The organism is Rhodopirellula sp. J20-39, assembly GCF_057365095.1.
This window is the reverse complement of sequence record NZ_CP195123.1, coordinates 4,832,918-4,890,588: the sequence shown is the minus strand read 5'-3', so window position 1 is coordinate 4,890,588 and position 57,671 is coordinate 4,832,918. Positions and strand designations below refer to the sequence as shown.

The following is a 57,671-nucleotide window of genomic DNA, read 5'->3' as shown; positions in this document are numbered from 1 at the left end:
GGCCAACGATGTTTGGCGAGCTCATTATCGCGGTTGTTTATGTGCCGGTGCTGTTGTTGCAAGGTACGGAGGGGAAGATGTTCCGGCCGATGGCGTTGACGGTGCTCTTTGCCTTGTTTGGATCCTTCATTTTGTCGATGACGTTGATGCCTGCATTGGCGTCGTTGTCGCTACCCAAACAAACTCATGACCACGATTTGTGGCTCATTCGAATGTTGAAGAAGTTGTATTTGCCACTGGTAAAAACCGCGGTTGGTGCACCTCAGGTCACGGCGCTGATCGCAGCACTTGTTTTTGCAATCAGCGTTCCAGCTGCGATGAATTTGGGAGCTGAATTCATGCCTCGTCTGAACGAAGGGGATTTGCTGGTGGAAGCGGTCAGGTTGCCTAGTGCTTCGCTAGAAGGTGCGGAAGCCATGGCGAAACAGGTGGAAACCCAGTTGCTTCAGCTTCCTGAAATTAAGACCGTGTTTACCAAAACAGGGCGACCCGAAATTGCCAACGACGTGATGGGCGTCCATCAAAGCGATGTGTGGGTGATGCTCAATCCGCCTGAAACTTGGCCCCAGGAGAAGTCGCGGGAAGAGCTGATTGCGGACATGGAAGCGGTGCTGAGCCAGAGCGTACCCGGTGTCGCGTTTGGTTTCACACAACCGATCGAGATGCGCGTCGATGAGTTGGTGGCGGGCGTCAAGGCGGATGTGGCCGTGTTGTTGTATGGCGACGACCTTGAGATGCTCGCCAGTAAAGCGAAGAAGATCGAACGCGTCTTACGAAGCGTGCCTGGTTCAGCGGATGTGAAAGCTGACATTCAGTCGACGTTGGCTGCGTTGACCATCGAACCGGATCGAGATGCGCTGGCCAGGTATGGCATTGACGCACAACAGGTGATGAACGTCGTCGATGTGCTGGGCGGTCGTCGTGTAGGTGAAGTTTTGGATGGCCGAGCGAGGTTCCCTATTCGAGTGCGTTTTGCAGAGAGTTGGCGTGCCCAGGTCGATCAACTGAAACACTTACCAGTCGCAACAGCCGGTGGTAAATCGGTTCCACTTTATGAGCTTGCCACAATCCGGCTCGAGCAAACACCACCAACGGTTGAACATGAAGATGGGCGGCGGCGGACGTTTGTCTCAGCGAACGTTCGTGGTCGTGACGTGGCATCGTTCGTTGCCGATGCGCAAGCCGCCGTTGCCGAGGAAGTCAAGCTACCGCCCGGGTATGAACTCCGTTGGGGCGGCGACTTTGAGAATTTGCAATCAGCGAGCCGCAGGTTAGCGATCATCACACCGATCGTGCTGGTGGTGATCTTCCTGCTGTTGTTCACTTCGTTCAACTCGGCTCGATTGGCGTTGTTAATCTTTCTCTGCGTGCCAATTGCGGCTAGTGGTGGTGTTTTTGCGCTGATGGTGCGCGACATGCCGTTCAGCATTGCGGCCGGGATTGGGTTTATCGCTCTGTTTGGCGTCGCGGTTCTAAACGGACTGGTCTGGGTAAGCGATGCCGAGCATCATCGCAAGGACGGAAAGCCGTTGCTTGACGCTGCCTACCAGGCTGCCGACGACCGACTGCGTCCGGTGTTAATGACAGCGATGGTGGCGAGCCTGGGGTTCCTGCCGATGGCGTTGTCGACTAGTGACGGAGCGGAGCTTCAGCGTCCGTTGGCGACCGTTGTCATTGGCGGTCTGGTCACCAGCACGCTGCTGACTTGCGTTGTGATTCCGGCGATCTATCCCTGGTTTGCTGCAAAGGGCAGCGACGAACGGACCGCCAAAAGATCTGAACAACTTGCCAAGGGGTAGGCCGCGTCTGCAAATGCGAACCAATTGTTCCCAGGTCATTTAGGCCTGTTTTCGCTAAACAGGCTTGCACTGAAAACTAAAAGGTTCGTAGTTAGGGGTGGTCATCTTTTTGTAAATGGACTGATCATGCACAATTGTCCGGCGGCTGGTTTGTCGCTTCGCCGATTCCTGGTCATACGACAAGTCGCTGACGCAGCACTTCGTGTAGGTGTGTTTGCATTTGTCCTGGCTTGGCCTTTGCTGGCGTGGTCGCAAGACGAACTTACATCGAGTGATGCGCCGCCAATGCGATTGATTTCGTCTTCGGGGCATTGGGGTCCAACGGCGATCGGCGACGAATTGGCAGAAGCAATTTGGTATCGTGGTGACCAAGTTGTTAGCGATTCGATTTCGTTAGAATGGGAAAGCGATTTGGCTGCATGGCGGCCGTCTGGGAAGGGTCGCGAATCGCTGTGGCAACGCATCGGATCAGACCACAAGAATTTTTATGACCTGCAATCATTTCGGTTGTTGGCTGGCGGATTTCTGGTTGGGGCTGCGGTCGCGAACACGCAGTTAGATCAAGGAATTCACGATCACTTTCAAGCAAGCGTTCGCGGTGCGACCAGCGACGATTGGTTCGAATCGCTCCATTCAAGCAAAGAACTTGGTAACGGCAGGTACAGGTTGCCGGTGTTTGCGGTCGCATGGGCTGCTGGAACGGTATTTGATGATTTGCAGGTGTTGGCCACGACGGGGCGTTGGGGCGAACGATCGCTACGAACGTTTCTGATCGGTGCTCCGCCATTGATGGTCGCCCAGCGGTTGACCGGAGGTTCGCGTCCAGGTGAAAAAGATCGGGATTCGAGGTGGTTGCCGTTTCAAGATAACAACGGTGTGAGTGGCCATGCTTTCATGTCCGCGTTTCCGTTTCTTAACGCAGCGAAGATGACGGACCGGCCAATCTTGAAAACAGCTTTTTATGCGGGTTCGCTTCTAGGACCACTGTCTCGCGTTAATGACGATGATCACTATCCGTCACAGGTCGCTTTGGGGTGGTGGTTAGCCTATGTCGCGACGACGGCGATCGACCGGACTGAAGCGAGAGGCGGGAACATGGCGTTCTATCCTTACATGGCTGACAGCGGTGCTGCTGGTGGAATGTTTGAGTGGCGATTTTAGATGGATTGGATGCGAATATTGCTAGCACGTGAGTTTTAATTTAGCAGCTTGGTTGGTTGGACACTTGGACGTAAAATGGGAGCCAGTTCGCTGATTCACGCGATGGCTTAACGGTTCGCCGTTTTGACCTGAAATTAATCGTTTGGACCAGCGTTTTTCTTTTAATCTCGTTAAGAAGCGTGATAACTGGCGATGTCATTGTCGGATACGAAGCTGACAAGGCATGAAGTGATGTTGTCCAGCTAGACGTGATGGCCAGAAACGAGTCCACTGGCAAAGAGTTTTCAACCTTATCAAACAATTGCATATGCCTTTTCCCCGCCAACGTGTCGACGAATGGATGGACGACCCGGCTTTGTCGCCTGACAGGCATCGTGATGCACTGGCGGGACTGCGACGGCTGAATTGGATCAGCGGAGTTGCGGCGGCAATGATGCGACCGTTGATTCGCTATGCTGCCGCCAACCCACGTCGGCCGTTGAGGGTGTTGGATGTCGCATCAGGAAGTGGCGATTTGCCGATCGCGTGGTTGTCTTATGCTCGCCGCCGAGGTATTCCGTTGGCCGTCACGGCGCTCGATGTTAGTGAGGTGGCTTTGCAAACGGCTAGCCAATCGGCTCAAGCGGCGGGTGTCGAATTGGGAACGATTCGTCGTGATTGCTTGCGTGAGGGGTTGCCTGGCGGTTTCGACATCGTGACTTGTTCGTTGTTCATGCATCATCTTGATCCACCCCAGGTCACTCGATTAATCCAAGACATGTGGCGTGCCAGCGAACGAGCTGTCGTGGTTTGCGACTTGGAACGTTCCCGCATTAACTTGGCATTAGTGGCGGCGTCGGCGAGGTTGGTTACTCGCAGTGATGTCGTGCACTTTGATGCGTCCGCGAGCGTTCGAGGCGCCTACACCCGCGCCGAATTCACAGACTTGATCCGCCAATCGTTGGGAATGGAAATCAAGATTCGGCGCTCATTGCCCTGTCGTTGGATGGCCATTATCGACCAACAATGCCAAGCCGAAATGGTTCCCGACATGAAGTCAGTCTTGGCCGGGGCCACGCCTTGAATCACGCCCCCAAAACGATTGGGCAGGTTCAAGGCGGGGAACGTTTGCAAGGCAGGCGTGTGTTGGTACAAGGCAAGCGTGTGTTGGTAGTGGGAGGCGGCGTGTCAGGCTGTGCCGCAGCGATCCGTTTGCGACATCTCGGTTGGGATGTGACGTTGATGGAACGGGCAAGCTTCCCACGCGAAAAGATTTGCGGTTGTTGTTTGGGAGCGGCAGGACTTGCAGCTTTGGACGCGATCGGACTGGGGGACGGTGTTCGACAATTAGGGGCGGCCACTGAATCGTTCGTTGGTTACCTGCAAACCGCTCCTTCGCCAAACCGATCAAAATCGGATTCCCTGCACTTCTGTCGTCCACCGGTTCACTTCCCCGTCGTGCCGGGGGTTGCGATCGCACGCAGCGTTTTGGATTCGTACTTGATTGCGGAAGCAAAGCGAACCGGTGTGGAAGTGCGACAACCGCACGAGGCCCAGGTCGTTAGTAGTGATTCGCGTTCCGTGGTGATTCGTCATCGACCAATCGACGATTCATGGAAAGCTGTCGGTTCCGTTTCGGCAATCGGCGATAGCTCGGTGCAAGATCGCCATCAAGTTCGAGTTGGCAGTGCGGCTTGGGTTACCACCGACGAGTACGCTGCGGTGATTTTGGCGACCGGGTTGACGGGCGTGTTCCAGGGCAAGCCGACCGGTGGCCAACCCGGTAAGGTGAAGACTCCGGAAGAGGATGACGCCGCGGTCGATTCCGCGTTGCCCCGATGGGATTTGCCTTGGGTCGAGCAACCGCATGGGCCGCTTGGAATTTCGGCTCATGTGCCAGCGATTCATCAGCTTGCCAAAGACTGGCCGATCCGAAGCGGCGAGATCCAGATGGTTTGTGGTAATGATGGCTATGTCGGTTTAGTGCGATTACCGGACGGAGCGATCGATATCGCGGCGGCATTGCGATCACGCGGGAAGACCCAACGTTCGGGTGTCACGAAGCAATCGCCATCGCAGCGTGTCGGGTTGCTGTTGAAAAGCCACCCAGAATTGGCGGCGAGCTTGGGTTCCGCGTTGCAAGCTTGGCTTGAGCACGATGCGAATTGGATGACGGCCCCGCCGCTGCGACGTCAACGTCACGTCGGTCACGGACGAGTCGTCGCGATTGGTGATTGCGTTCGCTATGTCGAGCCCTTAACGGGGGAAGGAATGACGTGGGGAATCGAAAGCGGCATTGCGGTTGCCGATTTGTGGAGTCAGTTGGCTACCAGCCCGGCGTCGAGTCAAAACGCAGCGGGGCTGCATAGTGATTCTGGTAACATTGACTACGCCGCGGCTTGGAAACAACGCTTATCGAAGATTCAGACTAAACGGCGCGTCATTTGCGGTCTCGTTACCGCCGGACTGCGATATCGTGCTGTCCGCCGGATCACTCAAATTGGATTGTCGCATGCTCAATGGCTTGCCAAACCTTTCACCCGCGGAGTGGCTAGCGGACCCTCGTTCAAAGCAACCCGACCCTCCGGTCTGCAATGACCGCTCGTCCCCGGTTCCTCCTATTCATTCGCAACCCGAAAGTCCTTCATGACCACACCGAACATTTCAACGGCAACCATCTTAGCCGTGACTTCGGTGGTCCCCGAACTGTCCGCCGATTTGGGGTTTTCAACTGCGGCGGCGCAGGCGATGTCGAGCGACAACGACGGGCAAGCCAATAAAATTGCAAAGCTGTATCGTCGCACGGGGGTGGAAACCCGCGGCAGCGTTTTGTTGGAGCGAACCGAGTTGGATGATGAAATCTCTCAATCGTTTTACCCCGCGCTCTCGGATAACCATTTCGGTCCGACAACTCGAGAGCGGAATGAACGCTACGCTACCGATGCGCCTCGATTGGCAATTCAAGCGGGATCCGAGGCGATCGACTCCAGCGGATGTCGGGCGAGCAATGTCACGCATCTGATTACCGTGACCTGTACCGGATTCAGTGCTCCGGGAATCGATGTGGATCTAATCGAAGCGTTGGACTTACCCGCAACAACCCAGCGCATCCAGATTGGATTCATGGGGTGCCACGCGATGATCAACGCCATGCGTGCAGCTCGCGGATTAGTCGCGGCAGAACCTCAGTCGGTGGTTTTGATCGTTTGTATCGAGCTATGCAGTCTGCACTACCAGTACGGCTACGAAGCACAACGCATCGTTTCAGGATCGTTGTTCGCCGATGGGGCCGCCGGAGTAATTGTCGTCGGGAGTGAATGTCCTGATCGAACCGCCGAGGAAGCGTCCACCGGTATGGCGACGATTAACGCCACCGGTTCATGTCTTATTCCGCAAAGTCGAGATGAGATGACCTGGAAGATTGGCGATCACGGCTTTGAGATGACACTCAGCGCCGCAGTGCCGCGATTGATTGAAGACAACCTGCTCGCGTATATGACGGAGTGGTTGGCCCAACAGGGTCAAACGATTGAATCAGTCGGCGGGTGGGCAGTTCATCCGGGCGGCGTCCGGATTTTGCAGGCTGTCCAAACGTCTCTGGGGCTTGAGGAAAGTCAATTGGCGATCTCGCGAGACGTTTTGCGAGAGCACGGTAACATGTCGTCGGCGACCTTGGGTGCCGTGTTGAAACGATTCCGAGCGACCGAGGTTCCGCGACCCTGGGTGATGTTGGGCTTCGGTCCAGGCTTGGAGGTCGAAGTTGCATTATTGACCTAGCACTCGAGGACTCTGCACCGGTCGTCTGAATCGGGGCGCTATATCCGGCAACCGCATTTCTGCACCGATATTTGTTGTCCCCATGGCGATGGGATCTTAGGTGTGGGTGGTGTGGAGGCATACGAAGCGAAAGATCACGTGTGGTCAAATGTTAAGCTAGGTAGGTTGCGGCGGCGTTTCTGGTGTTTAGGATGGCAGCGATTGTTCCGGTTTTATCGCTCCTTCCGCCAGGATTTTCGGTATGAAACGCTCGCTCCTACGTCGTCTGATCTCGGTTTCTACCTCCGAGAAAACGTCGAAAACGGCTTGTTCAGCGCGCCAGCGAACCGATTGGACCATCTCGCCTCTGGAGCCTCGGTTGATGTTGGCGGGTGACGCGGGTGCGGAAGTGGGCGCAGCTGCGGAGTCGTTTTCGGAAACTCAGACCGTGGACGCGGAAGCGGATGCGGCGGCTGGAGTCGCGACCGAAGTGCAGACAACCGAGCTCGCATTTGTGGATGCCGAAGTTGAAAGTGAGGCACAGATCTCTGGCTTAATGAGACGGGGTGTCGAAATTGTTTTGATTGATTCGTCGACATCACCGCTTCAACAAATCGATGCCGCAGTCCGGGCTCGATCGAACGTGTCGGCGATTCATTTATTCTCCCACGGTCAGGCCGGGAAGATCCAAATGGCGGATCAGATCATCGACCAAGTTTCGCTGGAATCCTATGCGGGTGCGATTCAAGACTGGGCGAACCATTTGACGGAGGGAGCGGACATTCTCGTCTACGGATGTGAAGTCGCTGCCGGAACCGAGGGAGCCAAATTCATAAGCACGCTTTCCAATCTAAGTGGCGCCGATGTGGCTGGATCAACCGATGTGACGGGCGCAGATCGATTAGGCGGTGATTGGGACTTGGAGTTGGCGACCGGCTCAATCGAAGCTGAGTTGCTGGCTCGCGTTCAGGACCTGCAACACGTGCAGATGGTGTTGCCGATCTCCATCCGAGCGGCAGGCACGACGGGCGAGGAACAGATGCAGTTGGAAATCAACGGCAGCATCGTCCAGACCTGGAACAACATTGGTGGCGATGCACAGGAACGTGAGTTCGTGACATACACCTACGACGGCGGTGCGGATGCGAGTCCCGGTGACGTTCGAGTCTTGTTCACCAACGACTTATACAACCCCAGCCAGGGCATCGATCGCAATCTGCGGATCGATTCGGTAACGGTCAACTTCACAACCATCGAAGCCGAGGACCCGACGACTTTTGGGACTGGGACCTGGTTGGATGCAGACGGCACGACGCCGGGCTATCGCCAGAGCGAGTGGATCCACAGCAATGGCTATTTCCAGTTTGCTGATCCGCCGAGTGAGGGCAGCACTTTGTCCATATATGCTGCTGGAAGCGAGAACAGCGAACAAATGGAATTGTGGATCGACGGTGAGCTCGCCAACACTTGGAACAACATCGGCGGCAACGCAAGCAACAATGAATTTGTGCGGTACGACTTCAGTTCGTCACAACAAGTCGACATCAGCGACGTTCGTGTTCGTTTTTCGAATGACCTTTATCTCAACGATGGCGAGGTTGATCGCAATTTGCGTGTCGACCACATCGTTCTGGATGGCACGACGTTCGAAACCGAATCCGCGGATGTTTACTCGACGGGGACTTGGAAGGACGGCGGGATCACACCAGGGTTCAAGCAAGAGGAGTGGTTGCACGCGAATGGTTATTTCCAGTTTGGCGCCAGCAGCGTTAGTCCGGGAACGATTGCGTTGCAAACGAGTAACGTGTCTGTTGATGAAGACGCTGGTACCGCCACGATTAACGTGATTCGTTCCGGCGGCAGCGATGGCATCGTGACCGTTGACTATGACACGTTTGCGGGGACCGCTACCGAAGGCAGTGACTACGTGCGTCAGACCGGGACGCTGACCTTTGCGGATGGCGAGACCAGCAAGGCGATCGTGGTGCCGATCATCAATGACAATCAAAGCGAGGGCAACGAATCCTTCAATATCACCATCGACAACGTCGGCGGAGGTGCCAATCTGCTGGTCCCGCGAACAGCGACCGTTTCAATCATTGACGATGAAGGCGATCTGCCTAGCTATACCAACTTCAATAGTGTGGCTGGCTTGGATTTGAACGGCGACGCTCGGCAAACCGGTAGTGTTTTGGAATTGACAACCACGGGGTCCAACCGAGCGGGCAGTGCGTTTTATACGACTCCGATTGATTTGACCGGCGACGGATCGTTTCGATCCGGCTTCAGCTTCCAAGCGACTGGCGGTAATGGAACCAGCGGCGCCGATGGTTTGACGTTCACCATTCAAAACGATCCGCGTGGAACCGCTGCTCTGGGCGGGACAGGCAGTCTGTTGGGTTACGAAGGCATCACTCAATCCGTGGCGGTTGAATTTGATACCTACAAAGGTGGGGCCGACATTAACAACAATCACGTATCGATTTTGACCGGTTTGGTTGACTTCAACTTGCGGACTGCCGTTCCCGATTTCGATCTGAATAGTGGTTCCCGAATCTACGCGTGGGTTGATTACAACGGCACTAGCAACGTATTGGCGGTGTACGTTTCCCAAACGAATTCACGTCCTGCTGAAGCACTCTTAAAGGCGACCGTTGATCTGCAAAGCCAGGTTGGAGACACAGCTTACGTTGGTTTCACCGCTGCAACGGGCGGTTCGCAAAATTCTCATCGGATTCGAAACTGGGATTTGGATCTTACAACTCCGCCATCCGATCCGCCTGTCGTTGGCGGCGATGAAGTAATTGGTGTGACGGTCGCTTCCGGGCTGAATAATCCAATAGCGATCGAATGGCTTCCCGACGGCACGATGCTGATCGCCGAACAGGGCGGCGTGGTCAAAACAGCCGCGAACGGCAGTGTTGCGGGGACACCGTTTATCGATATCTCGAGCATCGTCAATGGTGTTCGCGATCGCGGTTTGATGGACATCGCCGTGCACCCGGATTTCGAGAACAACCCGTACGTCTATCTGTTGTTCACCTATGATCCACCGGAAGTCTACAACCAAGCCAGCGGAACGTTGGCCGGGCCCGATGGAAGGGGCAACCGTGCCGGCCGATTGATTCGTGTCACCGCGGATTCCAGCAAGGGATATCTCGAAGCGGTAGCGGGAAGTGAAGTCGTTTTGCTTGGTTCGAACAGCACCTGGGACAACTTCAACGGCTTCGCCAATAGCACTACCGATTTCAACGAGGCTCCCGCTGGTGAGCGATCCGACGGAACGTTCATCAACGACTTCATCAATAGCGACAGTGAATCACATACGGTGGGCGCCCTCGCGTTTGGAATCGATGGCAACCTATTCGTTTCGATCGGCGATGGAGCCAGTTACAACCGCGTCGATCCCCGAGCGGACCGAGTGCAGGATATCGATAGCTTGAGTGGCAAGGTGCTGCGAATCGATCCGCTGACCGGCGAAGGTTTGAATGACAACCCGTTCTTCAATGGCAACGCGAACGACAATCGATCGAAGGTTTACCAACTAGGGTTGCGAAATCCTTTCCGGATGTCGGTTGACCCGGTGACGGGACGCTTGTTTATCGGTGACGTCGGTTGGACTCGTTGGGAAGAAGTGAATTCAGCCGGTGCGGGTGCTAACTTTGGATGGCCGTTTTATGAAGGCGGAAGTGGTACCAGCGTGGTCAACCAAGGTTACGCGAACACTCCTGAAGGGCAGGCCTTTTTCGCCCAGAGCATCGCCGTCACGGCTTCGCAGTATGCACTAAATCACCAGGCCGATGGAATCAATGCGATTGTGATGGGCGACGTCTATCGCGGCACACTTTACGGCAGCGAATATGAAGGGGACGTTTTCTTCAACGACTTAGGTCAAGGTATCGTTCGGCATGCTGACGTGGGGCCCAACGGCGAGTTGACTAACGTGCAAACGTTCACGACGGGTTCCAGTGTTGTGGTCGCGATCAGCCAGGGGCCTGACGGTGCCTTGTACTACGTGGACCTGAACGACAGTACGGTCGCAAGATGGGAGATCGTGTAGTCGCTTCAACCCATCGGAGGGACTAACGATCGCAGTTTGGATCCCGGGGTGACCCGTTATCTGATTGCATATCGGACCGAGATCGCAGACAATTCAGGGATAAGAAACAGGAATTGTCATAAGGATCAACCACGATGCGAACACAACTCGACGAGACCCTCGAACAACTTCAAGAGCAACTCGCGTCAATCGAGGAACTTGCACCCGAAGAACGGGTGAAATTGAAGGCTGCGGTCGATGAGATCCAGGAAAGCCTGGATCGGTCGGAGGTGGATTCAAAGTCGCTCGCCGATCGGCTTGCCGACGCGACCTCTCAATTCAGCGAAGCTCACCCATCACTGGCAAACAGTGTGGGAAGGGTTGCCGACATGCTGGCTCAAATGGGAATTTAGTTCGATCTCGTTCTATCTGAATCGCATGGGTAGAATACGGACTATCCATCCGACTAGAATTAGCAGCATCTTATCAACGGTAATGCGTCGACTATTCGGCGTGGCTTGCGGCTGAACGGTCGGTTACACGATACGGTCAAACGCGAAACCATCAAACTTGCCACCGATCAATGCGAATATCGGTTGCCCGTTTACGAAAGAGTACGCCTGCCGATTGATGACCCTTGCTCCAGACTGCCTCTGGCAGTTTCTCACCTTGCCTACCCACCTAAAGCACACCTACACCATGCCAAACAAGCATCTTCTGTGTCCCGTTTTGCTCGCTGTCTTTGCCCTGACTTCCGTCTCGGTTGTGAACGCGAAAGAGTACAAGTCCGGCATCAAATGGAAAGAGCCTGAGGTGGTCACGCCCGGCGCAACTTCAAGCGATCCACCATCCGACGCAGTGGTTCTGTTTCGAGAAGCCGATGATCTTAAAAACTGGCGTAACGGCGAGAGATGGACTGTTGAAGATGGAGTTATGGTCGTTGGCAAAGGTACCGTCACAAGCAAAGAAAGCTTCGGCGATTGCCAGCTACACATCGAGTGGTCCTGTCCAGATGGTGGCAACCGAACCAGCCAACAGCGAAGCAACAGCGGAATCTTCTTGATGGGCATCTATGAGATCCAGGTGCTCGACTCGTACAAAAGCAAAACCTATTTCGACGGTCAGGCGGGAGCGATCTACAAGCAAACTCCTCCGGCCGTCAACGCGATGCGTCCGCCAGGGGAATGGAATACCTACGACATCTTCTGGACCGCACCTCGTTTTGATGAGGAAGGCGAGTTGCTGTCACCGGCTTACATCACGGCGATGCATAACGGAGTCTTGATCCTGAATCACTTCGAGCTGAAAGGTGATACGCCATACGATCGTCCGCCAGCGTACAAGGCTCACGCATCGACCGGTCCCATCAAACTTCAAGACCACGGCAACCCAGTGCGTTTCCGAAACATTTGGGTGCGGAACTACCAACCGGCTCAGGCCGAGGCTGAAACCGAAGCTGAAACTGAAGAGTAGTTGTACTGGCGGTGCTGATCGCTTTCAGTGCTGGCCGCTTTTGAGTCTCGTCCTGCATCGAAACGGATTGGTCATGCGAGTTAATCTCGGGTCAACGAATTTGCCTTCGTTGACCCACGCGAACGGTAGCAGATGTTGTTGCTATCTCGCATGCGATAACGTTCTCCGCATGTTTGCAGGCATGCTACATCCGGGAGCCACGTCGTGCCGGACTTGATTGCTCAAAGCAGCGACCGCGAGGGACGTTGGCGACGTGGTATGCCAGAGCTATCCGCTGGTCGCGATGTCTTGCTGGGACGACAGCCTCGAACGTCCTATGCTAGTGAAGGTAAGGGGAACTACGCCGACACCTCTGCTGGCAAAGCGATCGCTGCGGATCAGCCACAACGGCGACACGTCGCAGCGATTCCCTGGGCAGTGACCTGGGATGCCTCCATTTCACGCCACCATGCGGTCTTAACCGTTTTGGAAGGTGACCGGGTGCGTGTTTCAAAGGACCCCAGGGCTCGCAACCCAATCTTCTATCACGGTCAACCGCGAGACAGCTTTGTCTTGGTGCCGGGCGAACACTTTGTGATCGGCCAGACGACGTTCACCTTGGCAAGACGTCCCGGCTTCACCGTCGAAACACCAGGTTCGTCGAAGGATTCCAACAAGCCAATTTCAGTCCGACGCGGTCTGACACCTGAAACGGACGAGCATCAAGATAGCTCACGGTCGCTCGATCACGAGGCCATCCCTGCTGCCGTTGGTGAGGTGACGGAGATGGCGTTTGCGGCATCGTCACTTCGAAAACGACATTTTCGCGACACGCAGACTCGCATCGATTTGCTGGCACGTTTGCCGGATTTGGTGACGGGTAGTTTGGGTGATGAAGAGTTGTTCGCTCGGGTCAGCGACGTGTTGCTACGGGCGACTCCGGCGGCAACTGCGGTTGCGATTGTGAAGTCGACGCCCAGTTCAAAGGCGAATCACGACGCGGCCTTGGAAGTGCTGCATTACGATGTTCGAAACAGTGATCCCGAAGTTCAAGACGTCAGTACTCGGCTAGTCGCCGCCACGCTGGAGCGTCGCGACAGTGTGCTGCACCTTTGGGACAGTGCGCCGCTGAATTATGGTTCAACCGGCCAGACGGCGGATTCCGATTCGAGTAGCGATCTGGAGTACACGTCAGCGGCAAATGTGGACTGGGCGTTTTGCGTTCCTTTGCGCAGTGATGCTTGCCGGGGTTGGGTGCTATATGTCACCGGAAGCCGGGCCGGCGTGTTGCGAGGCGATCAAGGACTTGACGATTCCGATGGGCTGATCGATCGGCTTAGTGACGATGTGAAGTTCGCGGAAGTGGTTGGCTCGCTCGTTTCCGGAATTCGGCAAGCGAATCAATTCCAACATCGACACGCTGCGATGCGGCGTTTCTTTGCCCCCGTGGTGCTCGATGCGATCGCGGGTACGGATTCGGAAAGTTGGTTGAAGCCGCGTGAGTGTGATTTGTCGGTGATGTTCTGTGACCTGCGAGGGTTTTCCAGAACGTCGGAGGTGCACAGCGATCAGTTGCTTGTGTTGCTCGAACAGGTTAGCTCAGCGTTGGGCGTGATGACCAAGCACATTTTAGAGACAGAGGGCGTAATCGGTGATTTCCATGGTGATGCTGCCATGGGATTTTGGGGGTGGCCGTTACCGCTTTCCGGTGATGTTGACCCAAGGGTAGCCGCCACGTTAGCCGCGGCCCGAGCCGCGGCTTGTATTCGTCGTGATTACGTTCTCGGTGAAACGGAGTTCCGGTGTGGTATCGGAATCGCTTCGGGACCCGCGGTTGCTGGACGAATCGGTACGGTCGACCAGGTGAAGGTGACAGCGTTTGGACCGGTCGTGAATCTGGCAAGCCGGTTGGAAGGGCTTACAAAAGTCTTTGGTGTCGAGGTTCTACTCGACCAAGAAACCGCTTCTCGATTGACACAGTCCAGCGAACAATTCGTTGACGATGCGGAATTCCCGCTGTCGTTGCGATACCTTGGACTGGTCCGAGTCGCAGGCATTCAAACACCAGTCGAAATTCAACAGTTGGTCGTGCCGGTGGAAGGGCAACCGATGTTGTCGAAACCCGAGTTGCAACAGTCACGCCAGGCTTGGGATGCGTTCATCGCGGGCGATTGGGATGATGCTTACGAGATGTTGCATCGGCTCCCCGCATGGGATCGTCCGAAGGATGTCTTGCTGCAGAAAATCTTGCAGCATCACCGCGTTGCACCGCCGGACTGGGATGGCGTGTTGACGTTTCCCAAATAATCACCGTCTGGCGATCGAGCTCCAACGACTTTGCCGTAAACTAGCGAGCGGTAGTGGCGGGAACGGTTGCTTGATGTAGAAGCGGGGACCCTTCCAATGGCGAGAACTCGGCATACACAGGCAGGTAGCTGGATACCGCTTGGGCTTGTGCGACGCTCATGTTGTAAACACGCAGGAAGTCGTAAACCCCGCCCCGGCCAATTGCCTCGGCCGTGCTGCCCTGATCATAAAGCAAGTTGCTGGTTTGGTGACGTCCGAAGATATCCGTTGGCGTGCTGGTCACCGCGGCTCGTACTTGCGGTCCAGCGATGACGGGCAATAGGTAGGCGTCATCGGCCTGGAATAGTCCAGTGATTACCACATCGTCTTCACCACGCCCGTCTTCGCGAACGGACTTGAACAATTGATTGATCAAAGCAACTTCGCGAGGCGCGCGACTCAGGTCCACCCGAATGTTGACCAGCGTGAACGTCCATGCCAAGTCCTCGTCGGGCTCGGCAGCGCGAAACCAAGCGACCAGCGGATCGTACGTCATTTGGTTGTCCGGGTCCGCAACCGTATAGGTTTGTGAACGGTCCACTCGCACGCGGGCTGGGTTGAACAAGATCGCCATTTGTTCGCCGCGGTCTTTGGGCCCTGTCGGCGGACCCAATACGTAGTCGTAAAGCGGTGCGCCGCCACCGAGCGAACTCTCGTTGATCGCGTCGATCATCCTGGGCACCAAGTCCATTTGCATCGACGAAACTTGTTGCAACGCGATCACGTCGAATTGCCGAACCACTCGAACAAGATTCTTGCGGGCCAAGTCGCTGGCCAGCTTCGTTGGCCCAAATCCGTCTAACGCCCACGATGCGACACGCAATTGTGCCGGAGCGTATCGTGATCGACGACTGAGCGAATTGGTGCGTGAAATCGCGTGCTGGTCACTGGGGCTGGAGATGATGGGATCTGGTTCGAAATCCGAAGCAACGGCGAAGTCGGAACTGGGCCTTGGTGCCGACACGGACGATCCGCCGCTACTTGCAAGCGATGCACCGCTATAGCGTGTCGTGCCTTCCTCGGTGGATGACGTGAAGGTGAACGGAGCCTCTAATTCGTCGAATGGACGATTGTTTTTGGATGAAATGCGAACGCCATCGAGGCCGGCGACATCGTAGTTTCGAAAAAAGTACCAACCTCCTCCAACAAGCAACAGAACAATGATTCCAGCCTGTAGTGGGTGGCCTCCATCGCGGTTGTCGGACATGGCGGAAGTCGGTGTTGAAAGTGAGGGGCAAACATGCGGGCGCGTATTTACTGGTTCGACTGTTGTACAGCGTATTCTGAGTTTCATTGGCATAGTCGCTTGGGTCCCCCTAGCCCGACCTTTCGCCCGTGGTCGTTAAAGTTAGCCAAGTTTGCCCAGTCGATTCGTGAGCCCGTATCGGTCATAATGACGGCCAACAGAATTCGATTCGCTGTCCCTATCCGCTACTGAATGAAGCCCGTTATGAAACCCATCTTGTTTACCGTCCTTGTGCTCGGAATTGCCATGTCCGCCATGATCCAGAAGTCTGCCACTGGTACGGATCCGGCCGCTTCGGATCGTATGTTGCGCCATGTCGTCATGTTTGGATTCAAAGAATCAAGCAGCCCTGAAGAGGTCCAAAAGGTGGTCGACGCGTTTGCAGCCTTGCCGAGCAAAATTGATGCGATCGCGGACCTTGAGTTTGGCGTCAACAATAGCCCGGAAGGATTGAACGACGGATTGACCCACTGCTTCCTCGTTTCGTTCGCTTCGGAGGCAGACCGCGAAGCGTATCTACCACACCCTGCTCACAAGGCGTTCGTCGAGGTTCTGAAGCCTCATTTGGAAAAAGTGGTAGTGATCGATTACTGGAACAAGTAGTCCGCTCGTTGGGGTGAATGCCGCTTTGGCCGTCCGGAGTATTGCACCCATGGTGATAGATCGGTGCCTCTAGCCGATACGTATTGGAAGCGAGCAGCGAATCGTTAATCGTTTTGCAGGCGATATATTGTCGGGCATTCGATCCCTAAACGGACCTGCCTTTCGGCGATCTTGTCGGCTGCCGTTTATGCGCAGTCGGTCGGCGATAAGTGTTGTTTTTCATGATGTTTTCGTGTGATTAACGTCTCCGGTTTTCACACTTTCAGGCTGATTGCCAAACGCCGTCGCGATCTTCATTTTTCCTTCCCGGTTATGTCTCAAGCCCCGCAATAAAAACCTCTCAACGGTGGCATCGGCAACCCAGAATTGCGTTGCCATTGTCATCCTGGGATGCCGGCGAGACATTGAGATGATGGCCATAACGCATGGTCGTCGTCGAGAAGTTCAGTCATGGCCCGGCGGCGACAACCCATCCACGGCATCGCGTCGATGCTCGGTATGAGGTGGGATCTGGCAAATTTGCCAACGCCTATGAAAAGGGATCAGCATGAAGAGATTGAATTTTCTGTCTTACGGTTTGGGTTTCATCGCGAGTGTACTGGCTTGCAATGTCGCCTATTCCGAACAAGCACCACCGAACATTCTCTTCATCGCGATGGACGATTTGAATGACTGGATTGGCTGTCTGGGCGGACACCCGCAAACGATCACTCCTAATCTGGATCGACTCGCCGCGAGTGGTGTTCTGTTCAACAATGCTCACTGCCCTGCACCGGCGTGCAATCCTTGTCGTTCAGCGATCTTTACTGGCGTTTCGCCAAATCGAAGTGGGATGTACGACAACCGGCAACAGATGCGTGAGGTCATGCCGGATCAAGTTCTAATTCCACAATATTTGCGAAATCACGGATACCGAGCCACCGGCTCGGGAAAGATGCTGCACTACTTCATCGAAGCCGCATCATGGGACGAATACTATCCCGATGCCGCGACGGAGAATCCACTTCCGGATTCTTATGAACCCGAACAGCGTCCGGCCAGTCTTCCACGCGGTGGACCTTGGCAATACGTCGACACGGACTGGGCCGCACTTGACGTGACGGATGAAGAATTCGGCGGCGATTGGTTAACGGCCAAATACGTTTCCGAGCAATTGAGTACGAAGCACGACCAACCGCTCTTCTTAGCCTGCGGACTTTATCGGCCTCACGAACCATGGTTTGTGCCGAAGAAGTACTTCGAGCCATTCCCGCTGGAAAGCATTCAGTTGCCCCCGGGATACAAGCCCAACGATTTGGATGACGTACCGGCCGTAGGTGCGCGGGCGGCTCGAAATCGTTACTTCGCTCATATCCAAGAACAGGGGCAATGGAAACGCGGCATTCAAGGGTACTTGGCCTCGATTCATTTCGCCGATGCAATGTTAGGACGAGTTCTCGATGCGTTGGAGGCTGGACCGAATGCAGACAACACGATCGTTGTGCTCTGGTCCGACCACGGTTGGCAACTCGGCGAAAAAGAGCATTGGCAGAAGTACACGCCGTGGCGTGCGGTCACCCGTATTCCATTGATGATTCGGGTTCCTGAAGGCGTTTCGGAAAAACTGCCCGATGGAACGACGGCTGGAAGTGTATGTGATGCTCCGGTGAACTTGTTGAGTTTGTATCCAACGCTCATCGACTTGATTGGGTTGCCGGAGAATCCAGAAACCGACGGACCTATCCTGACATCGCTGTTGGCAGATCCGGCCGGAAAAGAGTGGACGGAATCAAGTGTGACCTATCTATCAAAACCAGGAAGCTACAGCGTTAACGGTCGGACGCATCAGTACATCCACTACTACGATGGCAGCGAGGAACTCTACGACTTCCAGGCCGATCCGTATGAGTGGACCAACTTGGCTGAGCGTTCCAATTCAAAAGAGATGCTGGAGTCGTTTCGTAGCATCTCGCCACAAGAATTCCACGAGCGAGTCGAACCGTCGGTCGACTCGTTGGTGAAATTGACCTGGGTTCCCAATGGTCCCGAACCACCACCAGCGTCAGTGCCGGATGGCAACCCGTTCCCTGTTTTCTTCACCAACCAGACGAAGATTGCCGTGCAAGTGAGTTTGTTGGACGCGAAGGCAAAGCCAACCTCAACGGAGTCCATCGCACCAGGGTCTCGAAAGTCACAACAATCCCGTCCGGGTGAAGTGTGGTTGATTCGCGATGCAGAAACCCAAAAACCTTTGGGCCACTTCGTTGTCGATGATCGAACCGCCGAGGCGATCATTCCAGCGGGAACGTCCAAGTAACTGTTGAATCCATCGGTGACTAATACGAGATGGATTTACGCTGAACTGAAAAAGCAGCCGGTTTGTTTACCGTGCTTTGCGTACGACGACGCTGCTGAAATGTTCAATCGGACCGGAGATTGCGGTTCCGTTGAGGACAGGTTGGCAGCGATCGTGGCGGGATTGGCGTGTCGGCATTTCGAATTGAAGTCACCCGACGGCCAAGTGATCCAAAACTGGCGAGACGTTGTCAGCCAGTTTCAGTATCTGAATCCGTCCGATCGTGAGACATCGCCGTTTCTGGTTTTGACCTCACTCGGTGAGCTGCAAGTCGGTCAAACGTGAGATGAGCTTTCGCCATTTCCTACCGGACTCGGTGGCGTTGGTATGTCACCGATGACATCCGGCAAACGTTGGTTACTGGCTTAGCAGTTGTCGCCACATCGTGATGGCAGCAGGCCCGACAAGCACAACGAAAATGCCCGGGAAGATGAACAGCACCAGTGGGAAGATCATCTTCACTGCCGTCTTGGCTGCTTTTTCTTCCGCGATTTGACGTCGCTTGGTTCGCATCGCGTCACTTTGTACCCGCAACGCGGTCGCAACGCTCGAGCCGAACTTGTCCGCCTGGATCAAGATCGAAGCCAATTGCTTTAGGTCGTCGACACCACTTCGGTAACCCAACGCCTGCAGAACTTCCGAACGCGGGCGACCGAATTGCAATTGTTGGTTGGCGATACCGAATTCAATACCGATGTTCTTATGACTCTTCTTCATCTCTTCGGCAACTTTACGAAGCGCCTGGTCCATGCCCAAGCCAGCTTCCACGCACACAACCATCAGGTCCAATGCGTCAGGCAGTCCGAGGAAGATGGTTTCGCGGCGTTTGCTGGATAGGAAGTTCAAAACCATGATCGGAGCCCCAAAGCCGAAGATCATGCCGCCGAATACCTTGATCGCTAAGCCTTCGGAAACGCCATCCATCAGCATTCCAAGCACACCACCAAAGAACAGACCGATGCCGGTGCTGACGAGCTGGATCATCTTGAAAACGATTGGCGAATGTTCACGTCGGAAGCCGGCGGTGACCAGCTTCTCGCGAAGCTTGCTCATTTGTTCTTCGGTACCCGCGACGGACCCGGCCAATGGGTTGGCGGCTTTTTCAAGGGCTGCAGTCAGGGCATCATTCTTGGATCGAGCCTTTTCGTCAGCGGCGATATCTCGTACGCCACGTTTGGGATCTTTAAGTCGTTCCAGACGGGATTCCGCCGATGCCTGATCGGTGCCGCTGAAGTGATTGACGGCGAGCCATGTGACGGACGAAACGCCTAGAAAGATCGCGATCGTCGTCAGCAAGACGGGATTGAACATTCCCGTGGCAGCGGTTTCAGCAATGAGTTGGAACATGTGAAATCAGAGAGGGCTAAAGGCGTTGAACGTGGGGCCGCAAAGGGCGAGTTGGCCGGTGGGCCAGACGTAAGGATGTGCGTGCTTAAACTTTGATCGTGATGATCTTCTTAATCACCAAAGCACCAATGATCTGGGTCACGATGGCGGCCCCCAGCATCATCCGTCCCATGGGGTCGGTGAACAGCATGATGACGTATTCGTAGTTCAGCTTGAGCATCGTCAAGAACAACACTGGAGGCAGTGCGAGCAGCACTGCACCACTCATTCGGCCTTCGCCAGTGAGTGCCTGAATTTGACCGAGAATCTGCAGACGTTCGCGAACCAGGTGACCGATCTTGTCCAGGATTTCACTAAGGTCACCCCCGGTTTGACGCTGCAGGATCACGGCGGTCGCAAAGAATCGAATGTCCATGTTGGGAACCCGTTCGGCCATGTCTTCGATGGATTCGTCCAAGGGAATCCCGAACTTTTGCTCTTCGAAACAACGTTTGAATTCGACGGCCAAAGGTGGCTCCATCTCTTCGCCCACCAAGCCGAAACCGGCCTGCAACGAGTGACCAGCGCGGAGCGAACGGCCAAGCAATTCGAGTGCTTCAGGGATTTGTTGCCCGAATCGAGCCAGTCGTTTCTTACGTTTGTGCAGAACGTAACCGACCGGTAGCATCATCAAGGCACCGCCGACAAACGGGCCCAATAGAATCGGCACTGGGGTTACGACGCAAACTACAATGCCGAGCAGAAAGCAGATGCCGCAAATTCCAGCGAACTGCATTGCCGACATCTTCAGGTCAGCTTGTTCGAGGTACTTGTGAACCGCTGGAACTTGGTTCGTTAGTCGCTCCAGGAACCCAACCGTCCGGTTCATTTCATCGACGAGCAGCAAGGAAGGGCTCTTCTCTGCACTGGCCTGCTTTGTACTGGCAAGCTGTGAAAGACGATCTTCGGTTGCGGTCGTTTCTTCGCTCGGCATCACGATCGACGCTGCAAATGCGACGATCGAAGCGACGAAAACGCCGACGGCTGCGATGATGATGATCGAGGACATGATAGGAAGTTTGAAGTTCGAAGAGTGAAGTATGAAATTGGCTGCCCGCTAAAGACAGGCAGCTAACTGGCTAATGGTTGCCTAAGCTTCCATCATGACACGCTCGCGGAATGCACTGCTTGGCAAACGAACGCCAGCCGATTCCAGTTTGCTCATGAAGCCAGGTCGCACGCCGGGGCATTCGAATACACCGTGTGCCTTGCCTTCTTCATTGATGCCAATTTGGCGGTAGCGATAAATGTCTTGCAACACGATCGTGTCTTGTTCCATGCCGACCACTTCGGTGATGGCGGTCACTCGCCGAGGTCCACCTTGTAGACGGTTGGCTTGGATTAACACGTCGACCGCACCGGAAACTTGCTGACGAATCGCTTTGACGGGCAGGTCGAAACCGGCCATCATGACCAGCGTTTCTAATCGAGCGATGGCGTCACGCGGCGTATTGGCGTGAATCGTTGTGAGCGATCCGTCGTGACCCGTGTTCATAGCCTGAAGCATGTCGAGGGTTTCACCACCACGGCATTCCCCGATAATGATTCGTTCAGGACGCATCCGCAGGGCATTCTTAACCAAGTCCGTTGCCGAAACCGCACCACTGCCTTCGATGTTAGGTGGACGGGTTTCCAATCGGACCACGTGGTCTTGTTGCAGTTGCAATTCAGCCGCGTCTTCGATCGTCACGATCCGGTCGTCGTGACCGATGAACGACGACAGTGTGTTCAGCAAGGTCGTTTTACCTGAACCGGTACCACCAGCGATGATCATGTTCAAACGAGCTTTGATGCACCCTTCAAGCAACATCACCATTTCAGGTGTGAAGGCTCGATAGTTCAGCAGGTCTTCTAGCTTAAGCGGATTGCTACCGAAACGACGAATCGAAACCGCAGCTCCGTCGAGAGCTAAAGGTGGAATGATGGCGTTGACCCGCGAGCCGTCTTCCAGACGAGCGTCAACCATCGGGCAGGTTTCGTCGACACGCCGGCCGACCTTACTGACGATCCGGTCGATGATTTGCAAAAGGTGTTTGCCGTCGCGGAACTCCACGTCGGTCTTTTGCATCTGGCCGCCTTTTTCGACGTAGATGTTCTTGGGGCCGTTGATCAGAATATCGCTGACCTTCGGGTCTTTTAGAATCAGTTCGAGCGGCCCTAGCCCGAATGTTTCGTCAAGAACTTCGTCAACGATGCGTTCGCGTTCTTGCCGGTTTAGCAGTGTGTCTTCAGCGTCGCATAGGTGTTCAACCACCATGCGGATTTCGCGTTTGAGCGTATCGCCTTGCAAGTCGCCAACCCGTGACAAGTCCAGCTTGTCGACCAGTTTGCCGTGGATGCGGCGTTTGATTTCTTCGAATTGTTCTTGGCGGGCACTGTCAGGGCGAGCTGGTGCGGTGGCTTGGCGCATAACGCGGGAATCCTTTACGAGATATGTCTTTGTTGACTCCCGTAAACGTACGATGCAAAACATGACATGCCGCGCAAACGCCACAGACTTCCACCCGGTGAGGGCAAGAAACCTGACCGGATAGGCGATCCGAAGCGATTGTGCCGTTTGTAGCGAACCGGCCAGATGTGCGGGCGAGCCCGTGGAGATGCTCGCTTGCACTTGATGATCTGTACCCGGTCGCCATTGCCTGATGCTTTGGAGCTATGCGCTAACTCGCTTATCAAGTTCAGCAGTCGGTGTTGCGGCGGTACCGCTGCCCAAGCACCCACATCGATATCAACCATGCGGTCCCAAGTAGCAACGGGGCCGCGGTGGGCCACACGACACAAAGAGCGGCGACGACAAAGAACAGCAAACCCAAGATTGCGGTGCCGCCCCAAAGGTGTCCTGCCATTGCCAAGAACGCGAAACCGCTCATCACGCCCGCCAACACCATGACGTCGTTGTGATCGAAATAACCTTGAGCCCAGAACACATTGATCACGGTTAGCGTGGCAAGGTATCCCAACCAAATCGACCAGATCGGCCGCTCGGCAACACCGCGCGGCATCCACAATCCATCTCGAGCGAAATGGATAACGCCGCCGATTCCCAATAGCATTAGGAAACGCGGTACGAAATAGCCCATCACGGCGGCCAAACTCCAAGCCGACGCGGACATCAGCGAACGTGTTGATTCCGTCATCGTTTCTTGGATGACAAACATCAAGATGTGCATCAACCAGACGACGATTCCAATGTGCTTTAAAGCTCGACCCCAGTTGGCAAAGGAGGCTTGGTGCTGGTCTCGATTCAGCTCGCGGGTCATCATGTGGACCAATCCATCTGGACCGGCTTGAGTCGGTTCGCCAGCCAGGACGCGATCCAGGTCATCGGCGAGTTCGTCAGCGGACCGATATCGATCGACTCGATCCTTTGCCATGGCTCGAGCAATCACGTTTTCGAGATCGGCAAGTTCCGCGATTTTGGGCATGCCGCCCGGCCAAACCAATCGCAACGAAGGTGGATCGTCCGACAGAACGCTGGTTAATACCGCAGCCACGGAGTCGCCCGAATGAGGAGGCCGGCCTGTTAACAAAGCAAATAGAAGTCCACCCACCGAATAGACGTCTGTTGCTGCGGTGACGTCGGATTCGCCCCGCGCCTGTTCGGGACTCATGTAGTGCGGCGTGCCCAGGACCTGGCCGTCTTGAGTTAGTTGAGGTTCATCGCGATGCCATTTTGCGAGACCGAAGTCCACTATCTTGGGCTGGCCGTCATCGTCGATCAGAATATTGTCTGGCTTCAAATCACGATGGATAATGCCACGGCGATGCGCGTACGCGACTGCGCGAGCGATATCGCGAACGGTGGTCACCGCACGGCAGATGGAATCACGAACCTCGTTCCCGTCGACCGACTTAGTCGTGTTGCGTTGTTCCTCTTCCAGTTGATTTCGGCGGTCGATCACGTCCTGTTGCAGGGAGCGTCCACTGACCAGCGGCATGACGAAATATTCCATACCGTGACATTGTCCGATTGCATGAATCGGCAAGATGTTTGGATGTGAAAGCGATGCCGCCGCTTCGGCCTCGATCCGAAAACGCAATCGAAGTTCGTCATCGGCAAGGACTCCATTGCCGATCAGTTTGACCGCTACGGCGCGGCGCAAGCTGGTTTGAATCGCTTCATAGACAACACCCATTCCGCCCCGGGCGATTTCGCGAACCAGTTCAAAGTCGTCAAGACATTCGCCTATCAAGCTCGGGTTTGTCGGCTCCGGATCGGGCTGCATCCATTGGTGGTTAGCAAAGAAGCTTCGCAGCGCTTCGGCATGCTCGGGATGCTTGGCGATGACTTCATGTGGTGTGACAGATTGGCCTTGCTCTTTGCATTCGATGTAGTCCGCCATGATTGACTCCAACGAAATGTCAGACTGACTACACATATCCGGTGCAGTCGGCAGTAGATCATCGTCAGAGGGTGAAGGACTGTTGGCCATGTGCTCATTCTTGGTAACGCTGCTACCTATTGTATAAATTTTGGTTGCAGCCGTTGGACCACACTATTGCGAAGGGCATCTTGGTCTCACATACTCCGAAAGTACCCGTCGTAATAAAGCGATTTCACCAAACCTTACACCGCATAGTGAGTCCAAAATGAGTTTAGTCAAAGAGTTTAAAGAGTTCGCGATGAAGGGAAGCGTCATTGATCTCGCCGTGGGCGTCGTCATTGGCGGTGCATTCGGCAAGATCGTGACCTCGTTGGTATCGAACGTAATCATGCCGCCGATCAACTTGTTAACGGCTCGTTTCGGGATCAACTTCAAAGAGGCAGCCGTCAAAATTGCCACCGAATCACCCAAGTTAACACCCGATGGCAAGATGGAAACACTCAAAAATGGCGACCCTGTGATGGTGATGCAGGACTATCCAATCTTCAACTATGGTCCGTTCGTTCAAACGATCTTCGAGTTCCTGTTGATTGCGATCGCGTTGTTCGCTGCGATTAAGGTGATCAACATGGCACGTGCACAAATGGAAAAAGAGCCTGAAGAAGAGCAGGTTGCCGAGCCAAGCGAAGACATCAAGTTGCTTCGTGAGATTCGCGACGCGCTGCAAAAGAACTGAACCGTGGTTTGCGTTTTGTTCGAATCGCTTGTCCGAGCAGGTCGCTCTCGCATAGTTTGGACCGGCTGATTGACCGTCAACAAGCGTGCCGGTTTTTTAGGTTCAGGACTGGCTGGCGACCCGGTTCAAACCCTTGTTATGACTTGTTGTCGGATTACGGCGTTGCGACCTCTTCGACGGCGCCGGTTTGTTTCGCTTCCAGCCGATCGACTTCGAATCTCAAACGCTGAAGTGATTCCAGCGAGATCCGATCGTTGTGTCGCATGTCGGGAACTTCAATCCACACCTTCGCTTGGGTTTGAAGATTGTCGTGGAGACGCCGGCCGTTTTTCATTGGCACGATTCGGTCCGGTGCTCCGTGGATCTGCACAATGTTGCCGCGATAATTTTGCAGGTGCTCGATGCTGTTGAATCGGTTTCGGATCAGCATCTGCACGGGCAGGAACCAGAACATGTCAGCGCCGACATCGGCGACGCTATCAAAAGTTCGGTCCAGTACCAATGACTTCGGTGGAGTGCCGCGATCGGTCAATGCTTCGATCAGACCTGCTGCGATCCCGCCACCCAGCGAACGGCCGTAAACCAGAATGTCTTCAACCGGAGTGTTGGTGGCTTTGGACAATGCATCGATTGCTGCGAGGGCGTCGTCGAAGGTGCTTTGTTCGGTCGGATGGAAGCCGGGGGTTTGGTAGCCGCGGTATTCGGCAACCAATACGCTTGCATCAAACACGTCGGATAGACGGCGTGCCCAGCCATCCATGTCGACTGCTCGTATCCCGTTGCCATGAAGAAACAGGACGACGCGGCTGGCATCTTCACGCTCAAAGAAACGACCTGAAAGGATTTGGTCGTCAATCGTTTGGTAATCGAACCCGACAACTTCGCCGAATTGGGGTTGGTCAGGATTGAAGCGGTTTTGGTCCATCCACTGGTTTGCGTCAAAATAAGCGCCCGGGAACACCAGTCTTGTTTCCCAAAAGACGAGCGCACCGCAAAACAACCCATAAAGGATCGCGACCAAGACGAGCAGCCTTGTCAGCCGGCCCCATCGCGATCGTGAGGGACTGGCGAGTGCACTCGCTCCAGTAGAGTCGGGCTTGGGGGCGGGTTGCGAGGATGTTTCGGATTGCATGATGAAAACGTGGGGTGCCAAACTCAAAAACGCGACAGCGAAACTTGAAAACGTGTCGGCGAAAATCGTGTGGTAGGTTTGATGAACGCTTCGTCAGAGAAACCGAACATGGAAACCGGACATGTTTTGCCGCCAACGCTACCACGATCTTGCTCAGGACGCCGAGGCCATCAAGCAAGTTCGATTTGGCCGGATCATAACACAGCACGGTAAATTGGTCGCGGTCGAACGGCACTGGGTGTCTAGCCCCGCGTCAATTGCTCAAGTTTGGTGGGAGTCCAATCGGGGGCGAATTCGGGGCGATTTGTGCCACTTGGATTTTCATATTCCCAGTGGGCTGCCCGGTTTCATCACGTTGGATTACATCCGGTCCGGCAGCGAGACCCAGTACAAGACGTTCTTGGGGGCCTGCAATATTCTGAACGAAATCGCGCGGCTACGAAACGCTCAGGCAATCGTGGCGCACGTGACCAATGGACGGATCAGTGATCGGTTGTTGGAACGCCAGGGGTGGGAACGCCACATGTTGAATTGGCGAGGCCGACACTTTATCCGACGTTTCATCGACGGTTACCCTACTTTGCAGCCAGGACGCTATTGATCGACAAGGGGCAATGTCTGATCTTCGCTGGCGAAACTGATCGAGCGACTATTCCGCACGTCGGTTACCTATCGAACTGGTTTGGTGCCCGCGCACAAAAAAAGCGTAGCGTTTCAAATTGAAACGCCACGCCCTTGGTTGCTTGGCCGAGTAAAGTCAAGCTCAGAGACCCGGACTGTTCGAGCCGGTTCTTTACCCAGCAAACCTTCCGCCTGGATAAGTTTCAGATCTCTTAGAATTCGATAACGGCACCGAGATCGAGACCGTGCACGAAGAACGAATCTGACTCCAGGCCATCTGAAACTGGCCGGTCAGGAGTTCCGGTGGCACCCAAGTTGTCTTGGACCAAGTACTGTGAGCTGACGACGCGATTCATGTTGTCGCCGACAGTTGCCACGTCACTGAACATCAGGAATGAGTAACCGACGGTGAAGCGAACGTGAGGACGAAGCTTCAGGGCCAGTTTCAAGTTGGCTTCCGGTACGAACGAGAAGTTGTTCTCGCTCCAAGTCAGGTTCGCGTTTTCACCGTCTGGAGCGAAGATGCCACCGGCTACAGTACCAGCAGGTGCAGGCGTTCGCGTTCGTGTACCGTTGTAGGTAAAGGTTTGTTCCATGTCGCCCAAGTGAACCTTGGTCAGTGCGGTTAGGGTCCAAGCCTTTTGTCCAACCGAAGTCAGGAAGCCAATTTGACCACCGTAGAATCGGTTTTCCGCTTCGATGGTGTCGGCATAGGTGAATGTGTCACCCAAGCCACCACCAAAGTCATCGGTTTGTTCAGCGGTCATGTTGATGTTAAGGCCTTCGTCGATTCCGAAGTGCGAGAAACCGCCAACCAGATCGGTGCGATAGCCTTTACCACCTAGCAATCGCAAGCGACCGTAAGCTTCAGCGGCGTACATCTCCAGAGTCGATTCAGCAGCAACAGTACCTTCGAAGTCGCCAAAGGCACCTGGGTCTCCATCAGAGAATGCCGTGAAGAGCGTGGATTCGGTGCCAGTTGCGGAATCAAAGAATGGGATTCCGATGGAACTGGTCGCACCGTCGCCACCGTTGGCATAGCTATCGCTCTGTTCGGATAGCCACCAGAAACGTCCGCCAACACCGAAGTCTTCGGTCAGGAAGAGTCCGCCATCAAGACGGAAGCCAGCGGCGAGTTCATCACCACCGAAGGCGTCGTCGCCACCGAATGCAACGGTGCCGTTGTTCAAGTCAGGCAAAACGCCGGCACCCGATTCAACTACCAAAGGTGGTGTCGAGCGAGCTTGTGGGAACCAAAGCAATGCTTCAGCAGTCATCCAAGCGTCTGCTCCGGCAAGAAGCTTACGTTGAGGCTTGCACTGCATTTGGCGGTTTGCCATGCGAGGTGTGCTGCCACAGTTGCCACTGCTGCAAGCACTTCCGCCGCCACAGGCACCGTCGCCACAACCGCAATCGGAGCTGTAAGAAACGGGTGAAGCCGAAACCCCGCTACCCACGTTGGGAGAAAGATAGGCTGGCTCGTCGCCCACGTAAGCAACCGGTTCGAGGTCGCTGGTGTATGCGTTGGGGGCGACGTTGTCTTGGTAGGCAACTTCGTTGAAGTACACGTCGTCGTTGAGGACGGGTACGTTTTCGACCGGAGCCGGGGTGGCTCGATCATTGTTGTCGTAGAGGCTGCCTACGTAGTCCGATGTTTCCGCGAAGTACGCGTCCTCATCGTAGGTCGTGTCGGCCGCTGTAGCGGTGGTTGCTGACAGCATCGCCGTCAGGGTCAACATCTTCCATTTATTATTCATATTCTTCTTCATTGGAATTCTCGTGTAGTCCGGGAACACGGGATTGATCTGCATATTGGAATCGACCAATTCATCCGGACTATTCAGATTCAACGGAACGGCAGGCACAGGCAACGCATCTTGCCTGTTTTGACGCCGATTGCAGTCACTGTTTATCTAAGTCACCGAGAATCCGGGTAAAATGCGGTTTCACGCGCATTCGAACTCGCCGCGATGGTGTTTCGGAGCGTAAAACGAGCTTCCGTTTGATACATAATTCTGCTTTTCCGCCCATCGAACCGCTGAACGATGTCCGATTCGACTGCCCCGAAACCCAATCCGACGGACTCCGTGCCTACTGGCCCAAATCCAACCGGCTCGATCCCGGCCGTTCCTGCAGCTGGAGATGCTGCGCCGGATAACGCTGCGTCGTTGCCGGACGACACCTTGATACCAGTAGGCGGCGGCGACGAGCCCGAGTCGCCGGTCGCGGAGATCGCGACGGCGCCCGATGTCGCGAATCAACGTCGCAGCGGTGATCCCAGCGCAGGCGGTGGTTCTCGCTTCAATTTCCGAAACTTGCGACCGCGAATGGTTCGTTGGCGTCGTCAATTGGCCCGCGTTAACGAGTTTGAGCCGATCCTGGTGAAAGAGGATGACGCATCGATTCGAAAACGCAGTCTAGCTTTGCGATACCGAGCGATGGCCGGCGAAAAACTGAGCACGTTGTTGCCGGAAGGTTATGCGCTGTGCCGCGAGGCCGGACGACGCGCGCTGTCGATGCGGCATTACGACGTGCAGATCGTTGGTGGGATCGGATTGTTCGAAGGCCACATTGCCGAGATGCAAACCGGGGAAGGTAAAACGCTAACGGCCACGCTGCCGCTGTATCTGCATTCGTTGGTCGGCAAAGGAGCTCACCTCGCCACGGTCAACGATTACTTGGCCAAGCGAGACGCCGAGTGGATGACGCCTTTGTTTGAAATGCTGGGCATCAGTGTCGGCATCATCCAAACGGAAGACGACCAAAGTGCGCGGCGGAAAAGCTACGGCGCTGCGATCACGTACGGGACGGCCAAAGAGTTTGGTTTCGACTTCCTGCGGGATCGATTGTTGCTGCGTGCCCAAAACCGAATGCAGACCGAGATGTTGGGCGGCGGAGATGGCGGCTTTTCGGACTCAGGTGACCAGATCGTGATGCGGGGGATGCATTTCTGTTTGGTGGACGAAGCCGACAGTATTTTGATCGACGAAGCTCGAACGCCGCTGATCATCGGTAGCATCGAAGACAACGTTCGCGATCAAATCGTTGAAACTTACAAGTGGGCGTCCAAGCATGCACCGGAATTTGAACTCGACGAGCATTTTGAGATTGATGATGAAACGAAACGCTATGAGTTAACGGCTCGCGGTCGATCCAAGGTACGAGCGATGCCGAAAAACGACCTTGTCCGAGCGATGGGGTTGGTCGATTTGTACGAGTACATCGAGCGTAGCGTGAAGGTGCACCGTGAGTTTCTGTTGGACCGACAATACGTGATTCGTCCTAGCGAGAAAGATCCGAAGATTGATGAGATCGTGATTGTCGACGAATTCACCGGACGACTTGCCGAAGGACGAAAGTGGCGCGACGGGATTCACCAAGCGATTGAGTCCAAGGAAGGTATCGAGATCAGTGTGCCAACCGGACAGGCGGCACGGATCACGGTCCAGGATCTGTTTCTGCGTTATCCGCACCTGGCTGGGATGACCGGGACTGCAGCCACCAGTGCCAGTGAGCTCGCTCGTATCTATCGAACGCCTGTTGTGCGTGTGCCGACGAACCGACCGCCCAAGCGTGAACAGCTTCCGTCGAGGGTTTTCGGAACGTTGAATGCGAAATTCGAAGCTATTGCGAAGGAGGTCGCGGAAGTGCATGCGACGGGACGGCCGGTTTTGATCGGTACCCGTTCGATTGATAAGAGCGTTTTGCTTTCAGGCATGCTGACCGAACTTGGGATCGTGCATGAGGTATTGAATGCCAACAACGTCGAACGCGAGGCGGAAATCGTTGCCGCGGCTGGAGGTATTGGAAAAGTCACCGTCGCGACCAACATGGCCGGGCGTGGTACGGACATTAAGCTAGCCGACGCGGTGGAATCGCGTGGCGGCATGCATGTGATCTGTACCGAGTTGCACGACGCGGCCCGAATCGACCGTCAATTGATTGGGCGGTGTGGACGGCAAGGCGACCGTGGATCCTACCGGCAGTACCTGTCTTTGGATGACGATATTTTGAAAGGTGGTTACGGCCAAATCAAATACGACAAGCTGAAGAATCGAGGTGAGGCCAACACAGGTAGCGCGGACCGATTGGCCAGCATGTTTCATCGGGCTCAGCGTAAGGTGGAACGTCGCCACTTCCGCGATCGAATGGTGTTGATGCATCACGAGAAAGAACGCAAGAAAATGCAGCGTGAGATCGGTCAAGATCCATACCTTGATACGCCGGATTGATTCCTCGGCGACCCAATCGCAAATGCGTTGGTGTACATTGTCATTCGATTTTATGCATCGTTGTCCGTTATCGGATTCCGCGACGCGTTCTCCAATGTTAGGTGTCATCGAATGAAGATTGCTCCCGTTGTTGTCTGTCTGTTTTTAGGGGCGTCGGCGTGTGCCGACACGATAAACGTAGCAGACCATGGGATCGTCCCGAGGCAAGATGTCACCTATCAAGTCAACCGTTTGGTTGAATCGGTTCAGGGCAAAGACAATGTGACGTTGTTCTTCCCGAAAGGGCAGTACGATTTTCACCCTGAAAACGCAGTCGAGGAATATCGAGCCGTTGCCAACCACGACAACGGACTCAAACGCATGGCGTTCCCGCTATTCGATTGTCAGAACCTGACCATCGATGGTGGCGAATCGACTTTCATGTTTCATGGTCGCTTGGTGCCATTCACGATCGAGCGGTGTCGCAATGCGGTCATCAAGAATCTGACGATCGATTGGGTTCGCTCGTTTCACGCGGAGTTGACTGTTGTGGAAAGAGACGAGGCTGCGAAGAGCTTCGTTGTTGAGACGGATCGTGATAAATACCCGTATAAGATTTCTGGCGGTCAGATCCTCTTTCAGCGATACGGCCAAGATGATCCGATCGGATCGAACATGGTGTTTGATCCTAAGACACGATCGCCGATCTACAACACGAACCAGTACTCAATCAATTCCAAGCAGGCCCGCGTCAGTGCGGTGGGCGATAACCGCTTTCGGTTTGATAAGGGCGTCAAGACTCCACCGCCAATTGGCAGCGTATTGGTCGTCTACGGTGTGCATCCGACAAGTCGTTTGTGTCACGCCATTCAAGTGACGAATTCAAAAGACGTGTCGATCGAAAACGTGACCGTGCACGATGCTGGCGGCATGGGGTTGATTGTCGAACGTACCGAGAACATCTCTCTGAATAAGATGGTGGTGACATCCAATGACGAACGCATGGTTGCCACGCGTGCTGACGCCACTCACTTCATCGGATGCAAAGGCACAATCCAGGTTGAGAATTGCCTTTTCGAGCACATGTTGGACGATGGGATCAACGTGCACGGCGCGTATGTCAAAGTCGAAGAGTACCTCGGCGATCGAGAATTTCTTTGCGAGATCAGCCACTTCCAGCAGTGGGGTTTGGTCTTCGCCGAACCTGGCGACCGGATTGCGTTGCTCTCCAGAGAAACAATCATGCCGTTCGCGGAGACCAGCGTTCAAAGCGTGAAGATTCTTAATTCGCACCGCTTCGTGATGACCGTTTCGGAAGTGCCTGATGCTTTGCCGGAAGGTCCGATGTCGGTCGAGAACCTGACGTGGAATCCCGACTTGATCATGCGGAACAACACGATTCGTGAGAACCGAGCGCGAGGAGTGTTGGTGACGACCAAAGGAAAGGTGCTGATCGAGAACAACCATTTTTCGCCACAGATGCACGGTATTCTGATCGAGGGAGACAACAACAAGTGGTATGAATCTGGCGCCGTCGGTGACGTGACGATCCGTCACAACGTATTTCGCAATGTCGGCTTTGAAGGCGGAGCCAAGTACCCCCTTTTAGCCGCGCCGCTACTGGCGTCCAGTCAGAGAATGGGTGAAGGGCAGTATCACCGTAATATCCGTTTCGTTGACAACACGATCGAGTCATTCAATGGGCTAATTGTGCAGGCAAAGTCGGTACGTGCATTGGTGATCGAAAACAATCGCGTGACGTTTAGTGAAGACTATCCCGCGGTGAATTCCTTCCCCGCGATCGACCTGCAATATTGCGACGAAGTGTCGATTGTTGATAACCGGGCGGCCGGGTTTAGCCGCCCATTGCAGGTTGAGATTTCGGCGGACACCAGTCATTTGACGATTGGCCGAAATCAAGGTTTGAAACAATAGCTAACGCGTCGACGGCTTCTCATTTTTAGGGAGTGGTCGATCCCCACTTTGGGGATGGGTGCTGGACTCGTTGTACGACTTGTCGCGTGGGGCGTCTTCTTTCCCGTAGAGGTTCGCCTATGTGGCTTGCCTGCCGTTGTAGCTGGCGAGACCCTCTTTCATAACCAATTGAAGCGATCGCCCTGTGACAATTTGCTGCGATTGGTTCAATTGGTACAGATGAACTTTTCGGTAATACCGAACGTCTTGGTGTCATCAGGTTGGTTTCATGTTCAAAACCGTTACCCGGCCCCTGGGCGGATCGTTTTGAGCATTTACACTGGCGTGCTTATTCATTAGGGCACTTTTCAATTGGCCCGCTCATGACCCAATTCGGTTGGTCGAGCGGCATCGTTCGGAGTGGTATCACTCACTGCGTCGTGGTTCGTAGTCAAGCCAATCATTAAGGCTTGAGCTGACCACCTATTTAATTCATTACTCATTCCAGGAACGTTCTCCGCAGTCGGAGATCGCGAACATAATGGCACTGATCATACTGAGACTGTTCTTTTTGCTGTGCGCTGGTGGCGTTTCGGCGATCATCAATTCCTCGTTGCCCAGTGGCAGCTCGGAATCGCTGCCGTGGTTGAACTTCGTGTTCATCATGGGAGTCGCCGTTGCGATGGTGATTGTCGATATCTATTTGCCTCGTAAGCGAATCGATACGATCACGTCGGTCTACTTCGGCGTGTTGATCGGTGTCTTGCTGACATACATTTTGACGATTGCGGCGGCCCCGTTGATCGAACAAATTGGCAATGTCAATGAAGTTCGATTGGTGCTTGGGCTTTTGCTGTGCTACTTGTGCACGTCGGTGTTGTTGCAAACCAAGGACGACTTCCGCTTCTTGATTCCGTATGTGGAATTCGTTCGTGAAGTGAAAGGCTTCAAGCCGCTTATCCTCGATACCAGCGTGGTCATCGACGGCCGGATTGCCGACTTGGTCTCGACTGGCGTGTTTGACAACCAATTGATCATGCCTCGTTTTGCCTTAAGCGAATTGCAAGCGATCGCAGACAGCAGTGATAAACTGCGTCGAACTCGCGGACGTCGAGGCTTGGACGTTTTGAATCGACTACGTGCCGACGACAACGTTGATTTGCAAATCTTTGACCGAGAATTGCCCGAATTGGCGGGGCAAACGGTTGATTTGAAGTTGGTTTTGCTTGCCAAGCATCTCGAAGGCAAGGTGGTTACGGGCGACTTCAACTTGAACAAGGTCGCAAAGGTGCAAGGCGTTCAGGTCATCAACCTGAATGAGATCAGTAACGCGCTTCGTCCGGTCTTCTTACCCGACGAAACATTCCGATTGCGTGTTATTAAGCCAGGGGAAGGTCCCGAGCAAGGGATCGGGTATCTTGATGACGGAACGATGGTCGTTGTCGAAGGCGGACGCCATCGAATCGGTCAAGAATTGGACGTTCGCGTGACCAGTACCCTGCAAACTAACGCCGGCAAGATGATCTTCACCAAGGTCGACGCCCGCTAAGTCGGAATCAAAGAATACAATGGCAAAGAAAAAAGCAACCGCCTCAACGTTCGAATACGTTGAGCCGATCGGTGATCGCGTGTTGGTGCGTAAGGATGAGCCCAAGCGGGAAACCCGTGGCGGGATTGCCTTGCCGGACGCCGCCGAGATCCCCACCATTACCGGACGTATCGTCACGATTAGCGCTGCGGTCGAGAACGACGAGGAACTACCGCTGCGTCAGTACGACAAAATTCTCTTCCATCCGAAGGCCGCGATCCCGGTTGACTTAGAACATGACAACCAACTGTTTGTCGTGCCGGTTGACGACATTGTCGCTGTGTTCCGCCGCCAGGCTCCCGACGACGAATAAGCAAGCGTCGTTCGCCTAGAGAATTGTTTGCGTTTGGCTGTAAGTGCGGACTTGCGGGGAATTCAACTGGTAACGGGTTGCGTCGCCGTCTCAGTCTTGCCGCCTGGTTCCGGCCGCTCTGATCAGAAAATGCCGCCCGTGTTGGGCGGCGTTGAATCAGGGAAGTATCCGGCTCAGTTGATTAACTGGGCACCGGATGGAAGTGGACTTTCGCTGATGATTTCGTCACCTTGCGAGTCGAACTTCCGTGAACTGTAGCTGTTACGGTCATAGAAGTTGTCGCCTTGGATGACGCCACCTTGGTATCCGCCGGTAGGATAGCTTTCGCCCATGTAACCTTCGTTAATGACGGGGCTACCTAGGTAAGGATCCATCACGGCGCCACTGTGCATTCCGCTATACGGTTGGCACGATTGGCAATCGCCCGCCATTCCGGAAACATAGCCGCTGTCGTAGCCGCCGCCGTCCATGCAGCCTTGGTTGGTGTATCCGCTGCCGACACAGCCATCGTTGCAGGTTGGGGCTTGAGCGTAAGCTGGTGCTGCGCCACGGTTGAATAGGCAACCGCGATTGAAGCAACCGCCGCGAGCAGGTTGTGCGTAGTTCGCTGGTGGAGCGACCGCGTTGGGCGCCGGTGCGAGCGGGTTCAGTGCGGTGCCAACGGCGCCGACTCGGCTGCAGAGGCCGCAACTGGCTCCGCGACCGAACAAGAAGTTTCTCATTCCACCGCAACCGGTCGTCGTGCCCGTGACCGCCACGAGCGCTATAAGTGTTAAAGTTCGGACAGACATCAAAGTTTCCTTCACGGGAAAAGCGAGCGTAAACGTTGGCCTCGGATGGAAGACCACTGAAAAGTAGGACGCAATTCGTGTTGTGCAAACGCAACGTCGTTTTTTTTGGGCAACATTTGGTTGTTCGGACGCAACAGCGCACCCAGGTCGTTGTTTTGGCCGATAGAAACCCGGTCCGGTGAACGCTGTTTCATTTTTGTCGCCGCCGTATCGCACGTGTTAATGCTCCCAACTTCTACCCGGACTACCGGTTCGATTGAAAACATGAAGCAACTACCGAAAGACGAGCCGGCTTGCACATGTGTGAACCACTGCTTCATTGTGGTGGCTTCGCTTCTATCCGCGATCGCCTGGGGCGGAACGATCGCACACGCCGAACCTTCGGCTGCATTCTTAGGCGGCCCGTCACCTTCTTTATTGCCGGTGTCGTCAACACTGTTGGAAACACCTAAGGCTGATCGGCATGTATCGAAGACCACCGGTCTGGAATTGGCTCGTCCGGTATCGCTTTCGGCTGCGTCTGGCGAAAGCGAAACAGACGGATCGATGAGAACGTCTTTTCCCATGCCCTCATCGCTCGCTACGCCGGCGTTGCTCGCGACCCCAGCGTCGCTTTCGGCCGAGGTTGAAGGGGATCGGCTTTGGTTGCTTAGTACCCGACATCTGTCGTCGAACGCTTGCCGAGTGAACTTGCGCAACCCGAATTTCCAGTTCAATCGGCTTGACCGTTGCGGTCGTCGAAGCGACAGCGATTTGGGTGACTATCTATCGTCGATGTCATCCGACCGGCCGCGGATCATTTACATCCACGGTAACCGTCGTGACGCTCCCACCGCCATCAGCCAGGGTTTGTGGGTTTACCGACAGCTCGCCAGTCGTCGGCCATGTGATCAGCCGTTTGATTGGGTGATCTGGAGTTGGCCCAGCGATGCCGAATCGATTTTGATTTCGGACGCGCGTAAGAAAGCTCAGCGAACCGACGCGCAAGGATTGTACTTGGCGTGGTTGCTTGCTCAGCATCATGCGAGTGCACAGCCAACGGCTTTGATTGGCTTCAGTTTCGGCGCCCGGATCGTCAGTGGCGGTTTGCACGCGTTGGCGGGCGGTTCGATTGGTCGCCGTGCGCTGGATCAACCTGCTATCACGGGTGCCAACTTCGATGTCGGCTTGCTAGCACCCGCTGTTGACAACACTTGGATGTCATCGTGCGGCCAGCATCGGTACGCCAACCAAAACATCAACGAGATGGTGTTGTTGTACAACCAACGTGACATTGCTTTGAAGTACTTCCGGTTCATCTCGCGGAACTCAGATTCTCAAGCTCTCGGATGCACCGGCCCTCGCTACATGGCTCCACGATATGACGGAACCCCGTTGCCGATTCGTGCGAGCGATTGCTCCCGCACCGTCGGTAACCATCACAGCGAGCAAAAGTACTATAAGAACGCTTGCTACGCTGGTCGCGAGATGGCATCGCTGATCAGTACATCACTGATCGTTCACTGATCGTACCCGCACTTAAAATGCGGTTATTGGCCAAGGCAACGAGTCAGTCTGACTTGAGTCGAGCTTGAGCTCGGTGCCTGTTTGTCCGCAAACCACAACGGCCATTGCGGCCGTTCCTAAGCTTAGGTGTGCTTGATCAGCAGGGAACTAGTGCTTCGGCTACATTTCTTTTTGGGGCTGATCGTAGTGGATGAGGCGACGAATCCCACCCACTCACCAACCAGACGGGCTCGTCGCCTCGCCCACTACACCCCAAAGTTGAATATGGATGAAGCACTAGTGCTTCATCTACATTTCATTTTGGGGCTGATCGTAGTGGATGAGGCGACGAATCCCACCCACTCACCAACCAGACGGGCTCGTCGCCTCGCCTACTACACCCCAAAGTTGAATATGGATGAAGCACTAGCAGTCCCTAGGGCACCAGCAATGCGGTGCCGGTGATAGCGGCCGCTTGGTACCACGCACCTTTGACGCTCAATGGCACGGGTGGGATGATCCACGGTGCACAGTTGCCGGGGCGATAGTAACCCAACGCGTATTGGCATTCGTGCGGCGAGTGAACGCCCATCTTGTATGGCAACACAGCAATGTTGAAGAAGAAGTGAGCCGACGAGATGATCGGTTGAGCGAACGGACCCGCAGTGTGACCGTAGCGTTCCAGGTTGACCTCTTCGAAGTACAGTGGCTTGTGACACAGGTTCGATGCGGTCCAAGTCATGGTCGTTGGAGTCCAGCTTCGAGGCGTGTAGGCCACTTGTTCGATCAGGCATTCCGTTGGCAGACCCCAGTTTTGAGAGATGTACGCCAGGTCGGGTTCGCTAAGACGGTTCAGCGGAAGTTCTTCATGCGTGCCGAACTCGGTCGTGATGATTGCCTTTTCGTAGGCAAGGTCCGCAAGACGTCCGGTGCCGAGAGATCGGCCGTCGACCGATCGCCAAGTTCGTGAGGCTTGCTTGTCGCTGAACTTGCCCTTCAGCTTGGAGTATTCGGCTTCGTCGATCACGTCAGGACGGAACGGTGGGCTGATGTCGAGCGATACTTGATCGATCGTGGACGCTTCGATGCGATCGCGGAAGTCGTCGCATGACAAGCCGGTTCCGCTGTTTGCAGGTCCCTCGTCGTCATCGCTGAAGATCGATGGACGATCCTCTTTCGATTGAGCACGACGTCGCTCGCGATCCGCTTCTCGACGAAGACGATCTTGTTCACGTTGCGCGTCGCGATCGGTTTGTTCACCGAACGGGTTGGGAGCAAACGTCTCGAGATCCGATGGCGATTCCAAATTGTCGAGTGGTTCCGCGGGTGTCTCTTTGGGTGGAAGTGGGTTTTGTTCCATCAAGTCGCGGATCGATGCATCACCTTGTGACTGCGACGGTGCAGGTTCAGTGGGTGACGATTGCATCGGGCTCGGCAACGTTTGTGCCGGTGGATCGACTTCAAACAGATCCGATAGCTCCTGCGGCACCGACTGGGGCGCTGGGATCTGTTCGATTTGTGGAGTGGTGGTACGCGGTCCAGGTAGCTCAAAGGCAGAGCCAGGTGAGTTCTGAGGGATTGCGGTCGAGTCGCGGAACAGATTGTCCGGAACCGACATGCCGCCCGGATTGTTAGGGCCTTCGTTTTGGGCCATCCACACCACCTGTTCCACTGCGTTGCGGTGGGCGATGTTGGGATCGGCTGCGTCAAGATTGACGGGACGACGCAAGACGGGTGCTTGAGCAGCTTCGCGAAGTTGGTTCGGCGAGCCTTGGTTGTAGGTTTGCTGGGTTGCGGTCGCGTTGGCTTGAGTCTGCGCCGTTTGCACCAGGGTTGGTTGTGCGGCGGTCGAGGCGGCCACTTGGCTATCCGGCGTGGTTACCTGGTTGGACTCATCGAAGGCCGCGTCGCTAATTTGGCGAGCCTGACGAGCAGCCACTTGTGGGCTGGTGCGCCACTGCAGATTCCAGCCGGGGCGTTGGGTGGCTGGTTGAGCCTGGTTTCCAGAATACGACTGGTTTCCGGAATAGGCTTGGCTCGCAAACTGAGCTTGCGAGCGAGAATGGGCCGCAGGTGCGGGACGGAAATGGCGATTGTTTTGCCATCCCGATTCTTGTGCCTGGGCCGCGTTGGATGCAGCGAGCAGGCCGCATCCGAACGCAAAGAAAGCCGGTGCGGAAGTCTTAACGACCTCCGCGATCAGGCTAGCTAGTTTCGCCCGATGCGACATCGGGGCTGTAGTTGGGCGCTTCTTGAGTAATCGCGATGTCATGCGGGTGGTTCTCCCTCACCGTGGCTGCCGATACGCGAAGGAATTTCGCATCTCGACGGAGTTCTTCGATCGTCCGTGTTCCCAAGTAACCCATGCCGGCTCGAAGACCGCCTACCAACTGGTAAGCGTAATCGGACAGCGGGCCTTTGAACGGCACGCGTCCTTCGACACCTTCGGGGACAAGCTTGCCCGCCTCGGTGCCTTTTTGGCGATACCGGTCACTGCTTCCTTTAACCATCGCACCCATTGATCCCATCCCACGGTACGCCTTGAACGTACGACCTTGGTACAAAATCATTTTGCCAGGACTTTCAGCCAGGCCGGCAAATAAGCTGCCGATCATGACCGTCGATGCTCCGGCGGCTAGTGCTTTGGTAATGTCACCGCTGAAGCGAATGCCGCCGTCAGCGATAACAGGAATGTTCTTTTCGTGAGCGACTTGTACAGCGTTCAAAATCGCGGTCACCTGCGGCACTCCAATGCCACTGATCACGCGTGTTGTACAAATCGATCCAGGACCGATGCCGACCTTCACCGCGTCAGCTCCCGCAGCGATCAAGTCCGCTGCCCCCTGAGCCGTCGCGACGTTCCCCGCCACAACATCGATGTCCCATGCTTTGTTCGTTTTAATTTCTTTGACGGTGTCGATCACGTTCTTGCTGTGCCCGTGAGCGGAATCGACCACAAGTAGGTCGACCCCTTGAGCAATCAGCTTCTCGGCTCGCTCGAAATCGCCGACTCCGATCGCTGCACCGACTCGAAGTCGGCCTTGTGGATCTTTGCAGGCTCGAGGGAACCGCTTCATCATGTCGATGTCGCGAATCGTGATTAACCCCGTCAGTTTTCTTTCTTCGTCAATCAGGAGAAGTTTCTCGACCCTTTTTTCCGTTAAAATCTTCTCAGCTTGCGCAAGACTCACATTTCCCACAGCCGTTACTAAATTATTTTTTGTCATGACCTCCGAAATCGGCAGATCGGGGTCTTCCAAAAAGCGTAAATCGCGGCGTGTGAGGATCCCGGCGAGGGTCCGGTCGGTGCGGACGATCGGAATTCCGGAAACATTTGCCTTGTCCATCAGCTCGGCGGCTTTGCTGACTTTTTCTTCTGGGGTCAGCGTGACGGGGTTTACGATGATGCCGTTGGCCGATCGTTTGACCTTCAGCACCTCAGCGGTCTGCTCTTTGATCGACAAATTCTTGTGCACAATGCCCAAACCGCCCTCTTTCGCCAGAGCGATCGCCATTTCGCCTTCGGTGACCGTGTCCATGGGGGACGAGATCAGCGGCATTTGCAGCCGAATTCGCTGGGTAAGCTGGCTGCTGACGTCGACTTCGCTGGGCACAACTTCGCTGTAAGCGGGAAGCAGAAGAACGTCGTCGAAGGTGATGCCGAGATCACCAATTTTGTCGTGAAACATGAAGTGGGCTGCCACTGAAGGGAATGGTTCAGAAGGCGAGCGATTATGACGCGCAATGGCCCGACGGTGTAGGGCGGGCAAATTAACCGAATCAGGCGGCGAGTCGGAAGTTTGCGACCCGCCCCCAGGAACCCGCTAATGGCGGAAAGAGCCAGGCTGCAGCCGCATAGGGCCCGTCGCAAGGATCTACTTACGAAGCTTGCCCAATAGAGCTGGACTGCCTTCGGTGGTGATCCAGGCTTGGGAGTCGCGGTCCCAGGCGATTGCTTCGATTTGTCGCCACTTGGGAAGTTTGGTGGACTCGGGGGTGCGGGACAATTGCGAAAGAAGGTCGTCGCCCGGTTGGTGGGCGAAGCGAAAGGTTTGCCAGTAGTTCACGACGATGATCTCGCCGGTCTTCCAATCCCGGTCGGCTCCCGTCGCGCCTGGCACCGGAAGCGTAGTTAAACGTTTCGCAACGACAACGGCTTGGTCAGAGGTTTTGGTCTGTGTTTCGACTTGAACGTCGGGCCGTGTTTCGATCTGGGCGTCTGTCGAGGCCTCGTTCAGTCGGACTCCGTACACACCGGAATACGGAGCCACCGTCTTCGCCAAAAACATGACTTGCTGACTGGATGGCTCGAACCAGATCGCTTCGCAGTCGACTGGACCGCCTTCGAATTGAATGATCGTTCGCGACCACTGCTTGCGAGTCAGTTTGCTATCGGCGTGCGGATCGGGCTCGGCGAATTGATAGAGGACCACGCTGGCTCGCCGGCCGTTGTTGTTGCCGCTATCGGCAACGATGATTTGGGCGGTTTCGGTATCGACGTTGGAGGCCTTCGACGCATCCCCAATATTCGACGCATCCCCGATATCAGTGACATCCGATAACGGATTTCTTGCTGCGGGCGTGATGATCGTCATCTCTTCCCAATCGATTGCTTTGGCGTCTTTCAAAACGCACGATCCGGTTCGCTTGCCGGTCTTGTGATCGAAGCAAAATAGACGAGCGGAATCGCCGGAGTCGTTGTGTGTCCAAACACAGTTAGGGTCTCGATGCGAGAACGCCAAGCCACTGCTTTCGGTCAATTTGGGTTCTTGCAAAACGACGGTGGTCGCGACGCCATCGTCTGCGCCCAAGAAGGTCCCGATACATAACAGGCACAAGATCGTCAGGATGATGGCGATGCTTGGCTTGGAGCGTAGTTGGCTAAGCATTGGAGACGGGCACCAAACTGTTTTGCTGTAGGGATTGCAAGAAGCGACCGGCGGCCTCGGCAATGTTGTCACCGGACAGGCCCCCGGTGACAGCGATGCGGCTGAACCCAGCGACGGCGACTTGTTGCACGTTGTCGGTCGTGATGCCGCCGATTGCGAAGGCCGGACGTGGCACCGATTCGGGTTTTGCAAAGTATTCCGAAACGGATTGCAAGAAGCTGCACCCGGCATAGTGATCGAATTGTTTTGTGTTGCCGGGAAACGTGGGGCCGCAGCCAATATAGTCTGCACATGATTCCATAGCCGCTTGGACTTGTTCCATGTCATGCGTTGATAGGCCGATGAGACGATCGGCACCGACAATACGACGTACGGCCGCTGTCGGAAGTTCGTCCTGTCCAACGTGAACACCATCCGCGTCGGCCGCAACGGCAATGTCGGGGCGGTCATTGATAATCCACAACACGCCTAAGTCGCGAGCGGCTTTGGAGCCGATGCAGGCCCGCCCATAGAGGGCTCGGTCATCAAGTTGACGGTCGCGAAGCTGGATAATTCCTACGCCAGAGTCAGCGAGTAAACGGATTCGCTGTAGCATTTGATCGGCATCGGCTTGGCCATCGATCAACGCGTACAGGCGTGCTGCCTCGAGTCGCTGACGTCGCGTGTCGGCGGTTAACGACAGACATTCCAGTCGGGCCGTCACGTCGTAAACGCGGTAACGAATCTGTTCGACTTCGCTTGCAAATTGGGCGTCGATCGACTTGCCGTATTCTTCTAAGCGGCGCAAGGCCTGTTGGACGCGAGAGGACGCGGATGCAATCAGGCTTGCGGTGTCGGGGCGCGACTGCTCGCTAGCGGTCGACGTTTGGGTTCCGATATCGCCAGGCGTGTTGCGGGATGACAGTAATTCCAGACGCGGCAATCGGGCGACGGCGAGCGAAAGTTCGTGTCGAAGTCGCTTAAATTGAAATTGCAGTTCCGCTGCTTCCAATACGAAGCGGGCGGTTTCCTCCAGCGCCCGTAAACCCTCGGCCGCCCGGTTCGCGTTCGCGTCTAACACACGCATGGTCGAGGTCGAAGCGTTAGGGATCATGCGGTGCAGAGGAGCGTGAGGAACGGCTAGGAAGTCCGAAGCGTAACTTGGTCGAATCGTTTATCCATGATAGGAACGAGGTGCGACATTCGGTAGTCGGCGATCTTGTCGCGGCATTGCTGCCGACGCGTTTCGCGGTTCGCAACATCCAGTTTCGCGATGGTTGCAATCTGGTCGACTGCATTTTCAAGCGAATGGTACAGCGAGTTTGGGGGCACCAGTTCGGGGTAGCTTAGTCGATTGGGCAGCACCGGAATCGCACCGGCCCAGATCGCCTCGCAAACGGCGATGCCAAAAAACTCGTGATCGGCTGTCGACACCACGACGTCCATCTTAGTGAGGTGTTTGGCGTAGTCGTCGCCAGCGAAGCCGTCGTGGCGAATCCGATCCGCGTAACGTGATCGGATAGTTTCTAGTTCCGGCGTCTGGCTGGGCCTTGCCCCCAGTAGCACGAGTTCGAAGGGGATTGACCTTTCATGCAGCGCGTCGAGAAGTCGAACGAATTCGTCGGGACGCTTGTCAGCCTCCCAGCGACTGACCCAGCCGATGACAAGCGGCAAAGGTGATTCGGCGGGAGTGCTCTTTTTTGTCGGATTGGCAGCTTCCGTTCGTCCGACTTGCCGTGTCACTGAGGTGGCATTCGCTTCAAAGCCGGGTGGCAAAACGGACGATCGTTGAATTGCTTCGTCGATGCGGTGGGCTGGCACGTTATCAGGCATCCGGCGAAGGAAAGTCTGGCTAGCGGTCCAAAATGATTCTTGATGAAAGCGTGAGTTGAACCAGATCTCGTCAGCGGCCAGTGCGGTTAACAGATTGGTGTAGCCGTAGTGGAAGTCTTCTCGTGCGCCGGGTGCGGTGGGATAGGTCCACTGGTTCTCGTGAAAGTACGCAACGATCGGTGTGCTTGGCGATATCAGTGGCGGGATGTTCGGGTTCTCGGGTGCAGCAATTTGTGAACGCTGCATCAAGCCCAGCCATTGTGGCAAATCCAGCATGTCGGTGCAGAAGACGAGGTCCACTTGATGTGAGTTGCCATTCGCAGGATTGCTGTATTTGGCTCGTTCGGACAGCTTTTCGATGGCTTGTTCGGCCAGTGCTAAAGGTGCCGATCGCATTCGCCATTTCCAGTGACGAGCAGGGCCGGTCACCAGCGTCCACTCATGTCGACTGCGCCGCACGACGTTGTCCAGAAAGGATTGATGGCTACCGCCGTAGTACGGTTCAATCGCCAATATATGCATGTTCGGCCGTACCCGTTGAATCGCTCTCGTCGGCAGTCATCGTTTCCAACACGGGGGCCATCAACGCAACCATCCACAGCATCGTAAGTGTGGTTGGGAACGATTCTAGAATGGTGTCTTCGACTAGGCCGGAGACCAAGACGTATACCATCACCGCTCGCATCCACTCATGTTCGGAAAGGGCACCAAACAGGAATGACCAAATCAGAAGGCCAGCCATGATCGCGGCCGCTACCAATCCGGCGGAAAACGAAACGTGAAGGAGAAGGTTGTGCGTTCCAGTCGCTTGTTTGCTCATCACGCTGGCAGCGCTATCGAGTCCCCATCCGGTCACGGGACGTTGTGCGATGAATCCGATCGCTTCTTCCCAGATAACTGTCCGGCCGGTGAGCGAGGTGATCTCTTCGACGTCGCCACTCTTGGTGACCGCCCCGACGGCGGATTCAGAAAGCGGGCCTTCGCCGGTCAGTAATGAAATGGCAAGAACCGCCACCATCACCAGTGAAACGGCGGATACGAACAGCACCACGCCACCGCGACCATAAAAGCGATCAAACAACAGCATCGCCGTTGCTGCTCCACCGGCCAAGATCGCGGTACGACTCATTGTGCCCACCATCACCGCCGCAACGACAAGCAATGAACCGATGCAAAACAACCGGATCCATGGACCGTCCATTCCGATCGCCAGTTTGCCCTTGGTCGTACCGACCAACATCGCGATTAGTGCTAGGCCAGCCGCGATGGCGGTCTTGGCGATATTGTTAGGGTGGCCGGTTCCGCCCATTCGAATGACGCTGTCGGCGGCACTGGTGTATTCCACAAATTGCCCTCGTTCGGGAACCAATACATACAAGCCCAGTGTGAAGACGAGGTACAGGACAGTTCCGGCCGTCAGACAACCGACGACATTGCGGACTCCGAGAGTGGCCAAAGCCGCAGCCAGGAAGATCAAATAGACCAGGTACAGCAACGCCGAAGCCACGCTGATCGTACGGATCTCCGCCGCGGCGAAAACGCTGGTAGCTAAAAAGACGGCGCCTAGGGTCAGCAACGCGGTTGCCGGAACGGATGCCAAAACCCGCCGAGTCCGCGGACTGACCAACAATGACAATGCGGCGATGGCGGCCGCGGCCGCCCCGAGCCCTAGTTTGAGGAAGGTTTGCAATCCGGTGGACTGCGTCGCCCGGTCAAAATCGGCGCTCGTTTTGAACTCGACCGGATTGATCGCGGCGGCCCCGATCAGCAAGATCGCTACGATCCACGGCAGGATTCCTCGCGACAGTGGGGCCAAGTTGTTTCTCCGGATGAATAACGTGAACGGACAGGCCCCCAGGTTAGTCGGTAACCCGGATTTCACCACGGCTACGGCGTTTCTCGGCCGTTTTCTCTGTCTTCTGCATTTCGCTCGGCGATAGCGCCGGAGGCTCCAAGGAGTCGTAGGCAGTAGTTGCGGATCTGGTGACGGGAACCTGTCGCCGGTGGTTGGGCCATTCCGCGGTTATCGACGGGGCATGTAGAGGTCGATTTGCTGTTCTTGGTAGGCTCGCCACTTCACCCCATGGCGCCAAAGCTGGAAGTAGGGCTCGAAGGGTTCGAAGTCCGTCGCGATCGAATTTCGCATCATTGGCCACATCAAGTAGTCACGCAGCATTGGGTCGCAATTGATGAAGTAGTAGGCCGGACGCAGCGATTGGCTGATGGAATGATCGGGGGCCGCCGCCTCGATCCAGGAGGGTGCTTCGTCCTTGAGTAGACGAAGCAAGTCTGTCTTCTCGTGGTCTAACTTCGGATGTTTGGGCGGGATCCCCTCTAAAACTCGCACCTTTTCCACCGCCCTGAGCTTTTGCGAAGCTTCGGACATGCCAAGGTCGTCGGCGAGTCGGGCTAGACCAGAAAGCCATTGTTCGCCGGCCAGACGCACCAGTTCGGGTGAGATCTCAGCGGGTTGGCGGACGACGAAAAAGGCATCTTTGCCGCCTTGGGGACGACGATCGTCGCCAGCCACTTCGAATAAGTCGTCGAGCCGTTCGGCCATTTCGGCACATTCCGGAAGACCGTCGAAGATGCCATGCAGACCGTTGCCGTCGGGCCGAAAGGACTGGAAGAAACCGACGAACGCGTCCTCTTCGGTCGCTCGTTCCGGCGTCATGCCGACTGCGTCACACATCTGTCGGAGGATCCGAGCGTGTGTTTCGTGAAGATTATCGAGAGTCATGGCAGGGGACTGGGGTGTCGGTGACTGATATTTTGAGCGAACTTGGCTTGTGACTGTATGAATTTAGGCAAACAGTCGGCGATTACCTACCCGGCCGTTGTAGCGTGGGCTCATCTCCGTCAGCCCTTTTCGGAGGCCAGGTTTTGAAGGGACTGAAGATGGTTGGATACGCGTAGATTAAGGGTTTTTGGGATCCGATGGGGGGTTCGTTGAACGCTGTTATGGATGACAGGTGACCGTTAAGTGGAGTCCAATTGAGGACATCTGCCGTTCAGAATGAATTCTGGAATTTTGCGTTTCCGTGCTTGCATGACCAGTTGAGCGTCTTACAATCCTCGCCAACCTGTCTGAACCGTATTACCCGCGCAGCTTGTCCATAGCCCCCAGTATGGGGTGGAGTCCTGTTCAGGGCGTCGGAAATTCAGGTCGAGGTCATTTCCGTCGTCGGTGTGGAGCATGCCGACAGGAGCCGACTTAACAGCAGTAAGGTGCGATTGCCGCGGATCGTTGGGAAAGGATTTTCCAAAACGCGTTGGCGGTCACACAAAACTTGTCTCGACGGTTCTTTTCTATTCTCGAGTAGGATCTGTAGTGTTCGCGGGCCTTTCGTTTTAAACGATTGGACGGACGCCCCAGCCCTTTCAGACACGGATATGCGTCTGGCTCACTTGGCGGCATGGTGCCGCAACTGTCGCGACAGCCTACTTTGTTAAAAAGGAAGCTTGAATGTTGTCACTGTTCATGGGTCTGACACTTGCCGTAGTCACCAGCGGAGCTGCTACGACTCAAACCGGTACCAGTCAAACGGATGTGTCGAAACACCAGAACTACACCTTGGCCTACAAGCAGTCGGTCGAGGAACACAAGCCACTGATGGTCGTCGTGAGCGCGGGATATTGCCCGGCGTGCGACGTGCTCAAGAGCACCACCATCGCAAACATGGAACGATCCGGCGAATTGGATGCCGTCAGCGTTGCCGTTGTTGATCGCGATGCTGAACCAGAACTGGCCAAGCAATTAATGGCCAACGAGAAAATGGTCCCACAGATCATTTTCTTCACTCGTACCGAAGATGGACGTTGGGACCGCCGTCGCTTGAAGGGCTACCAGCCGATTCAGCCGGTTCGCAATCTATTGCGTGTCGTCACCAGCATTACTAGCCGCAGCTAAGCGAAAACCGAAACAGCTCATTTGAATTCGAAACCCTGGTTGGTCATTAAGATCAATCAGGGTTTTTTTGTGGAAGTGGGAAAGGGCCACAGTGTGGCAGCGGCACAGTGTTGCAGGGCCTCAGTGTTGCAGGGCCTCAGTGTGGCAGCGGCACAGTGTGGCAGCGAGGCTGGGGCACAGGGAGACTGGGGCCACAGGGGTGGGCGTGCAGCTTGATGGTGCCGCGTTTCAGTGAGCTTCTGCATTGAGAACCTCTCCCGACGAAGTGGGGAGAGGTCGAGCAGAGCCGTTCAGGCGAATGCGAGGGTGAGGGCCGGGCATGGAAACCAACGCGTCTCGCCGCTCCCCCGAAAATCTCGCCGAACGTTCGCCGTCCGCCCCCGCCCACTGCGAGTGTTTCGAAGTTGCGTTTTGGGGGTGAATCGCAGCCCGATGACAGGTACTAGAGCTTCATCCATATTCAACTTTGGAGTGTAGTGGGCGAGGCGACGAGCCCGTCTGGTTGTTGAGTGGATGGGATTCGTCGCCTCATCCACTACGACCAACCCCGAAATGAAAAGTAGCCGAAGCACTATCGCTTCATCCATATTCAAACTTGGGTTGTAGTGGGCGAGGCGACGAGCCCGTCTGGTCGGTGAGTGGATGGGATTCGTCGCCTCATCCACTACGATTGACCCTAAAATGAAATGTAGCCGAAGCACTAGCCCCGGAGGCCAGTCCGGGGAAACAAGGGTGTTTGGTTCGGTAGTCCTGAAGGGACGGCGGTGACTTGCGATGAGACGCCTGCCGTGCCTTCAGCACTCAATCAAGCAACTTCAAAACGCGTCAGCGCGGGCGGGGACTGAAGGCGTTGCGAGAACAGCGTTTGAAAACGGCACGGCTGTTTTCGAAGGAGGGGCGAGCCGAATGGACAGCGCCACTTTGATGAGCCGTTTTGGCGCTAGCCACGGGTTTTGCGAGAAAAACCTGAGAACCGTGGCTAGCGCCAAAACGGCTCATCGAGGCCGCAAACTCCCATGCTTGACCATCAAAGTGGCGCTGTCCAGCTAATGGACCGTCATGAAATCAACCGGCTCAACCATCCTCAACCAGGCTGCACGAGCTGAGCTGGGAGTCCAGCGCACGGTGGTTGGCGGACGGTGGGTGGCGATCCGTCAGGCACCACGACGTAGTTGCACAAGCTGTTCGGGTTGCTTCTGCAGAGTTTCCAACGCATTCGGCGATCTGTTGCAAGCAAGTTTCAATCCGCGACTTTTCGGCGTCGGACAGGTTAGCGTTCGGCTTAAAGAACACGATGAACGATCCCAAGTGCTGAAAGTAAGGCCAGTTTCAAGGATCAGGGGCAGTGCCGTGACCACGTGGAAGAATGCAGGAACCCAAATCGCAAAGCCGCGCCAGTTTCATAGGCGTTCGCGCCTAGCGAATCGATGCCCAGCCATTGATTTCCCAAGCCACCCAAAGCACGGCCAGCCGGATGATGTTAACGGCGGAGTGTCTGAGTCGAAGCCGGTCACGAGCCGACACAAGGTGTCCCCGTCGCCTCACATAAAAAAAGCTTCCAGTGGCATCGACCAGTAAACAAAAAACCAAATCACCGGAGTCGGCCGCCGGTGCATCGCGGAACTGTTGTCGGAAATCACTTCGTTGGGGGGCACTGAAGCGGTGGATCGGCTTCGAGCTGGGGGCTGGTCCAACCTCATTCATTTCGGAAACTTGCGAACTGCGTTCGGTCGAAGTGACCGAAGCAGCCTGGCAACTTGGTCGTGAATGTGTCAGGACGGATCGTCCTAAGTTACCAATGTGAACCGCAATCGGGACTCCGTGTTGGCATGCTTCGTGGTCTGGTTTGGACTAAACCGATGAGTGCCCTTTCTTTCTGGGGTCACCTGGTCAATTTCGTGACTGCTTTACTGGCGGGATCTGCAGGGACTACGTGCTCGGAACTGTGTTTCCTGAGATAGGTAAAGAATGCATCACTTGTCCGCTAGAATATCCAATTCTCGCCGACAGTCAGCGATACATTCAGTTTCAGTACTTTCCCGGAAGTCAAAATGACAGACTCACTCAGATTGTTTACCTTCGCGTTCGGTTGCGTGATTGTTCAATGCGGACTCTTGCAATCCAACGCGGTTGCTCAAGTTCCAACTGCAGGCCCCGAATACGATGTTCTTAAAGACGATGCCGGGGAGTGGGATGTTGAAATCACCAATTACGCAAGTGGAACTCCAGAAGTCACCAAAGGCATTGAATCCAACAGGATGCTAGGCGACTTTTGGCTGATCAGCAACTTTGAAGGCAAAATGATGGGGTTAGAATTTAAAGGCCATGAAAGCACTGGCTACGACGCCGAGGCAAAGAAATACGTTGGAACCTGGGTGGATTCTTTAAGTCCTGGAATGATGCACATGAAAGGTGACTACGACAAAGACAAAAAGACAATGACTCTTGTCGGAATTGCTCCTGGCATGGACGGCAACCCAGCCAAACACAGGTTGACCACGGTCTACAAGGATGGAAGACGTGTGATGACCATGTACATCACTCTCAAAGGCGGCGAAGAAACCAAATTCATGCAATTGGCGTACACAAGAAAAGAGAAGTAAATGAGCTGATCATCAGCGTCACGCAAGCTTTTGACCTGCAAGCTTTTCTAACGCTTGCTTTTTCTTTTTGGGATCCGCAAAAGGGGAAGGGGGTATTTTACTGGGAAGCTGGCTGCTATTTTGGATCGCCCTGGCTCCAATGGGCCTGTCGACATTGCGAAAAGTAGGTGTGATCATGCCAAGAATGAAGCGATCCGATGAGGCTGGTGTTGTCTACCATGCATTGAATCGAGGTAATTCGCGTTGTGATATTTTCCACAAACCTGAAGATTACCAAGCCTTTTTGCGTACCCTTGCCGAAGGATTGGAAAAGTACCCCGTCGACCTTTTCGCATTCTGCCTCATGCGCAATCACTGGCATTTGCTGGTTCGTCCTCGAAAAGATGGGTGCATGGGTAAGCTGCTTGGTTGGGTGTCGGCCACACATACACTGCGGTATCACGCACACAATCACAATGTTGCAGGAGGGCACCTTTATCAAGGTCCATTCAAAAGTTTCCCTTGCCAGGATGACGAACACTTCCTCACCGTTGCTCGCTACGTGGAACGCAACGCGTTATCGGCGCACGCTGTCCAGAATGCGGAGGACTGGCGGTTCGGTTCCCTGTATCGGTGGCATCACCGATGCGACAACAATCCAAAACTCCTTCATTCTTGGCCTATGCGGCGACCGCCAAACTGGCTCAGAAGGGTGAACGAACCATTGAGCGCAAGCGACCTCAAAGCGATTCGCACTTCAGTTGCACGAAATCGTCCTTTTGGTGACGAGCAGTGGACCGAAGAAACATGTGAGCGAACCGGTCTCTGGTCCACGTTGCGTCCTCGTGGACGCCCCAGAAAGAAAATTCAAGCCGAATCCGTGCAGAGGAAACCCTAAAACTACCCCCTTCCCCTTTTTGTCTTCTAAAACTACCCCCTTCCCCTTTTTGTCTTCCGCAAGAATGTCAGATAGCCCAATTGCATCGACATTCGATTTACTCCAATCTCGGATTTCTGCTACGTAGGTGTGAATCAATTCAAACCATCAATAGCCTGCGATACGGCTCATTTCGTCTTTTTGAAATGACGTCATGCCTTCAACGAAAGCCCAGATATCCCCCTCCTGAATTGAACTTGACCTAATCTCTACCGCTGCAGCATTCGCCCACTCTGCCTTCTTCTGCTTACTTGGCCCGTCAGCCATGAGGCTTTTGCACCAGTATTCCAGTTCCCCCACTGGAACAAGGAAGAGACCGTGACGTTTACATTCCGCGAGCAACGAATCCAAATTTGCCAACACGGTCGGTTTGTCCGCGTAATTCGCTCGTCCGCCGCGTTTCAGGAGAGAGAAATTTGAAAGCGTGCCAGGAATTGCTCCAATTGCCTTGCGAATTCGCTCATTGTCACCGTTCGACCAATCCATTGGCATCGCCAATATCTGGTTCAACTGCTCAACTAATTCCTCCCTGGAAATCCTCGGGCCTGTCGTCTTGACCTCCGATAGAACTGACTCGGCGATCACATAGATTTCATCAACGCTTTTCTGCGGCGCAAGCGCACCAAGGACCCGTTTGAATACATCGAGTTTTCCAAGCAAGTCTAAATCAGAAATAATAACAGTTGGAATTTTGAGCTTCTTGTAGAGCTGACTAGTGGAAGCGAAGCCACCGACGCCGCCGACTGAAACGAAGTGCACGTCATGTTCTAAAAGCTCGCCTAGCTTTTCCGTAGCAGCCTCATAGACGGCTCTGTCACCTTCGCTTTCAACGATCGCTACCGCCTGAGAAAATATGCCATCGAGAATCGTCTCAACCTTTGTACTCGGTCGTTCAATGCACCGCTCGAGTGTCTCGTAAGGAATAAGATTTCCGACGAATTTCCCGCGAGTTCTCGACAAACGAAGTACCTGAAGGTCCTGAGTTGCCTCGATGATTCCGCGTAATATGTGGCTACTATGGGTAGCAACAATTGTTGCGTGATTCTCTGAAGTGCCATACTTTCCAATGAACTTGCCAAGTGCGTACGCCTGGGGAGGATGCAAACACATCTCCGGCTCATCGACGAGGCAAATTGGCCTTTGACCGAGTAGCAAAGAAATGCATATCGCCGTGTAGGACTTCAGGCCGTCGCCTTCAGAATCAATAGTCCGATAGGCTTTCATTCGTTCAGGTTGTAAGCGATCTGCATCCGACGGGACTGAAGGAGAATCACTAACCCGCAGGCAGAGCTTTCCTCCACGGCTCGCATCTAACCAAACCGCACGACCAAATGTTTTGCGAAGTTCGTCAGACAGGGCCTGTTGGGCATCGTGGTTGACGTAGAGAGCCTGTAGTTCATTTTGCGGATGTTGCGTCTCGTAATCGAATGAATTCGTAGTATCTGTAGTTTGCAGTCTCCGACGCAGAAAAAGAGACGTTACAAGGGTCTTTCCGATTGGTTCATAAAACGCTTTTCGACTTGCGAGATCATTTGAACGCATCCTCCCAAAGTGGTGCTCCAGCATATTTGGCTCCATTCGCCACCCTCCGCTGCCTTCCCCCAAAAACGGCGATGTCTGTTCGTAGAACTGCTTTCCATTAGCATCTGGGCGAAGAACAATGGCTCCTGAATCCTGCAATGCCTGAAGCAACCCATCCAGAGAACTGGGGTGCTCAATTTCCACGTCCGTGCAAACGACGAGCTCTCGTGGGCTTCCTGTACACGATGCCTGAATATCTGTGAGCAGTTGAGTCTTTCCAGACGAATTTGGACCTGCTACGACCATCAGTCCTTTTGGAATGACTTTTCCAACGTTTGGAACAGATATCGATTTGAGAAGGTTGAACTCTGTGAGTGACATGTTTAACTATTGTCAATTTGCAAAGAAGAATTGCGGGATAATAGACATCGACTTTCCGATCGAAACGCGAGTGTAACGGTTGCGTCGTGCATTGTCATAAAAGAGTATTCCCGCTAGGAATCGAACCTGTTCTACACCCCCCAAAGTCACGTGCGAATCCGGTACACTCCAAGGACGAAAAAGGAATCAGAGCCAAAGACTGGATTTGCTCCAGCATAGGCTGCGTTACAAGAACAGTGCCTTTCTCGGTCGAACCATGCTGGCGAGTCGCCAGGGTACAGATACAGCGAACGGCACTTCCTCGATGCACCGACGTAAGTTGTCCCGAATTTGAAATCGCACCGGTTGCATCAACCGACGAGTGTACGCATCTGCCACAACTCGCACGGGTTGCCCCTGCGTGATTGAGACCGAAGCGAGTTCAGCCAATTCGACCGGCCAGTCTCCGGCGTCGGCCACCGGACCTCGCAACCGAAACACAACTGGTATTGCGAATCACCAGCAGAGCCCAGGCATTGGGCAAAACGTCGGCGTGTAACCTTCACCAGATTTAGTAGATCGAGACAAGATGCCATGGGCAAATATGTGTATTAGAACAGGCAAAGCACGACATTACGTTTTGCCGATCATTGACGCAAATTGATCCGAACGCCGACTTATCGCACATGGCAGGGCGAAGCTCGGTTGTATTACTACAAAAGTTGCCATCGTTGCGCCCTTAACATCCCTTTTCAATGCCTTACTGGCTAGGGGCACAACACAACCTAGAATTTTGAAAGGAAGGCACAGTGGATTTTGACGGCTACGTTCCGATACTCATCCCTTTTGTCGCTGCTTGGCTTGGCGTCGCACCAGTCTTCAAGCTGCTCGGAATAGTGCACGGACTTTGCGACAACGTTGCCGAAAGCGTGACGTATCCAGCCCGGTGGAAACCGACGGTGCTGTCAGCGAATACGCTACAGTTTTTACGAGAGACGCTTTTTTGTGATCCAGGCAGCCATCGATTTCGTTGGCAGAACGGGAGGTCAATGTGAATTGGGGTTATGCCGAGTGGGCGTTTGTGTTTTCAGCGGTTTCGACTGTGTCGTCAATTTTTGCACTGTATATCGCGTATCAAAGCCAAAAGGTCGCGTCACGCACCGCATGGTTGGCAGAAGAACAACATGAATTGAAGAAGCCAAAACTCGTCGGATACTTGGCCAACGCCGAATTTGCGAGTGAATCTGGTAGTCGCATCTATCAGTTCGCGATCTCCATCAGCAATCGTTCGGATAACGACAACTCGATAGCGAGAATCGAACTCGCTGTAAAGTATCGCACCCCGGAAGGCGTACGCGCAACAATCCGACTGCCGTCTAGCGCAACGCCAGCAAGCCTTGACACACCGTTAGACGTAGACGCACACAAAACGGTGTCTGGAATGCTGGTGTTTTATGCTGACAGTGCGTTGTTGGAAGGCATGATTATCGATGATCATTGCACCATAATCACCGATGCGCACGATGAGGAGTTCGAGTTGTCTGCCAGCCTGGTTATGGAGATCATTGATGAGGAATCTATTGCGTAGTAAAAAAGAGAATGGTCAAGTCGGAAGCTCGGCCGACATCCTGCGGATCGTTGGTGATGCTGCGGTCGCATCCCAAGACTGCGGGGAAGGGAGATTGATCCCCGTGTTGATCGTTGACACGAGCCACCGTCGTGATGTAGATGAGTTGGTTCGCGTTCATCAGCATTCCGCGCCCGGAGACGTTCGCCTTAGCTGGGCCCGGAGACCCAAGGACAACGATGTCTATCTAATGGTTGAGTTCATGAGACCTGTCGAACTGAGAATGGTGCTCGTGTTCGACCCCGAAACGCAAGGGAGCCTTATCGATCTAATTCTGAAATCCCGCGCCATGTATCTTCAGCCTGGTGAGGTAGGCGACAAACTTTCAATAACGTATGACTGTCCTCGGATTCTCGTTGAAGTACCGGATCTGAAATTTGAGCCAGTGTGGGAAAAGATGAGGCACAAGATCGTCATTAAACGCTTGAGAGCTAGTGGCTTGACGCGGAGAGAAGCCAAAATCGCGGCAAGGAGTGTATCTGAGGAATGGGACAAACTGTGTGACTACAGGGTGAATGCGCCGCACGGGTCGCAACTGAAGGATGAGGGCGCGATTCTTCGACGGCAAATCCTCAGCAACCTACAAGATGATTGCATAATGTCGGTATGGAAAGAGGCTGATGACGCTAATGCAATTGTTGTTATCGCTGACCTTCGCGATAAGTTGGGAAATGATTTAGGAACGGCCCTCTTAGGTTCGGAAAAGGCTGAAGAACTTTCGAATGCAGAAGATTTGGCTGGCTCGGATATTCCGACGATCATGACGACGGTGCCAAGGAGCAAAGCCGCCGCGGGACTATTAGAGGTAAACCCGAAGATCTCCCGGGCGCTCTCCAAGACCGTAGTTCCAAACACAGTCGAAATCCTCATTATCGCAGGTGGAGGCACGTCGCTGGTGCATACGAACAAAGTGAGCAACCGCTAACTCGATGCGGCAACGCTGCGTCGATAATGTCAGGTTAAAGGTGTTAGGTACCGAATCGTCAGTTTGGGCAACCATAGTGGTGAGTGCATCGTGGATGAACAGCTACGTATCTGGTTTTTGGCTAATCATGATATCAGACTTGCGACGCTCCGGTGGTCGACATTAGGGGCAGTCGAAGCGGCCTGAAGGGAAATCCATTTTCCGTTGCGAAAACCTTTCCAGCCTGCAACGTCGTTCTCATGAGAAACGTGGAAAAAAGTCATGCATCAAACCTCAGCGGACTCGCGTTCGCTGCCTGGATCGAGTTCTTTATCCGTTGGATCAGGGGTTAGCTTTTGGCCGCCTATTCAAGTCCGTTTCAAAATCTCCGCTTCTCGCTGAAGCCGGTTGCTAGAAGGAGGAAGGCCTCTTTGACGTACACCCGCCATTTTAAATGGCTCGTTTTTAACTTCCGCCATCACATTGGGAGTGGGCTCAACGGCTCGATTGCCGAGCGTGCTCAACCAGTTCCTTGACCGTTGCTTCTAGCAGGTTGAGCCCACCGAACTCCATGCCCAGCTTTTGGATCTTATCGGTGACAATCTGATGCTTCGGTTGCTTGGGATCGCCCATGATTTGACTGTCGCTTCCGGAGAGTGTTTGGGCGATCTTCGCGACTTCGAGTTGGGAGACGTATCGGTCATAGCAATTGAATGTTTGGCCGGTGATCCCATCAGCGGTGAGCAAGATCCCGACAGCCTTCGCGACGTCGACGGCATGAACTTCTTTGCCACCCCGCGCGCACTCGACGGTTTCTCCACGGACGACTGCCGAGACCAAGTCGTACCATTTGCTTTGTTCAGTCGGGCGGGCAACACCGTAGACGCCGGTCGGTCGTAGCGCACAGATCGGGTAGCCCTGTCCGAGTCCGTAACTGTGGACGAACTGTTCGATGGCGGCTTTGTGAGCGCCGTAGTGGCTTTGGGCCCACAATGGGTGAGTTTCATCGAGTGGTCGATCGTCGAGGATTTGATCGTGGACGGCGCACGTCGAGAAGGCGATGAAACGATCGGCCCCAGCAGAGCGAGCGGCTTCAATCAGCTTCAAGGTTCCCACCACATTTTTCTGGGCGAATTCGACGATGTCGCCTTCGGATCCACCAAATCCGGCCCCCGGTCGGTAAAGCGCGGCATGGACGACCGCATCGCAGCCATCGACGAGAGTCTTGGCGTTCTCGGTTTCGCCCAGGTCACCTTCGATCCATTCGATTTCGTCCATGCTGTCGAAACCGCTGGTGTCGCTCGACGGGCGGTGCCAGCACCGAAGTGAGTGACCGAGGCTTCCCAAGTGCTGCGCGACGTAGCGACCGATGAAGCCGGTGGCGCCGGTGAGTGCAATTTTCATGTTGTGTCCGTTCGTTGTCGTCACCGCCAACGCGGGCGGTACTTCCATTTCGTTCAAACCAATTCGAAGTCTAACACGATGTCCCGTTCCGATCAGCGTCCCGTTCCGATCAGCGTCCCGGTCCGATCAGCGTCCCAGTCCGATCAGCACGCCGAGTAAGCCGCGGCGTGCGTCACCATGAAATGCTTCGCATGGGGGCAAACACGAAAGCAGGGCATGAGCACACGCGAAGTGTTCTCCGGAGGCAAACGAACCCGACTTTTCGATCCCCACCGCCAAGTCGGTTGTCTCCCATAGCCAAATATCCCCTGCACTGGCTAGTTTGAGTGTTTCTGTCCTTGAGAAGGTGGTGGCCGATGATGCGTGATGGAATTGTCAGTACTTGGATCTTGTTGATGTTCCTCGTTCAGCCCTGTGTTGCCGATTGGCCTCAGGTTCTCGGTTCCAACCGCGATGGCCACGTGAGCGGTGAAAAGCTCGAGCCATGGACATCGCCGCCCTCGCTGA

At 54.8% G+C, this 57,671-nt stretch carries 42 protein-coding genes (2 of these 42 running past the window's edge); 25 read left to right on the top strand and 17 right to left on the bottom strand.

What is annotated here, in order from left to right; genetic code table 11:
- The 9 genes from ACR3ZL_RS17645 to ACR3ZL_RS17605 form a co-directional block, all read left to right on the top strand.
- Positions 1 to 1,799, top strand: partial view of an efflux RND transporter permease subunit gene (locus tag ACR3ZL_RS17645; RefSeq protein ID WP_486172830.1) — the 3' portion only. The gene continues 1,309 nt to the left of window position 1, outside the view; only the last 1,799 of its 3,108 coding nucleotides appear in the window; the start codon falls outside the window, past its left edge; the stop codon is at positions 1,797 to 1,799.
- A 126-nt stretch (positions 1,800 to 1,925) separates the two neighbouring features.
- Positions 1,926 to 2,960 carry a phosphatase PAP2 family protein gene (locus ACR3ZL_RS17640; RefSeq protein WP_473651803.1) on the top strand — a complete coding sequence of 345 codons (1,035 nt, stop codon included), beginning with the start codon at positions 1,926 to 1,928 and terminating at the stop codon, positions 2,958 to 2,960.
- Between the two features lie 307 nt (positions 2,961 to 3,267).
- Entirely contained in the window at positions 3,268 to 4,023 is a 756-nt protein-coding gene (locus ACR3ZL_RS17635) for a methyltransferase domain-containing protein (protein WP_486172829.1), read from the top strand.
- Positions 4,020 to 5,537 carry an NAD(P)/FAD-dependent oxidoreductase gene (locus tag ACR3ZL_RS17630; protein WP_486172828.1) on the top strand — a complete coding sequence of 506 codons (1,518 nt, stop codon included), beginning with the start codon at positions 4,020 to 4,022 and terminating at the stop codon, positions 5,535 to 5,537. Before ACR3ZL_RS17635 ends, ACR3ZL_RS17630 begins: the two co-directional genes overlap by 4 nt.
- A 48-nt stretch (positions 5,538 to 5,585) precedes the next feature.
- A complete protein-coding gene (locus ACR3ZL_RS17625; protein WP_473651806.1) occupies positions 5,586 to 6,716 on the top strand; it encodes a type III polyketide synthase in 1,131 nt (376 codons plus the stop codon).
- Between the two features lie 241 nt (positions 6,717 to 6,957).
- Positions 6,958 to 10,755, top strand: a complete 3,798-nt coding sequence (locus tag ACR3ZL_RS17620; protein WP_486172827.1) for a DUF4347 domain-containing protein — start codon at positions 6,958 to 6,960, stop codon at positions 10,753 to 10,755.
- A gap of 134 nt (positions 10,756 to 10,889) precedes the next feature.
- Complete coding sequence (locus tag ACR3ZL_RS17615) at positions 10,890 to 11,147, top strand: DUF4404 family protein (RefSeq protein ID WP_473651808.1); 258 nt, start codon at positions 10,890 to 10,892, stop codon at positions 11,145 to 11,147.
- A 256-nt stretch (positions 11,148 to 11,403) separates the two neighbouring features.
- Complete coding sequence (locus ACR3ZL_RS17610) at positions 11,404 to 12,207, top strand: 3-keto-disaccharide hydrolase (protein WP_473651809.1); 804 nt, start codon at positions 11,404 to 11,406, stop codon at positions 12,205 to 12,207.
- 204 nt (positions 12,208 to 12,411) lie between these two features.
- A complete protein-coding gene (locus ACR3ZL_RS17605) occupies positions 12,412 to 14,493 on the top strand; it encodes an adenylate/guanylate cyclase domain-containing protein (RefSeq protein ID WP_473651810.1) in 2,082 nt (693 codons plus the stop codon).
- A gap of 40 nt (positions 14,494 to 14,533) precedes the next feature.
- Here the strand turns inward: ACR3ZL_RS17605 and ACR3ZL_RS17600 are convergent, their stop codons facing one another.
- Positions 14,534 to 15,739, bottom strand: coding sequence for an exonuclease/endonuclease/phosphatase family protein (locus ACR3ZL_RS17600; RefSeq protein ID WP_473651811.1), 1,206 nt, complete (start codon positions 15,737 to 15,739; stop codon positions 14,534 to 14,536).
- 255 nt (positions 15,740 to 15,994) lie between these two features.
- On the opposite strand from ACR3ZL_RS17600, the gene ACR3ZL_RS17595 reads away from it, so the two are divergent.
- The 3 genes from ACR3ZL_RS17595 to ACR3ZL_RS17585 all read left to right on the top strand — a co-directional run bounded on the left by ACR3ZL_RS17595 (position 15,995) and on the right by ACR3ZL_RS17585 (position 19,001).
- Positions 15,995 to 16,381, top strand: coding sequence for a Dabb family protein (locus ACR3ZL_RS17595; protein WP_473653530.1), 387 nt, complete (start codon positions 15,995 to 15,997; stop codon positions 16,379 to 16,381).
- 547 nt (positions 16,382 to 16,928) lie between these two features.
- Entirely contained in the window at positions 16,929 to 18,677 is a 1,749-nt protein-coding gene (locus tag ACR3ZL_RS17590) for a sulfatase-like hydrolase/transferase (RefSeq protein ID WP_473651812.1), read from the top strand.
- Positions 18,678 to 18,692: 15 nt separating this feature from the next.
- Positions 18,693 to 19,001: a hypothetical protein gene (locus tag ACR3ZL_RS17585; protein ID WP_473651813.1), complete on the top strand. Its 309-nt coding sequence runs from the start codon at positions 18,693 to 18,695 to the stop codon at positions 18,999 to 19,001.
- A 72-nt stretch (positions 19,002 to 19,073) separates the two neighbouring features.
- Here the strand turns inward: ACR3ZL_RS17585 and ACR3ZL_RS17580 are convergent, their stop codons facing one another.
- The 4 genes from ACR3ZL_RS17580 to ACR3ZL_RS17565 all read right to left on the bottom strand — a co-directional run bounded on the left by ACR3ZL_RS17580 (position 19,074) and on the right by ACR3ZL_RS17565 (position 24,535).
- On the bottom strand, positions 19,074 to 20,063 hold the full coding sequence (locus ACR3ZL_RS17580; protein ID WP_473651814.1) for a type II secretion system F family protein: 990 nt from the start codon (positions 20,061 to 20,063) through the stop codon (positions 19,074 to 19,076).
- An 85-nt stretch (positions 20,064 to 20,148) separates the two neighbouring features.
- A complete protein-coding gene (locus tag ACR3ZL_RS17575; RefSeq protein ID WP_473651815.1) occupies positions 20,149 to 21,111 on the bottom strand; it encodes a type II secretion system F family protein in 963 nt (320 codons plus the stop codon).
- An 81-nt stretch (positions 21,112 to 21,192) separates the two neighbouring features.
- The gene (locus tag ACR3ZL_RS17570) at positions 21,193 to 22,512 is read right to left on the bottom strand and encodes a TadA family conjugal transfer-associated ATPase (protein ID WP_486172826.1); all 1,320 of its coding nucleotides are present in this window, start codon (positions 22,510 to 22,512) and stop codon (positions 21,193 to 21,195) included.
- 268 nt (positions 22,513 to 22,780) lie between these two features.
- Positions 22,781 to 24,535, bottom strand: a complete 1,755-nt coding sequence (locus tag ACR3ZL_RS17565; protein ID WP_473651816.1) for a serine/threonine-protein kinase — start codon at positions 24,533 to 24,535, stop codon at positions 22,781 to 22,783.
- 157 nt (positions 24,536 to 24,692) lie between these two features.
- Here ACR3ZL_RS17565 and mscL point away from each other — a divergent pair, with 157 nt between their 5' ends.
- Positions 24,693 to 25,163, top strand: a complete 471-nt coding sequence (gene mscL, locus ACR3ZL_RS17560; RefSeq protein ID WP_486172825.1) for a large conductance mechanosensitive channel protein MscL — start codon at positions 24,693 to 24,695, stop codon at positions 25,161 to 25,163.
- Between the two features lie 154 nt (positions 25,164 to 25,317).
- Here mscL and ACR3ZL_RS17555 read toward each other — a convergent pair whose 3' ends face one another.
- Positions 25,318 to 26,295, bottom strand: a complete 978-nt coding sequence (locus ACR3ZL_RS17555) for an alpha/beta hydrolase (RefSeq protein WP_473651818.1) — start codon at positions 26,293 to 26,295, stop codon at positions 25,318 to 25,320.
- A gap of 121 nt (positions 26,296 to 26,416) precedes the next feature.
- On the opposite strand from ACR3ZL_RS17555, the gene ACR3ZL_RS17550 reads away from it, so the two are divergent.
- Entirely contained in the window at positions 26,417 to 26,896 is a 480-nt protein-coding gene (locus ACR3ZL_RS17550) for a hypothetical protein (RefSeq protein WP_473651819.1), read from the top strand.
- Between the two features lie 232 nt (positions 26,897 to 27,128).
- Here the strand turns inward: ACR3ZL_RS17550 and ACR3ZL_RS17545 are convergent, their stop codons facing one another.
- A complete protein-coding gene (locus tag ACR3ZL_RS17545) occupies positions 27,129 to 28,685 on the bottom strand; it encodes a BBP7 family outer membrane beta-barrel protein (RefSeq protein ID WP_473651820.1) in 1,557 nt (518 codons plus the stop codon).
- Positions 28,686 to 28,961: 276 nt separating this feature from the next.
- On the opposite strand from ACR3ZL_RS17545, the gene ACR3ZL_RS17540 reads away from it, so the two are divergent.
- The 4 genes from ACR3ZL_RS17540 (at position 28,962) to ACR3ZL_RS17525 (ending at position 34,942) form a co-directional block, all read left to right on the top strand.
- A complete protein-coding gene (locus ACR3ZL_RS17540) occupies positions 28,962 to 31,148 on the top strand; it encodes a preprotein translocase subunit SecA (protein ID WP_473651821.1) in 2,187 nt (728 codons plus the stop codon).
- Positions 31,149 to 31,259: 111 nt separating this feature from the next.
- Positions 31,260 to 33,062 (top strand): right-handed parallel beta-helix repeat-containing protein, encoded by a 1,803-nt coding sequence (locus ACR3ZL_RS17535; protein WP_473651822.1) that lies wholly within the window; start codon positions 31,260 to 31,262, stop codon positions 33,060 to 33,062.
- 520 nt (positions 33,063 to 33,582) lie between these two features.
- Positions 33,583 to 34,590, top strand: coding sequence for a PIN/TRAM domain-containing protein (locus tag ACR3ZL_RS17530; RefSeq protein ID WP_473651823.1), 1,008 nt, complete (start codon positions 33,583 to 33,585; stop codon positions 34,588 to 34,590).
- Between the two features lie 19 nt (positions 34,591 to 34,609).
- Positions 34,610 to 34,942, top strand: a complete 333-nt coding sequence (locus ACR3ZL_RS17525; protein ID WP_473651824.1) for a co-chaperone GroES — start codon at positions 34,610 to 34,612, stop codon at positions 34,940 to 34,942.
- Positions 34,943 to 35,115: 173 nt separating this feature from the next.
- Here ACR3ZL_RS17525 and ACR3ZL_RS17520 read toward each other — a convergent pair whose 3' ends face one another.
- Complete coding sequence (locus ACR3ZL_RS17520) at positions 35,116 to 35,733, bottom strand: hypothetical protein (RefSeq protein WP_473651825.1); 618 nt, start codon at positions 35,731 to 35,733, stop codon at positions 35,116 to 35,118.
- Between the two features lie 264 nt (positions 35,734 to 35,997).
- Between ACR3ZL_RS17520 and ACR3ZL_RS17515 the strand changes: the two genes are divergently transcribed.
- Positions 35,998 to 37,239 carry a hypothetical protein gene (locus ACR3ZL_RS17515; protein WP_486172824.1) on the top strand — a complete coding sequence of 414 codons (1,242 nt, stop codon included), beginning with the start codon at positions 35,998 to 36,000 and terminating at the stop codon, positions 37,237 to 37,239.
- Positions 37,240 to 37,654: 415 nt separating this feature from the next.
- Here ACR3ZL_RS17515 and ACR3ZL_RS17510 read toward each other — a convergent pair whose 3' ends face one another.
- The 7 genes from ACR3ZL_RS17510 to ACR3ZL_RS17480 form a co-directional block, all read right to left on the bottom strand.
- Positions 37,655 to 39,490, bottom strand: coding sequence for a hypothetical protein (locus ACR3ZL_RS17510; RefSeq protein ID WP_486172823.1), 1,836 nt, complete (start codon positions 39,488 to 39,490; stop codon positions 37,655 to 37,657).
- A complete protein-coding gene (gene guaB / locus ACR3ZL_RS17505) occupies positions 39,423 to 40,907 on the bottom strand; it encodes an IMP dehydrogenase (protein ID WP_473651828.1) in 1,485 nt (494 codons plus the stop codon). The genes ACR3ZL_RS17510 and guaB overlap by 68 nt, the downstream gene beginning before the upstream one ends.
- Positions 40,908 to 41,093: 186 nt before the next feature.
- Positions 41,094 to 42,107, bottom strand: coding sequence for a hypothetical protein (locus ACR3ZL_RS17500; RefSeq protein ID WP_473651829.1), 1,014 nt, complete (start codon positions 42,105 to 42,107; stop codon positions 41,094 to 41,096).
- Entirely contained in the window at positions 42,100 to 43,200 is a 1,101-nt protein-coding gene (locus ACR3ZL_RS17495; protein WP_486172822.1) for a thiamine phosphate synthase, read from the bottom strand. Before ACR3ZL_RS17495 ends, ACR3ZL_RS17500 begins: the two co-directional genes overlap by 8 nt.
- A 26-nt stretch (positions 43,201 to 43,226) precedes the next feature.
- The gene (locus tag ACR3ZL_RS17490; protein ID WP_486172821.1) at positions 43,227 to 44,441 is read right to left on the bottom strand and encodes a tRNA-queuosine alpha-mannosyltransferase domain-containing protein; all 1,215 of its coding nucleotides are present in this window, start codon (positions 44,439 to 44,441) and stop codon (positions 43,227 to 43,229) included.
- Positions 44,422 to 45,735: an O-antigen ligase family protein gene (locus tag ACR3ZL_RS17485; protein WP_473651833.1), complete on the bottom strand. Its 1,314-nt coding sequence runs from the start codon at positions 45,733 to 45,735 to the stop codon at positions 44,422 to 44,424. The genes ACR3ZL_RS17490 and ACR3ZL_RS17485 overlap by 20 nt, the downstream gene beginning before the upstream one ends.
- Positions 45,736 to 45,942: 207 nt before the next feature.
- Positions 45,943 to 46,659, bottom strand: a complete 717-nt coding sequence (locus ACR3ZL_RS17480) for an apolipoprotein acyltransferase (RefSeq protein ID WP_473651834.1) — start codon at positions 46,657 to 46,659, stop codon at positions 45,943 to 45,945.
- Positions 46,660 to 47,385: 726 nt separating this feature from the next.
- Here ACR3ZL_RS17480 and ACR3ZL_RS17475 point away from each other — a divergent pair.
- The 3 genes from ACR3ZL_RS17475 to ACR3ZL_RS17465 all read left to right on the top strand — a co-directional run bounded on the left by ACR3ZL_RS17475 (position 47,386) and on the right by ACR3ZL_RS17465 (position 51,309).
- Positions 47,386 to 47,829: a thioredoxin domain-containing protein gene (locus ACR3ZL_RS17475; protein WP_473651835.1), complete on the top strand. Its 444-nt coding sequence runs from the start codon at positions 47,386 to 47,388 to the stop codon at positions 47,827 to 47,829.
- Between the two features lie 2,051 nt (positions 47,830 to 49,880).
- Positions 49,881 to 50,432 carry a DUF1579 domain-containing protein gene (locus ACR3ZL_RS17470; protein ID WP_473651836.1) on the top strand — a complete coding sequence of 184 codons (552 nt, stop codon included), beginning with the start codon at positions 49,881 to 49,883 and terminating at the stop codon, positions 50,430 to 50,432.
- A gap of 139 nt (positions 50,433 to 50,571) precedes the next feature.
- Positions 50,572 to 51,309: a transposase gene (locus ACR3ZL_RS17465; RefSeq protein WP_486172820.1), complete on the top strand. Its 738-nt coding sequence runs from the start codon at positions 50,572 to 50,574 to the stop codon at positions 51,307 to 51,309.
- Between the two features lie 147 nt (positions 51,310 to 51,456).
- Here the strand turns inward: ACR3ZL_RS17465 and ACR3ZL_RS17460 are convergent, their stop codons facing one another.
- The gene (locus tag ACR3ZL_RS17460) at positions 51,457 to 53,250 is read right to left on the bottom strand and encodes an ATP-dependent nuclease (protein ID WP_473651837.1); all 1,794 of its coding nucleotides are present in this window, start codon (positions 53,248 to 53,250) and stop codon (positions 51,457 to 51,459) included.
- A gap of 1,147 nt (positions 53,251 to 54,397) precedes the next feature.
- On the opposite strand from ACR3ZL_RS17460, the gene ACR3ZL_RS17455 reads away from it, so the two are divergent.
- Both ACR3ZL_RS17455 and ACR3ZL_RS17450 read left to right on the top strand, forming a co-directional pair.
- On the top strand, positions 54,398 to 54,817 hold the full coding sequence (locus ACR3ZL_RS17455) for a hypothetical protein (RefSeq protein WP_486172819.1): 420 nt from the start codon (positions 54,398 to 54,400) through the stop codon (positions 54,815 to 54,817).
- A complete protein-coding gene (locus tag ACR3ZL_RS17450; protein WP_486172818.1) occupies positions 54,810 to 55,781 on the top strand; it encodes a hypothetical protein in 972 nt (323 codons plus the stop codon). The genes ACR3ZL_RS17455 and ACR3ZL_RS17450 overlap by 8 nt, the downstream gene beginning before the upstream one ends.
- Positions 55,782 to 56,255: 474 nt before the next feature.
- On the opposite strand, the gene ACR3ZL_RS17445 is transcribed toward ACR3ZL_RS17450, so the two are convergent.
- On the bottom strand, positions 56,256 to 57,164 hold the full coding sequence (locus ACR3ZL_RS17445) for an NAD-dependent epimerase/dehydratase family protein (protein ID WP_486172817.1): 909 nt from the start codon (positions 57,162 to 57,164) through the stop codon (positions 56,256 to 56,258).
- A 356-nt stretch (positions 57,165 to 57,520) separates the two neighbouring features.
- On the opposite strand from ACR3ZL_RS17445, the gene ACR3ZL_RS17440 reads away from it, so the two are divergent.
- On the top strand, positions 57,521 to 57,671 hold the start of the coding sequence (locus tag ACR3ZL_RS17440; RefSeq protein WP_473651841.1) for an outer membrane protein assembly factor BamB family protein. Its footprint extends 1,082 nt past the window's final position; only the first 151 of its 1,233 coding nucleotides appear in the window; the start codon lies at positions 57,521 to 57,523; its stop codon lies off the right edge, out of view.

Coding starts and splice junctions, on each gene's coding strand:
- ACR3ZL_RS17445 (WP_486172817.1), bottom strand. CDS start 57,164: ATGAAAATTGCACTCACCGGCGCCACCGGCTTCATCGGTCGCTACGTC.
- ACR3ZL_RS17525 (WP_473651824.1), top strand. CDS start 34,610: ATGGCAAAGAAAAAAGCAACCGCCTCAACGTTCGAATACGTTGAGCCG.
- ACR3ZL_RS17615 (WP_473651808.1), top strand. CDS start 10,890: ATGCGAACACAACTCGACGAGACCCTCGAACAACTTCAAGAGCAACTC.
- ACR3ZL_RS17465 (WP_486172820.1), top strand. CDS start 50,572: ATGGGCCTGTCGACATTGCGAAAAGTAGGTGTGATCATGCCAAGAATG.
- ACR3ZL_RS17635 (WP_486172829.1), top strand. CDS start 3,268: ATGCCTTTTCCCCGCCAACGTGTCGACGAATGGATGGACGACCCGGCT.
- ACR3ZL_RS17570 (WP_486172826.1), bottom strand. CDS start 22,512: ATGCGCCAAGCCACCGCACCAGCTCGCCCTGACAGTGCCCGCCAAGAA.
- ACR3ZL_RS17620 (WP_486172827.1), top strand. CDS start 6,958: ATGAAACGCTCGCTCCTACGTCGTCTGATCTCGGTTTCTACCTCCGAG.
- ACR3ZL_RS17545 (WP_473651820.1), bottom strand. CDS start 28,685: ATGAAGAAGAATATGAATAATAAATGGAAGATGTTGACCCTGACGGCG.
- ACR3ZL_RS17550 (WP_473651819.1), top strand. CDS start 26,417: ATGTTTTGCCGCCAACGCTACCACGATCTTGCTCAGGACGCCGAGGCC.
- ACR3ZL_RS17590 (WP_473651812.1), top strand. CDS start 16,929: ATGAAGAGATTGAATTTTCTGTCTTACGGTTTGGGTTTCATCGCGAGT.
- ACR3ZL_RS17475 (WP_473651835.1), top strand. CDS start 47,386: ATGTTGTCACTGTTCATGGGTCTGACACTTGCCGTAGTCACCAGCGGA.
- ACR3ZL_RS17600 (WP_473651811.1), bottom strand. CDS start 15,739: ATGTCCGACAACCGCGATGGAGGCCACCCACTACAGGCTGGAATCATT.
- ACR3ZL_RS17460 (WP_473651837.1), bottom strand. CDS start 53,250: ATGTCACTCACAGAGTTCAACCTTCTCAAATCGATATCTGTTCCAAAC.
- ACR3ZL_RS17500 (WP_473651829.1), bottom strand. CDS start 42,107: ATGCTTAGCCAACTACGCTCCAAGCCAAGCATCGCCATCATCCTGACG.
- ACR3ZL_RS17575 (WP_473651815.1), bottom strand. CDS start 21,111: ATGTCCTCGATCATCATCATCGCAGCCGTCGGCGTTTTCGTCGCTTCG.
- ACR3ZL_RS17495 (WP_486172822.1), bottom strand. CDS start 43,200: ATGATCCCTAACGCTTCGACCTCGACCATGCGTGTGTTAGACGCGAAC.
- ACR3ZL_RS17510 (WP_486172823.1), bottom strand. CDS start 39,490: ATGACATCGCGATTACTCAAGAAGCGCCCAACTACAGCCCCGATGTCG.
- ACR3ZL_RS17530 (WP_473651823.1), top strand. CDS start 33,583: ATGGCACTGATCATACTGAGACTGTTCTTTTTGCTGTGCGCTGGTGGC.
- ACR3ZL_RS17640 (WP_473651803.1), top strand. CDS start 1,926: ATGCACAATTGTCCGGCGGCTGGTTTGTCGCTTCGCCGATTCCTGGTC.
- ACR3ZL_RS17520 (WP_473651825.1), bottom strand. CDS start 35,733: ATGTCTGTCCGAACTTTAACACTTATAGCGCTCGTGGCGGTCACGGGC.
- ACR3ZL_RS17555 (WP_473651818.1), bottom strand. CDS start 26,295: ATGCAATCCGAAACATCCTCGCAACCCGCCCCCAAGCCCGACTCTACT.
- ACR3ZL_RS17535 (WP_473651822.1), top strand. CDS start 31,260: ATGAAGATTGCTCCCGTTGTTGTCTGTCTGTTTTTAGGGGCGTCGGCG.
- ACR3ZL_RS17565 (WP_473651816.1), bottom strand. CDS start 24,535: ATGGCCAACAGTCCTTCACCCTCTGACGATGATCTACTGCCGACTGCA.
- ACR3ZL_RS17580 (WP_473651814.1), bottom strand. CDS start 20,063: ATGTTCCAACTCATTGCTGAAACCGCTGCCACGGGAATGTTCAATCCC.
- guaB (WP_473651828.1), bottom strand. CDS start 40,907: ATGTTTCACGACAAAATTGGTGATCTCGGCATCACCTTCGACGACGTT.
- ACR3ZL_RS17470 (WP_473651836.1), top strand. CDS start 49,881: ATGACAGACTCACTCAGATTGTTTACCTTCGCGTTCGGTTGCGTGATT.
- ACR3ZL_RS17540 (WP_473651821.1), top strand. CDS start 28,962: ATGTCCGATTCGACTGCCCCGAAACCCAATCCGACGGACTCCGTGCCT.
- ACR3ZL_RS17490 (WP_486172821.1), bottom strand. CDS start 44,441: ATGCATATATTGGCGATTGAACCGTACTACGGCGGTAGCCATCAATCC.
- ACR3ZL_RS17625 (WP_473651806.1), top strand. CDS start 5,586: ATGACCACACCGAACATTTCAACGGCAACCATCTTAGCCGTGACTTCG.
- mscL (WP_486172825.1), top strand. CDS start 24,693: ATGAGTTTAGTCAAAGAGTTTAAAGAGTTCGCGATGAAGGGAAGCGTC.
- ACR3ZL_RS17480 (WP_473651834.1), bottom strand. CDS start 46,659: ATGACTCTCGATAATCTTCACGAAACACACGCTCGGATCCTCCGACAG.
- ACR3ZL_RS17515 (WP_486172824.1), top strand. CDS start 35,998: ATGAAGCAACTACCGAAAGACGAGCCGGCTTGCACATGTGTGAACCAC.